We start from the raw sequence: 57,671 nt of genomic DNA on the forward strand, positions 1-57,671 counted from the left end.
AGGCAACTAAAAAGGATTATCCCAAGCATATTTATTGGAAAATAGGGTAAAAAATAATTAAATTCTTACCTAATTCCAAATTATAAATTGCTGTGCCTTGAAAGCTGAAAATTGGGATAATTACTATTTTCTAAAATTGCGTTTGTTGGTTGACATATATTTCAACATTTGTGCCTGCTGGCAAAAACCAAACGTTCGTTTGTTGTGACATTTGAGCGATCGCCTGTTGATTGCGTTGGGCAATTTGGGGTACTACGGAGTTCAAACCACCTTCTACAATACCTGCTGGGATATTTTCTCCGGTGTTAGTGTTGCTAACAACTGTGCTTCCACCATTGATGGTGACAACTTGACCGTCGGTGCGATTTAATAACTCTGCGGCTTTCCCGATACCTCCCAAAACAAATAGTCCTAAATCCATTGATGCTACGGACGAACTTTGTCCGGGAAATCTATTACCTATTAAAGGTCTGCCTTTGCTGCCGCGAATAATAATTGTATTGTTAGGTAAGCTTCGTTCTGTGAGGTTGCCATCATTTTGTGAGATAACTTTGGTTATGTTCATCTGCACAAGACCTTGTTCGGAAATAGAACGAATTTCAGTCAAAAATTCGGTGTTTGCAGGTAAAGCCACCTGGCCATTGGCGGCTTTTAGCGGTTCTTTCAATCGAACTACAAATACGTTTTTATCTGTTGGTTCTTCGTTATTACCGCCTCTGGTTGTTTCGCCAAATATCGCTGTTGCCAATACGGCTTTGGCACTAGTCCCGATCGCTACGGTATTCTGTCCTTGTGGTTGTGCTTGGCTAACTTCAGTAGGCCCCTGTTCTGGGGGTTGTTCGCCAGGATTGGGGTTTGGTGTCTCTTGAGGCGGCTGCTGAGGCGGCTGCATTTCGTTTGTGGGTTGGGGAGCAGTTGCAATGTTATTAGGTTGTTCGGTGACATTTACTTGGCCGTAGCTACCCATCTTTGCAAGCCTTGTCCACTCATCGAATGGACTTGGTGGGGGTGGTGGGGTAACGGTGACTACGGGTTGAGTGGTGGTCGGTCTGAGAACTGGTAGTTGGGGTCTTAGTAAAGGTTGAGGAGCAGGTACTCTGACGATGCGCTCAATTGTCACGGGCTGAGGGACGTAAGCTGCTGGTGGGGGTGTTGTTATCACTTGTTGTCTCCTTGTGGAAGGAACTGATGGTTCTGCCAAGGCTACTGTAGAAATCGGTTTTGGCGCTCTCAGCCTTTCTTGAGCGGCTTTTACTGACTGTGCTTGTTCGGTTAGGGCTAATTTTGTTTTGAGAGTTTCGATTTCGCCTTGTAGCTGTTGAGAAGTTGTTTCGTTTGTTGGTTGCGATCGCACTTGTGGAGTGACGAGATTATTTTTAGGCTTTTGACTGCTACCACTCATCAATTGCGACAAAAACACACCAGCCACCAAAACTACTGCTAAGGTAGCAGCACCTACTAAACCTAATTTGGCAAAGGGATTAGATGAGAGGGGTTGCTCTGTCTTAACTTCTTCTGGTTCGGATGCAGGTTCGGATATTGCAGGGTCTTCTGATGTTTGGTTGTCGCTAGAAGATTCTTCAAAGCCAACCAACCTTGCCATCCGTGATTCCCAATCGTCATATTCTATTTGTAGTTGGCGATCGTCGGTATCTAAAGTTAATAAACTTGGTGCAGGAGTTTCTGTCGGAATTGAATATTGAGTCATGGTAAAGCTTACTTTGAATTTCCAGAACAATTTTTATCTTGAATTTCACAGACATTATAAATTTCTAGTCTGGCTTCACCAAGACGGTAAACCGCAAAGTGCGACGGAAGCGGCGCATTTGGTAGTGAAGTTGCAGGCTCATTTATTGCTCTTACTAAAATTTGTTTATTAAACGAAGTTGATTTTCCTAATTTATCATAACTGCTAAAAGTCAATTGATTAGCAAATATCTCGACTTTCCATCTCCCATTGTCTATTTTTGTAGGTTGAGATATTTTTTGGATTACTAATACATTTTCAGCGCCTCTATTAACATTTTCAAATTGGCTATCTGGATTTAAGTTAGTTATTTGTGACTTCATTTTTTGCTTAAAATCATCAGCCACGAGTTGGGAGCTAATTTCCCAGACTGTTGTTGGTGGCTGTTGCTGCGACCAGGTAAGCATTAAGCTCATAGTTTCAGCTACAAAGCGCCGAATAGTTTCTGGTTGTCGCTCTAAATTCTCTTGGGGGTCTACTGTAATCACACGGCCATCAACGAGTTGTACTAAACTTTGAGGCGTGAGTTGCCGACCTAACTGTTGTAACATAGACCCATGAAATATCAATAGCAGTAAGGTAAATACATGTAAACCAAATGTTCCTACTGCTAACAGTGGTAAGGCGTTACTTTTTTTATTTTCTGATTTAAATATCTGCATTAATAATTTGTTGTTGTGTGTCAGGAGTCAGGAGTCAGGAGTCAGGAGTCAGAATTCAGAAGTAAAGAGAAGGTTTTAGCAATGGATATACAGTATATTTGAACTTAGTGAAGTACACCATTTCGTTTTTAAAGTTTAACTGAGATACTATAATAATAATTTTTAATTTTACTATACTAAGCATACTAGACCTTTTATAAATTTAGAATTCTGGATTCTGAATTCTGAATTCTGAATTCTGAATTCTTATCTGATAAAATTATCGGTTCGTTGTTGAATTTTGCATTCTTTTAATTGAGCTTCATTCAGGTTGCTATAACTATCTAACAAACATAAATCTCGAATTTCATAAATCTCTAGTCTATCAGCGCGGACACTATAAATTGCTTTTTGCAGATCTGTGCCACTTTCCATTTGGGGATTAGGGAAATAATCTGTTGCACGCACAAGAAAGTCTTTGTTAAAAGGAGTTATAACTCTTCTACCATCACCCCGATTTTTTTGAACTAAATCGGCTACCATACCGACTCGCCATTTACCTGGTTCAATTTCCTTTGGCGGATAAACCCGTTTAATTACTAATTCTGATGTCATTCCTTGTTTGGGATTTTCAGAAAACACTTCTGGCGGTGTGATTTCGGCAATTGTGCTTAAGAAACCTTTACGAAAGTCTTCTGATAAAGCAAAACTAGCTATCCAGCTAGTAGTACTAATTTTTTGGCTACCGCCTTGGGGTGTTCTAATTAATATTCCCAAATCTGGTTTGGGGTTTGCAACTTCTTCAATTCTTTGTGCGGGTAAAGTTCCCGACCATTTAAACATTGCAATCATGGTTTTGCTGATGAATTGACGAATTGCTTCGGGATCTCTTTTTAAATCGTCAATTTCATCTACCTTTTTTCCATCTATTAATTGTACAAAATTTGGAGGTTTTCTCAAAGCCAGTTGGCGAATAGTTATGCCTTGAAATAAGAATAAAAGTAATACTAATAGATGCAAACTAAAGGTGGCGATCGCAAAAATTGTCAAAACACTTACTGTTCTTTTTCCTTTCTCTAATAAACGTACCATTCAATCACCTCCTGCGGCAAAAAAAATTTGTTGTTATATATGATGATAGGCGATATATTTTTTTTAACGAATGATTTAAGATTGCTATAGATTTTAATGTTTATTATCATGATTTTTAAATGATTCTGACTCCTGAATTCTGACTTCTGACTTTTGACTCCTGAATTCTGACTTCTGAATTTTTAACTATATTCTCTCCTTAACCAAAGAAGCCGCATTGTTGATAGCACTGAAGACTGCAAACCCCCCAGCAGCAGCCACAACTAAAGATAAAATAGGCGCTAGAACTCCCAGAAAAATCATGAACCACATTAAGTCTGGGTCAACATTAGCATCTTGACCGGGACCATTAACAATTACTGCCGAAGTCAACACAGCAATAATATTAAATGAAATCTTGGCAATCCCAATAGATAAAAATCCAGTAAGCCATGCAAAGATTGGTTTACCAGCTACAGGTAGTAAAGAACCACCAACAGCAACCGGCCCTAGAGCTGCTATTAGCAAGGATGTTGCTTCGATTAAATTTTGGAAGGCGTATTGCAAGGAAACTAAGAAGTTTTTGAGGCTAGTTTGCACTGTAGAACCTAATAAGGAATTAAATGAAGTTTCCGATACAATACCTGTACCATATCTGATATTATCTACCTTGGTTTGTAGTCTCGATATCCAGTTTTTATTACCGTATGAATCTCGATATTTTTGCCAGAGAGTATTCACTTTTTCCGCAGCTTTGGCAAAACATTCAGTTTGCTGTTCGCCAGTAAGTGATTGACAAGGACGCAGGAAAGAACCCGCTACTTCTTCAGCAACACTCATACTCAGCGCTTGTTGGTACATTTTATCTGCATCTGCTGTGACCAATACTTGTTGATTTGCACTGTCTATAAAATTTCGCACTCCCAGTGTCAAATTAGAAAGTATACTTCCACTGCCGGAATTATTTAAGAGTATCACTACTACAAATGGCCAAATTAATGCTGATATAGGACGAGTATATTCGTAGGTTAATAAATCCCTGAGGAATTGTACCATAAAAAATAATAGGGTTCCGACTGCAAAAAAAATACCTACATTTGTCAGCGTTCCATACAAGTTTTCATTGGTGTTCTTTTGTAATAAATCCAGCCATTGTTTGTCCCAACCTTCAGCGATACTTTGGGAAGTTGCGACACCATTATCGAGAATTTCATCAATGCCTACTTGGGCAAAAAATCGTAAAATAGCAAGTTGCATTATTTTGACTTTATCGGCGATTTTTTATGATTTTTATATTAAAACATTACACTCAATTGTAAATTTGATGTTGCTTCATCAAAGGTTAAATTTGAGATTTATTGATAGCAGAAGCGTACTGATTCTGAATTCTTCTTAATTATCTTTTCTGCCAAACAAATCCATTTGAGAAGTTGCTCGTAAAAGCCGTGATGCTTCGGTGGATGTTTCGACTCTGCGAGCGCGATTTGCTTCTTCTGTCTGTTGGGCAATATTTGCTAGATTTAGATTTGAGTATTGCAAATACTGATTAGTTTGTATAGGAATCATATTTGATTTCTGAAAAAACTAAGAGATAATACTGAGGTGTGTATCTGTCTAAGAACGAACAATGATAAACCAGGATCTACAAGCCGCGATCGCAGAACTACAAGAATTTATAGATGATCGCCCAGATGCGCGTGAGGTAAGGAAAGCTTTGGCAGTTAAACTGGTTTATCAAGGTTACAAGTATGAAGAAATTCAAACAATTTTAGATGTGTCACTTGGTTCGATAACAAGCTGGAAACAAGCCTACGAGGAATATGGAATTTCGGGGCTGCACTTGAACCACAAGGGAAGAAAAGGCTACTTAACTGCTCAACAACGAGAAGAAATCTTAAGTTGGTTGCAAACAAAGGAGTGTTGGGAACTTGGCGAACTCGAATATAAATTGGCTTTTGAATACGATCTAACTTATGAATCAAAACGGAGCTATTACGATTTATTTGATGCGGCAGGAATTAGTTGGAAGAAAACTACTTCTTTGAATCCAAAAGCTGACGAGGACGCTGTTGCTGCAAAAAAAAAAGAGATTGAAACACTGTTGGCAAGGCATCGGGAGGAAATCGAGACAGGAAAGTTAAAAGTATTACTGCTTGATGAATGTCATTTAATGTGGGGAGATTTAAGCGGATATGTTTGGGGAAGAACTGACCAAGAGATAGCAGTGAGAGTTGTTAATGTACGAGATAAACAGACATACTACGGGGCAGTTGACTATTTGAAGGGAGGCTTACTGCTCAAAGCATATAACGCAGGTAACTCAGAAAATACGATTGATTATCTACGTTATTTATTAGATCAGTCGCCCAACCAAAGATTACTTCTTTTTTGGGATGGTGCTTCTTACCATCGTTCACATCTGGTTCAAAACTTTTTAGGCGAGATAAACCTTGGTTTGTCTCAAGAACACTGGAAAATTCATTGTGTTCGCTTTGCCCCTAATTGCCCATCACAAAATCCAATTGAGGATATTTGGTTACAAGCTAAAACTTGGGTACGGCGTTTCTGTGCTTTGATTCCTTCGTTCTCTCATCTCAAATGGATGTTTGAGTGGTTTCTCCGAGACACTACCTTTGATTTTGCCACTCTTCAAATGTACGGAGCTTTTTCAGAAATCAAATACTAGTCCTATATTGTTTGAGCAAATGTTTCAGCTAATATTTTTGCTTGCTCTTGTTGAATTTTAATAGTTTGCTCTTGACCAAGACCTAGTATGTCAGCTAATGCTGGAATGCCGGTAGCTGCTTGGATAGCTGTATTACCCGCGAGGGAACTGATTTTTGACCGAATAGGATTGTTATTGATTTCTGTAGCAATTTCTTTCAAAGATTGTTCCGTACTTATTAACTTTCCCTGTGACCGAGCTTGTCCATTTTCACCGAGAACACCTTCAGCTGCTCCACGGGTAATTAAACGATTGAGTTCATTACTCACTAAATTTCCGCGCACAGCTGCATTATTTTCAAAGCGATCCGATCTAGAGTAGAGAATTAAGTCATCGCGAACTTTTTTACCTGCACCAACAGGGTTAGGTATGTTCAATTCTCCTTTAGCACCACTCAGAGCATTTCGGCTTTGGTAGTCTACAGTCTTTAAGTTGTCGTTGAGATTATATTGGAAGTAGTCTTGCAAATCTTTGGAATATAATTGAAAATCAGTCCAAACCTGACCCAATCCTGATTTATTAGTGCTGAATTGGGCTGCTACAGGGAGAATTCCCAGAGATACTAAAGTCAAAGTCAAAATAGTAGTTTTTCGCATACATCTGTACCTCAAAAAGGTAGACGAAGTTATCTAGTGAGTAATTTTCAGAAATAAATTATTACTGTTTGTGGGGTAAATTTGTTTGCTTTTGGTTTTGGACGGGCGAGACGCCCACTCCACAATCAGTTTTTGGAGATTGTTTGATTTATTAGTCCTTGATTTTGAATTCCTGTTAACTACTCACAGATATCCTCCCTAATTACTACGTAGTGTAGCTACTAACTGACGTGCAAATGCGGAAATTGCTTCATATTTATCCTTATGAATTTGCATCATTTGACTGCGTGCAGTTTGTTCGTAGGGGTTGTTAGCCACTGCTGCCAATTGTTCGTAACCTGGATAGTAACGACAGAATGTATAAACGCCGTTATCATCTAGCAGCCATTGACTATAAATACCTTCTTTGCGTGGGAAAAAGCTTTCTGAGGCATTACGAGCAATAATTTTGCGGGGATATTTTAAGATGTCTGCAAAACTATCCACTGCAACTGGTTGAATGCGTCCAATTAATCGGGTTGTTAAGTTTTGCAAAATTTTCGATGCGGCTTTAGATTTGGCGATGGTATCAGGATCTTGTGCTGATAGGATAACTCTGATACCGGCTTTAGCGCCGTTGGCACAAATCCGACCAACTAAATCAGAAATTTGCTCGAATTCAAATAAAATTGGTGCTTCGTCGATAAAGAATATGGAAGCTGGACTACTTAATGCGCGTCTGAGTGCTGCTGAATAAGCACTTAAGGATAGTACGGCTGCATCTTCACTATCTGAAAGGTTTCTGAGAGCAAAAACCAAAAGTTGGGCGTCGGTAGGAAAGCTGGATGGTGCAGAAATGGCTTGTCCAACGCGGCTAGAAAGCCAGAAACGCAACCGCAGCTGAATTTGACTGAGGGCGTCTTCTACTCTGCCACTTAAGGAGCTAAGCTGTAAATGTTCTGAGGAACAGAAAAACAGAAAATCTTTTAAAGTCGGGGTTTTTTGCCAAGCTGGAGAACCGAAGCCTCCCGCCATTGCTTTGCGATATCGTTCTTTGATACCTTCATCAGCAAAGAAGACTTCTAAGGCTAGGTTGAGAATCGATCGCACCGTTTGAGATAAAATTTGACTTTCGGTAGACGATCCTAAAACCATTGTCATTAAAGCTGATTCTAAGAACGAGGTATAATCTACCATGCGATCGCGTTGTTGTTCTGGATCTAACGCTCTTAAATCTGGCTGCTCAAATAAGTTATTCGATTGTTTGGAAATATCAAAATAAGCTCCATTCCCCTCCATAAACTGTGTATAGTCAGTAAAAGTAGACGTACCATCAGGTTTGGGGAAATCTAGAGCCACTACGGGAATGCCATAGGCCAAAGCCTGAGTTAAAATTCCCGATACCAACACCGATTTACCAGCACGAGTGGTGGCAAATAAAGCTAAATTTTTGTGTTGGTTAAACAAATCCAAATGTACTGGCGTTCCGCCTTCTTCCGCAATTAATTCAAAGCCTTGTCTATCGCCTCTTTTAGTTAAAACTAAAGGCATTAATCCCGGAACTTCACTTGTTAAATATAGCTGACGGCGGTTGAAGGGTGTTGCTAACAAACCTTCCCAAACTATCGGGAGAGTTTGCAACCAAATTTTCCAGGCGTATTCGGTTTCTCGAATTACCCTAGCTGGACGTTGAAAACAGTTTTCAATGTATCTTGTGGCCTCGTCTAATTTCTCCACAGTTGGACGATGCACCAAAATGGCGATACTCGTATAAATCGGGACTGCACCTTCATATAATTGTTCTTGTGCTGCTACCGATTTTTTTAACTTTAATTGGGCGTTGACATCAATGGTTTTACTTTTTTCTTGAGCCAAAATTGTCGTCATATTTGACTGCTTCAGCACTCGTTGGAGAGTCGTTTTTACTAATGCTGGATTTGCCGCAGTCAATTCACAAAAAATCTCTGTGTCTACTACTGTTTCTCTGGCTAACAGTTCCCATAAATACCGCAGTTGAGACGATTTATTCGGCCAACCACCGGGTTTTTCCAGAAATGACATTGTGCCAATATAACGATTGTTTACATGTACCCAACGGCGATCGGCACGCGGTACAGTAGACTCCATCAGCAAAGTTGTGCCGTGGATATTTTCTATCAACAATTTGCTACTAGCTAAATCTGAATTAACTTGTTCGTGGAGTCCTTCTTCATCCAAGGTGATTAATTGGGGAATATCTATTGGCTGGGTATCATTAAATCTTTTCCAAATGTCTTGCCAGAGTTCTACTGCACTCAAAGCTTTGACATCCAATCCCATTTTGTTAGATAAAATTTGCTCCCAACGCGAAAAACCCTGCTTGTAAGCATTGGTAATTACCGTTTCCAGGCGTTGGTTTTCGGCTTCTGAGAGTTCGCCTTTAAATTTCAACCACCACGACTCAGCTTTGATTAAAAGTCTTTCTATCCAATCATCAGCATTTCTAGAGCTTGTTTCCACTGTGTAGGTAACATAAATCCGTAAAAATTTCGGCTTACGCACGCCAGCTTTAGTCAGTTCTTTGATTCTCGCTCTCTCTGCCATCAGCAAATATTTAATATCTTTTGATGGCGCATTTCTGATGAGTGATGCTAATTCTTTTTGCCGTTCTATATCTGAACTAAAAGATCCCAAATGCAGCGTCATTCTTTCACCGCTGGGAATGTCTTTCAATCCGGCTTCAATGTTATTAAAAAGTGTATCGATTTGTTCTGGTCTTAAAGTGGTATGAATTCCTTTACAATCAAAACCAAAAACAAAGCAGAAGCGATCCTTTTGAATGCCTTTTGTCAACAAATAAGCACCAATATCGCGTCCATTCATCGAGACGCGCAACATTGTTGCCAAGTGTAAGGCATCTTCAAATGGCGTTAATCTAGTTTCATTTCCGGCGCCGCCGACGCTTTGTTTTCCGATTTTTTGCTTCATGGTTAACTTCCAGTAAGCTTTGATAACGAGCAAAGCCTCTTGTCCAAGCGGGAACGCCAATAAATTTACTTAAAAAACTCCAACTTCTACCACCAGTTAATATCCACCAAGTTCCAATTCCCCAACCAGTCATTAATAGCGTCCACAGCCATTTTTGAAATTCTTCTTGAAAAAGACCGCCAAAAATCCCATTGATAATTAAGTAGGATGATAAGGCGATGACTGTCCAAGGAATAATTTGATCGGCCGGAATTGGCCCTAATGAAGGTTGGCTTCCTAGAACTTGGTTAACTGGACGAAATTCTTGTTCCCGCTCTTCAGACATTTCTCAAATCTTAAATTAATTACTGCTATTGCCAATTACAAATCGTGTGAGTACATCAGCAATGGTAACAGCTACAACGACTAATAGGGGAGTTCTGGCGATGCTTTGCCAATCTTCATCTTTACGAACTGCGTTGATGACACCAACCAAAGAAATTGCAATATACAGCAAGAAAAGTGCCCGCAATATATTAAATATCAAACTTACTGCGGTGTCTGCACCACCAGCATTATTTCCTGTGGAGCCATTATTCAAAGTTTTTTTGAAAAACTTTTCCGCTTCGCCAAAAAACTGCGCTTGTGCGGGAGTAGCAAAGTTATCTAACCAAAATAAACTCAGAACGATCGCCCCTGCTAAGATTTGTAATATTATTAGCGATCGCCTTGGTAAATTTACCTGCTGTCCAATTTTGTGTGTGATGACTGCAATTAAACTACCAACTAATAAACAAAATAGCAGGATAGGACTTTTTAAGCTGATAACGCTTAAAAATACAGCACAAGCAATCAAAAAAGGTACAGATTCAACCAAAATAGCCAGACTGGATTTCAATGCCAGTCCTAACTTATGACCTACTGTAGCTGCACTACCAGTTAAAGCTTTGAAAAAGTTTCTCTGGTGAGAACTTTGTCTAAACATTTGCTAATTTTCCTATGGTTTACTATGGGCGTTGGTGTTTCAAATTTTACAGGCAAGACAATGTTACATGATTCAACATTTATTTTTCCCCAAATTATAAAGTTCAGCAAAGTTATACATCATAATACGATTTTTTATTAATTTAAGTTAACAAAGTATTAATGTTTCTTTAATGAGTGTGTGTTCCCTGAGATAGGCTTTTACCTCTTGACCATAACTGCTACAGTGTTCCTAAAGTTTTTCTATGCCAGCGAGTTTGCTTTAATTATTACTTTTCAAGAATCTAGCGGTAATGCCAGACAATCCTTGGTAGCATAGCGCTCTTTAATCGCTATCGCCATAGTTAAATCTGAATTCCTTGCTCAGAGCTAGTTTTACTCGCTAAAGTTGAGTACTTAACTGCTACACCTCCTCACTTGCTACAGTTTTGGCAAACAAATCAAGCAAGTGGCTGCTGTATCCCATTTGCCAAGGCTTTTAGGAATACTTTTAGAGATTATACTAGCACTACCATTCACATCCGTGTTAATCAGTCTACCGTCACTAGCACTAAGTACGCCGTGTTGGAAATATGAGATTCCTATTTGATTGCATAAAAAAACTCCCCCTCAACTCGAAAAGCCTACAGCCTTATTGTCTAGTTCCATACAGACGCCATTGATAGCATCTGTACCTACTTCCCTCCTAAATAAATAAGTTCTAAGTAAATAAGTTCAAAAATTAAAGCCGATTAATATATTCAGAATCTTTAAAAATCGGTTAAGTTTTGAGAAAAGATAGTAAAAATTATGCATTGAGGAAAAATACAAAATATGGATATAACGATTATTTTGTCAAGAGAATAATTTATATCCTAAATCTATTGCAAGCTTGAAAGTAAAGCTTAATTGGTAAAACCATATATAAATAGGACTGTGGGCGAAAATGCAGATTTTACTCTGATGGAATTAATAAAAAGCACTAACAACCCACTTTGAAAAACAAATTTTAAGTAATAACAATGTTAATTGTTTTAATCTTTTCATAATGCAACCATGATTGTAATTTTACCTTAACACTCTAATGTTAAGTTCGTTAGAACATTTTGGCAGCTATCAGTGATAGCAGTCCTAGAAAAGCCGTGAAATTTTTATTTTCTTTGCTTGACGCCTCCGGTATAGCTGATGGCAGGCTGCTGTGCGTCTAAGTCAAAGAAAGTGATGTTCATAATTATTTGCTCTAATTTTTCACCAGTTTCTGCAAACTTATGCTCGATAGATAAATTTTTCGAGCCAAATTTTTGGCTGAGGAAAAATTTATTTTCGAGTGCAAGTTTGATGATTTGTTTTGTTTCAGGGTGTTAATCCTTAAATTAACTGCAAGGAGCTTGACATGGTTTTTTATCGCGATCGCCAATCGAATCATTTGATAAGTTCGATTTCTGTACTTGCCATAACAATTAGTTTAGTAGCAGGTCAATCTGTTAGCGAAAAATCTCTAGCTCAGACCTCCACTACTCCTCCTCCAACTGGGGTACTCTCCATAAATGGAGCAGGTGCAAGTACTGTAAATACTTTATTTGTAGGTACCGGAACTACCGCCCCTTTTAGCCCACAAAACTCATGGTTTAACTTTTACGGTGTTGGAAATCCTCCATCCCTCAACAATCCTGCTGGTGCAACAAATGGCCCAGTCAATTCTGCTGTCACATTCAGATATGCTTCAGTTGGTAGTGGCGCAGGCATAACAGCCTTTTTCAGCCAAACCGTACCGCCTGCATCACCTGGCCCTACCATATTAGCCCCAGTCTCTTTTGCAGCTAGTGACGACCCCTTAGCAGGAACACAAGTAGAACAAGTAGTTACCACCGGTAGTGGAAAACCTAATAGCGGCAAGGCTATTCAAGTGCCCGTAGTAGGTGTGGGAATCACCTTATCCTACAACCGTACCGGTCTTACCATACCAACAGCTGGACTGAGGCTTTCGCGAAATACTTACTGTGGTATTTTGAACGGCAGCATCACAAATTGGAACGATAGCAGAATCAGAACCGATAACGGTGGTGCAGCCATCGCAGCCAATTTACCCATCAGAGTTGTACGTCGTAGTGACAGCAGTGGTAGCACTTTTGTTTTAAGCACTCATCTCAACACTGCGTGTAAAACTGCTGCGACTCCAGGTCTGCAAACAACCTCTGTATGGAATAGAGGAGTAGGTAGCGTAAGTGCTTCAGGCACCGTACCTCCAACACCACCAGCCAATACAGTTGTTTGGCCAGCAAGTTTCCTATCTGCCTCAGGAGGTGGAGGAGTAGCGACTACGATTTCGAGTACTAGTGGTGCAATTGGTTATGTAGATAGTGCTACCCGGTTAGCTAGAAGTCTACCTGCTGCACTGTTACGCAACAGAGCAGGTACATATGTTGGCCCTACAACAGCTGGAATTCAAGGTGCTTTGAGTGGTGGAACCATTGTTAGTTATGGTGCTGCTCCCGCTAACAGGCTGGTTAGAATTGATAATTTGGCCGACCCAACTCCTTCAAGTGCGTATCCCATTTCTACAGCAAGTTATTTGCTGTTTTATGACAGATACGCAAACACTACCATAGCAGCGAATATTAGGGCCTTTATCAACTGGGCTTTAGGTGGTACGCCAACCTCAAGTCCCACCGCAGACAGTATAGCTATAGCTCGTGGCTATGCTCCTCTTCCGGCTGCCATTAAAACTCAATCTAGAAATGTTGTGAATACTTTTGTGAATACTACCAGCCCTTAGGTGAACTCAACTATTAATTTAGTTGGCACCTCTTAACTGTCGTTAGTAGTGTTGCTGAATTAAAGTATGAAATTTCAAACTTCAACCATTGAAAACTTTGTTCTTGCCCTTTGGTGTAAAGCAAAATTCATACTCTGAATCAGCAACACTTTTTTCAGGTTTACTAAAAAATTCTGTTAAGTATATCAAAATTCTGCTTCAGGATTATATTTATAATTCTGAAGTTTTGTCTGGGCGATGATTTATATTTTATAAGTATATAAATATAAATAAATATAAAATAATTGCGATCGCTCTTTCAGTTCACTTAGTAAAAATAACAACTAATTGTTTGAGGTATTTAGTTAATTCAAAGTAGCAATTAGATACAATCGTACTGTTCTCGATCGCTAAATGGCGATCGGTCACAATTGTTAAAAAAGTTCAACCGCCAACTATGTTATGATTAAGTAAGTTGAGAAATATTTTCGGTCATGTTAGTGACTACATAGAGACCTCTCCGAATCTAAATCTCTACACCTTTGATTCTGGAGGTATTTTCTTTCAGTAATTGACCTGAAAAATTTACTTTCGACAATTCCGAAAATTAAAATTTTTAGCGAAGGAAACTGTACTGGAATACCTCTAAGAAACTGACATATATTGCTGCCATAAGTTTCTATGACGGACAGTCAACTGTGTCAAAAATCAAAATAGTATAGGGTTAGTACTTGAACTTATATCGATAGTGAGCTTTTTTTATGCCTTCAAGTCCTTTGCGTGAAGAACCTCGTAATCAACGAGCGCCTGTAATTCGCACAAGTAATGAATTTATTCTTTTAGAATGGCTAAAGTCAACTGGTCGTCTCATAGAACGCGAACATCAAGATTCTGACTATTTAGGTGAAATAGAAGAAATATCAGAAATGATAGATCTTGATGATATTCCTTTCGATCATGATGATGATGATGTCGATCTGGATTTAGAAGCTTAATAATTTTTTGGCAATTTGTAATTCTTAATTACCACACCAAAATATTTCATTGATTTGAAATCAATGGTTTATCTGTATGAAGTACAGATAATTTATAGGGTAGCACAGATGTGCTACCCTAATTTATAAACTAGGGTGTTTGATATCGCTTCTCTTCATCTTCTTTCAGAAATAGCTTAAATTGTTGCTTTTCCTGTTGCATCAGAACTATTTGTTGAAAAGTTATCATTCGTACCCAACAAATTATGTCTATCGCTTAAGGAATTTGGGGTAGTAGATTCTTGTGGGGAGTCGCTGACAAATTCAATCAACTCTTCTACTTGGCAATTCAAAGCTTTGCAAAACCGAATAATTCTTTCAATATGATCTGTCCCAGTTCTACCACTTTCCCAGTTTTGAATAGTGCTTTCAGTCACACCAACAAGACGCGATAACTCAAGCTGGGTTAGCCCTGCCTTTTCACGAAGCAAAGCAATCCTTGGTTTTGGCTTTTCTTTCACAGGTACAGCACTTTTATTCCGATCTATAGTCTTATATCCTAGCATCAAAAAAATAGTATCTAGCAAATTACTAAAAGAATTCATAATCCAGAATTGAGAATTCAGAATTGGTGAAATCTTGTGTATTTGGTAAAAATAATTGATGTATAATGTTTATTACTAATAGTAATATTAACTAGATAAAAGATAAAGTATAAACATGAGTTTTAAATTCTGAATTCTACTTCAGTAATAGATAAAACAATTGCCCATTACTAACTGTGACGCCAGCACGATCGCCTGCGATTTTACCAGTACCTAAAAAATAATCGACTCTACCTGCACCTTTAATTGCGCCTCCGGTATCTTGGTCGAGAACATAGCGGCTAATAATCCGTTCTTCCATGTTTCCGGTAGAATTAACTAAGGGAAAAGAAGCACGAATCAAAGCTAAAGCACCAGGAGGCATGAGAGATTTATCTGTAGCAATAGAACGCTCTGCTGTTAGTGGTACATTGATGGAACCTTGGGCTGGTTCGCCGTGGTTTTCTTGAAAAAAAACAAAACTGCGATCGCGGGGAATATAAATATTTAATTCTTGGGGATGTTTTTGGAAATATTCGAGAATCATAGGCATAGTTACACCTTCTTGCGGTAATTTGCCATCATTCACTAATTCTCGCCCAATGCTTTTGTAATTATAAGCAGTATTACCTGCATAACCTATACTTGTTTGAGTTCCATCGGTAAGTTGAAGTTTAGCTGAACCTTGAATTTGAACCATATATGGTTCGAGGCGATCGCGAAACCAAAACAATTCTAAACCTTGCAATTTACCCTTTGCACCTTGTAAGCCATCTGCTCCTTCTAATTGTAGGCGTGTAGGATGAGGTTTAGACCAGGAGTTGAAATCAGGAGGTAATCGATAAACAGGATAGCGATATTCTGCTGTGGGGACGCGACTCGCTGCGTAAAGTGGTTCGTAATAGGCGGTGAATAAAACAGCACCTTTGTTATCTTTACCAACTGATTGATAATAAACAAATTCTTTTTCTATGGCTTGATATAACTCAGTTGGGGAATTAGTTGTTAATAAAATTTCGCGGAATCTTTGCAAACTTTTGAAGACGCGATCGCGATTAATTCCACTCACCTGATAGTTTTGGTAAGCACTTATAGCTGCTTTCGTTTGTAGGTATTGTAAACTGCGATCGATAGCTGTCAATAATGTCTTTTTGTCTGGTATTTCTCCATAAATAGCCTCATCCAAACACGAAGCATCACTCTGACAACAAGTAACTGGTTTCCTCTGAATTAATACTGCTTTTTGTTTTTCCCCCGTCAAAGACACTGATATATCCCACTTTTTTACTCGACATTCTGGCGGACTGAGTTCTGGATTTGCCACAGATTGCATCCTCAACAAAGAAATTGATAAAACTACAAGTCCGCTGATAGCAATAAAGTTGTGAAACTTTCCTAATTCAGAAAATATTTTTTTCATGAAAATTTAAATGGATAGGTAATTTTGGCACTCAACAGGCTGTGATTAGGTTCTTACAGCATATTTCAGATAAATGAGGTACGCGGTTAGAGGCACAACCAAGCCACTATATGAAGTTTAGTGAAATATTTGCTTAAGTGTCTTAAATGTCTTAACTGTCTTAACTGTCTTATTTTTAACTGTCTTAATTTTTTTTTTAACTGTCTTAACTGTCCTTGCATTCTCATAAAAATTCTGAAATATTAAAAGCATGAAGTGTATCGAGAGCCACCTCAAGCGGCTTCGATCGAAGAATTTGTCAAGCTAGACGCTTTAAGCCAGCGACTAAGCTATTCAACTTTTAAATTGCATATTCACTTCCTAAATGTGTTGACCTTTGACCCTTAACTGTCAACAATTAACAGCCAACACGAAAAAATGTGCAATTTAAATGTGCGACAGCTTATTTATGCTGCTGCAATAGTATTCCGCACTGGACTAATGTCTTGTGGCGATCGCTGTTGTGCTGAGTTGTCTTTCGCGTTGACGAAAACTTAGACTTATTCATTTTCAAAATCCACTAATTTTAAGAGTTTCAATCATGGCAACCACATCTCTACCAACTCAGACCTCAACCAATGGCACACAATTAACATCTGTCTATACAGTTGCGAAGTTTGCATCGGGAAGAACCGAACCAGGTGTAACCAATTGGAAGAAAGATGGCGACAGCATAGGTATATATATTGATACTAGTGCTGCTGGTTTCACTAAAACACCAATATACGTCACTTCACTTGGTGGCTTCAATGGTGGTAGCCATTGGGCAACTACTGGAGCTACTTCTATATACAATGCTACAGAAAAAGGCTTCACTGTATATGTCAGGTTCGATCAAGGCTACAACGTCACACCCATCACCCCAGAAGATGCAAATCAAAGGAAATGGCATATCAATTGGTTTGGTATCGAGCCTTTCTTAGAGCAAGGTTCAGGGAGTGGTACTCAATCATCATCAACAACTACTAAGGCAACACCACTTCCTGCGGCAGGAAAATACTACAAACTTGCCAACAAAAATAGCGGTAAATATTTAGATGTGTCAGGTGCTAGCACTGAAAATGGAGCTAACGTCCAACAGTGGACTAGCAATACAACTCAAGCCCAACAATGGCTGTTAGAAGACGCTGGAAATGGCTATTACTACCTTGTCAACAAGAGTGGCAAAGCTTTAAATGTAGCAGGTGGTGGTAGTGCTGATGGAGCCAACGTCATTCAGTGGTCAAAAGGAAATGACGATAACTCTAAATGGAAGTTGGAAGATGCTGGAGATGGTTATTTCTACCTCATTGCCAAACATAGCGGTAAGGCTTTAGATGTAGCAAGTGCTGGCACTGCTGATGGAGCTAATGTCCAACAATACAGTAAAAATTTCACCAATGCTCAAAAGTGGAAATTTGAGCCTGTATAATTCAGTCCTCAACAAAGGGTTGCATCATAGTGGGATGATGCGGTGCAATGCTCGCGAAATGGTGAATCCTTCACTTTTGAAAACTCTAAACATTTGCAACAGACAAACTTATCCCACAAACAAGACTGTAAGTCTTTTCAGATAGGGTTTTATTTACTTCAGGCACAATAGCGCAGCTTCCTAGCATAACTTCCTATGCAACAGAAGTATGGAACTGTCTGCGTTTACAAAAAGCCTGAAAGCCTCGCCCATGTTCAAAATTTAGTAACTTCAGGAATTCAAATCATGGTAACCACACCTCTACCAACTCAAACAACAACCAGCAGTAGCACACAAGTAAAAACTGTGTTGACAGTTGCCAAGTTTGCATCGGGAAAAACTCAACCAGGTGCAACCAATTGGCAACAACTTGGCAGTGGCACTGATAGTCTTTATGTAACAGTTGACACTAGTGCTGCGGGGTTCACCAGCACACCGATATATGTAACATCAATTGGTGGTGATGGCAAGCATTTCGGAACCACTGGAGCTAGTGCTATCTACAAACCTACCCCCACAAGCTTTCAAATAGAGGTCAGGTGGGATAAAGATTACACAACCGATGCCTTGACCCCAGAAGTAGCCAATGCTAATAAATGGCATATCAACTGGATTGCCTTTGAGCCTTTCTCCCAAGAAGGACAAGGAACCAATGGTCAAACATCTCCTACAACTACTCAGCCCACACCACTTCCTGCGGCAGGAAAATACTACTACCTTGCCAACAAAAACAGCAGTAAATATTTAGATGTGACAAACTTTAGCACTGCTGATGGAGCTAACGTCCAACAGTGGACTCTTAATAAATCTGGAGCGCAACAATGGCTGTTAGAAGATGCTGGAAATGGCTATTACTACCTTGTTAATAAAACTAGTAGCAAAGTTTTAAATGTATCAGGTGGTGGTAGTGCTGATGGCACCAATGTCATTCAGTGGTCAAAAGGAAATGACGATAACTCTAAATGGAAGTTGGAAGATGCAGGTGATGGCTATTTCTACCTCATCGCCAAACATAGCGGTAAGGCTCTAGATGTAGCAAACGCTGGCACTGCTGATGGAGCTAATGTTCAACAATACAGTAAAAATTCCACTAATGCTCAAAAATGGAAATTTGAGGCTGTTTAGTTAAGCCCTTCATCTCCTTCTTGTAAATCACAACTGACCTTCTCTTCGACCGACTCCTTCAAAATTAGGGGTCGGTTTTGCAATGATTGTCCAGATTGATTGAATTTCATTTTAATAATGATAGAAACACGTTGGTAGGGGTACGGCACTGCCCATACGTGTCAACTTAACGTGAAACCCTTGCCCAGATGCTATCGCTCACTTCCCATCACGATCCGCGTTACCCCACCCCGGCTTTGCTGACGCAAAACCTCCCCTCCCCTTAGCAAGGGGAGGGGTTGGGGGTGGGGTAACGCGGATTGCCCATTACCTATTCATTCATATTCCGGTAAGTAGCCACAGCGGAAGGTGATATCCGATTCAAATATCGGAATATCCAGTATTTGAAAATCGTATCTAAAATCACTGGGAATGTGGCAATAAATAGAAAGATAAAATCCCGATTTGCCGGTAATCCCCAATGGCGAGATACACCTTCTAATAATACTTCCCAGCCGTGAGGAGAGTGGAAACCGACAAATATATCGGTAAACAAAATAATAATAAAAGCCTTGGCACTGTCACTAAGCCCATAGACAATATGATCGAAGAAATCTTTCAGTACAGCAATAGAAGACTTGCTCGTTACCATCAGCCAGATAAAAGCAACCACAGAAAACATATCAGCAAAAACATTTTTAATCGAATTAGAGCTTTCCTTGCGAAATTCTTCAGCAATCTCTGTCGCCTTCTCTTTTAGCTCGATTTCTAGATGCTCGGCTGATAATAGTGGTGCATTACTAATCAGATTTTCAAACTTGATTCTTTCTTCAAATCTTTGTAGTTCTTCCAAGGCTTCTTCTTCCATTTCGGAATTCAGAAATACCTCTGCTTGTTCGGTAGTTCTGAATCTGTCAAGAACTGGGCCTACCACAAAAGCCTTTGCTATTTGATGCGTTAAAAGTGGTACTATAATTAAGAGCAAAATAAATCTAATAGATATTATTGTTCTTCTTTGAGCTTGACGAAAACTATGAATTACTTCTTCTTCAGAATTAGGGTCTAATTCAACTTGCAAACGACTGATAGTACTTAAAATCGAACGTGGTAAAACACCCATTGTATCGGTTTTACCCTTTGGTTTTTTATCCGATTTTCTCTCCACATCTTTAGTTGATATTTTAGGCGGTAACGCTGGAGTAATTGCTGAGTCAACTGGTGGAGTTGGAGGTTTAACCACTACAACTTTAGCAGTCATTTCTTCAGGAATTGTTATGTATTTTGATATCACTCCATCGATAAAATTCAGCCTTTCTAAAACGAAAGAAGGACTGAGGAATTCTATGCCTGCTTTATCAGCAGCTTTTTGATTTTCTTCATTGAGAAACCAACGGCTTAGTCTAAACTCTGTCAGCCGCATTTTGGCAGTTTTTAATAGCTTGTTTAAGTCTGACTCAAAATAATCCATGACGCTGTTGCTGTACATGGCTGAGCTAGTGTCTATTTTATTACCATTAAAATGCTTGTTTTCTATTTCCTCGATCTTTAATGCTGCATCATAAGCCTCATTTAAAGAACGTTCCGGAGTCTGTAAGTACCATCGATAAGCAGCAAGTAAGAAAGAATAGATTTTTTGGCTAAAAGCAAAGTTTTTCATTGCAGACAATCATCCAGCATTATTTGGTGATTCTTAACCTTAAGTTAACGCACGAGGTATACTAGCAAATCTACAAGGAGAAAATTTGTGGTTTCTCATTCGATTTGGATTGTTGGCACCAGCCGCAGCGGTAAGACAACTCGCTTAGTAGAGCAATTTTGTAGTTGGGTGAAACCTAAAAATACGTATATTGAATCATTTTATACTAAAAACCAACGACATGAAAAAGGTGATAATGTCTCCAAATTTTTATATCTTAAGCCAACAGAACCAGGAGTTTTACTCTTAGCTGCTAATGATGATAATCGTCGAGAATTAGGAGATAAAATTGTTACATCTACATCAGGAAAATATCCGGTTCGTGGGAAGACACCACTGGGTTTTTTTCAGGATGAGGTTATTTTATTTTGGCCATTGCTAATCAATTCATTGAACCTCAAGGCGCAGTTTCCAGTGAGATTGCGGCCGGAAACCGAACAAGAGTTAGCAACTAAACTGTGGCGTTCCCAATTAGACGAAGAAATTTTACGTCTTGCGGGTGTGAATGAGTCTCGTTTAGTGCGTCGCATCTTAGACTTATTTCAATTAGCAGCTTATAGTGGTACACCTTGTGAAGATATTGCCGAGATTTTGGCTAGGGGTTTGGGGGAAAATAGTACAAATTTAGAGCCGGAATTTTTGGCATCTTTGCTGTTAGATTGGCGTAACTGGTGTTTAGAGAGGGGATTGCTAACTTATGGGATTATTACTGAACTTTATAGCCAGCATTTATTAAGCGATCGCAATTACCAAAAGCACTTAACAAAACGCTATCAAGCAATACTAGCCGATGATGTCGATGATTATCCTGGGGTAGCGCGTCTGTTGTTTGAGTTGCTTTTAGACGAAGGCGCAGTTGGGGCGTTTAGCTATAATCCCGATGGTGCAGTGCGATTGGGATTGGGAGGAGATCCGAACTACCTCGAAGGTTTAGCAGACCGTTGTCGGGTAGAAACCTTGACCGGGCCGCCTCCAGAGTCGCTAGGACAACAACTGGCTACACAAATGGTGGAATTAGTCACAGAGTCAATTATGCCATTGAGTTTACCTGAAATCGTACACTCAATTCAAACCACCTCCCGCGCCCAATTATTGCGGCTAACAGCACAAGTCATTGCCAATGCCATCCAATCAGGGCAAGTGGAACCAGAAGAAGTAGCGATTATAGCACCAGGTTTGGATGCGATCGCTCGCTATACCCTAGTAGAAATCCTCGTCAAGCAAAACATCCCAGTAGAATCCCTGAACGACCAACGTCCCTTAATTAGTTCGCCAGTAATTCGAGCATTGCTCACCATGCTGGCACTAGTTTATCCCGGCTTAGGACGCCTCGTAGACCGGGATGCCGTAGCAGAAATGCTCGTTGTCTTGAGCAGAAAACAACAACCACCAGAAAATACAGACGCGATGAATCGAGACGCGATTCATCGCGTCTCTACGGACATCGACCCGGTACGCGCCGGTTTAATAGCAGATTACTGCTTCGTACCCCATCTCGATCGCCCCAACTTGCTACCAGTGTCAACCTTCGAGCGCTGGGATAGAATCGGCTATGCAGCTACCACAGCTTACAACGAGATATTACAGTGGTTAGAACAACAGCGATCGCAACAAGAACAACGTTTAATTCCCAGTCCCATTTCCCTTTTGGATAGAGCAATTCAACGTTTTTTGTGGAATGGTAGCAACCTCCCCTACGAACAACTCGCAGCATTACGCGAATTACTAGAAACAGCCCAACACTACTGGGAAATTGATACAAGGTTACGACAAGTATCTTCTGGGCGAGTAGGGGAAGAGGACGCGGGGAAAGAATTCTCTGTGTTCTCTTCATCTGCCTCAGTAAGTACTATTACCGAATTCATTCAACTACTGCGACGCGGTACTATCACCGCCAACCCTTACCCAGTGCGTCCCATTGGTGGAGCTAGAAAAGCTGTCACCCTAGCAACTATATTTCAATATCGATCCAGTAGGCGATCGCACCGCTGGCATTTTTGGCTGGATGCTGGTTCGCCTCTATGGGCTAAAGGTGGTGCAGCAACATTGTTTGGTGCGCCGTTTTTCCTGCAAGATAGATTAGGCGAACCTTGGACAGCAGAAGATGAAAAAGTAGCAGAACAACAAAGGCTACGCCGAATTTTGGCAGATTTGCTCTCTCGTGTCTCCAAGAGAGTTTATTTGTGTCACAGCGATTTAGCCGTCAATGGACAAGAGCAAGTAGGCCCACTGTTACCCTTAGTAAATGCCTGTGTCACAGTTATTTCTGAAACTAGTGTTCATTCGAGTGACACGAATTTGAAATAAAGAATGCCAAAAATATACCATTTGTAGAGACGCGATTCATCGCGTCTTCTATCGATACGGTTCGTTGTAGCAACAAACGCGATACGGTTCGTTGTAGGTAACAGACGCGATAAATCGCCGTCTCTACAAAATATTATTTCATCACCGATTTAAACAAAAAAATACATTCTTATAGCGATTAGTAATTACCAAATTTTTCATATTGATTTTTGGATTTTGTATGTGCAAACTTCGTGACTGCGGTTGATTTGGAATAGGATAACGAACAGGCACTTTATTACGCCATAGAATTAAAGGAATACAGAAAAGCCCTAAAATAATTACTACTCCAGTCATGAACCAAACAAGTAATCTGTTTGGTTTATAATTTCCTTGCTCAATTTGCCAAAAAACTTGATTGTATCGCCATGCAGCTAACACAATCGTGATAATTCCAGAAAATACCAGAGCCAGACCCAAATTTTCGGAATTCGTTAATGTATTTACCTGAGTTTCTTGTTGAGTAATAGCAACATTAAGCTGGCGCAAAAATATCCCAAATCGCGCAATGGCAATTCCAAAACTAATTAATGCAATAGAAGTGCGTAACCAAGCTAAAAAAGTTCGCTCGTTGGCTTGATGTTCCCTTTGGCGGTCAATTTTCGGTATTTTATCCATAAGTAATACAATTTTGGATTTTAGATTTTGGATTGAAGATTGCTTTGTGTTAAAAAGACTGGGTATTGGGTACTAGGAAAACTCTTCTCTAACGCCCACTAGCTAGTTCATTACTACACCTTTGGTGAGGATTCTACGAAAACGCCAAGCGATCGCCAAAATCTTTACAGCGTTAAAATACTAAATAAGGTAAAGATGTATATTCATCAAAATCAATGGCACTATTCGGATTTGGCAAAAAACAAAACATGCCCACCCCTGAGGAAGCTTTGCCAGGAAGGGCACAGTCTATGTCAGTACCCGCTCATCATTATGTCAACAAAAATCCCCTAAAACCTCCTTTTTCTGATGGATTAGAGAAAGCTTTGTTTGGTTTTGGTTGTTTTTGGGGCGCAGAACGTAAATTCTGGCAACTTAAAGGAGTTTACACCACCGCAGTGGGTTATGCTGCCGGTTTCACACCCAACCCTACTTACGAAGAAGTGTGTAGTGGAAGAACCGGTCACAACGAAGTGGTTTTGGTTGTGTTCGATCCGAAAGTGATTAGTTATTCCGAACTGCTGAAAGTCTTTTGGGAAAGTCACAATCCCACCCAAGGGATGCGCCAAGGCAACGATGTTGGCACTCAATATCGTTCGGGAATTTATGTATATTCCGAAAATCAAAAGCAACTAGCACAAGCATCGCTGGAAGCTTATCAACAAGCCCTGAACAAGGCAGGCTATGGCAAGATTACCACAGAAATCTTGGATGCCCCTGAGTTCTACTACGCCGAAGCCTACCATCAACAATACCTAGCAAAAAATCCCAACGGCTATTGCGGTTTGGGAGGAACAAGCGTTTCTTGCCCCATCGGTGTAGTTGAATCGCAAGTGACTGGGTAACGGGGACTGGGGAGATGGGGAGATGGGGAGATGGGGAAAAATTACACCCCATGCCCCATGCCCAATGCCCAATCCCCTACTAAAATGCAGATTTAACCAAAGCGATCGCCCTCAGCCACAACATAATACTAATGGGCGCACCAATTAAAATACCAGCGATCGCCCAGCCCCTTTGATGGGCTTTGAAGTGTTCAATATTGCGCCACTGTCTACTTTTCCAAGCCCATTCGTTGCCTTTGGCACCAAGGGCGATCGCCATTACCCACCAACCGTGGGGTATAAAACAAAACAACCCATACCACACTTGGTTAGTCCACATCCATAACCAAGGCATGAGAAATGCACCCCAATTCCAACCGAGAATTTCCTCTGGTACTGTTTCATTGTGATTGTTGATACCGCATCCAGAGTTATTAATAATTTCTTTTGGCGGTAAAAGCTGATATTTGTTTGCAGATTTGACAACCACACCAGATTTAAGGGCTTGTAGTGCTTGGCGAGCAGTAGTAAAACGTTGCTCTGGTGCGGGTTCTACCAATTTTTCTAGCCAACTGATAAAACTGGGGCTGAGGTTCACGCGGTCTGCAAATTGCAATCGTAAATCCTGCTGGGGTAAATCAGATGGCGGGATACCAGTTAACAGATGAATTAAAGTCGCCCCCAATGCATAAAGATCCGAAGCCGCTACCGCACGTCCACCAAATTGTTCCATTGGGGCATAACCATAAGTACCGACAACTGTAAAAGTAACGCCTTCTTTTGCCGCTTTATCTTGAACTGCGCCAAAATCAACTAAATAAATTCGATTATCTTCGCCCCAGATTAAATTACTTGGTTTAATATCTCTATGCAATACTCCTGGATTTAATTCATGTAAATACGTAAGAATATTTAATACTTCAACAGCAATTTTTTTAGCTCGTTTTTCACTAAACCTTTTGCCACTGGCAAGTTTATCCTTGAGCGATTCACCAGGGATATATTCTTGTATTAAGCCAAACCAGAGAGTGCGATCGTCAATACAAAAATAATCTATATACTGAGGAATTCGGGGATGATTTAGCTGTTTGAGAATTTGTGCTTCCCTCTCAAAAAGTTTCAAATCGTCCCACTGTACAGTACCGCCAAAAGCCAAAAGTTTGATTACAACACTAGAGTTCTCGCCATCATCAGCTTGTAAATCCAATGCTAGCCAAGTTTGACGAATTCCATTGTTGCCGAGTTGGCGTTGAATTTGATAACGGTCTTGTAATATCTGTTCTACTTGCAGCATCTGACACCTGCTGGCAATTTACGCTAATCTCATTCCCTTACTATTCAAGGATAGTCATTATTTGGAGAAACTGCGGGAGCTAGCTAATTTATAGTGCTTCGCACATGATTAAGGTACAGAAACAAATAACTAACCACACGTCAATAGAGATATTGTAGGGGTGCACAGCTGTAAAGCCCCTACCGATGTATCTGATTCAAAGGATTGAGATTTGAGAAGTTATTTTACAGAATAATTTTTCCGATAATAAGCTTGATATTCCGCAGATAACAAAGGTTCCCACCAATCACGATGAGTGAGATACCACTCAACAGTTAAACGCAAACCTTCGGCAATCGTTACCGAAGGCGTCCAACCAAGTTGAGTTTTAATCTTATTGGCGTTAATGGCATATCTTCTATCGTGTCCTGGTCTATCCTTGACAAAAGTAATTAACTGCTTTGCTGGATGCACTGGTAGGTCGGGTGCTAATTCATCCATCATTTGACATAAAAGTTCGACAAGTTTAATATTTTCTACCTCATTATTACCACCAATATTGTATGTTTCCCCTGGCTTTCCGCGATTAATTACTACATCTAATGCTCGACAATGATCGCCTACATAAAGCCAATCTCGGACATTTTTACCATCACCATAAACAGGTAATGGTTTACCAATTAAAGTATTGATACACATTAGGGGAATCAGCTTTTCTGGAAACTGATAAGAACCATAATTATTGGAACAATTTGTAATAATTGTCGGCAGATTATATGTATGATAATAAGCACGCACTAAGTGGTCGCTACCAGCTTTGGAAGCTGAATAGGGACTATTGGGAGCGTAGGGCGTAGTTTCAGAAAAAGCTGCATCATCTGGGCCTAAACTACCGTAGACTTCATCAGTAGAAACGTGCAAGAAACGATAATCAGATGGCTGTGGTTTTGCTTGCCAATGTTGGCGAAAAGCTTCGAGGAGAGTGAAAGTTCCTACTACATTAGTTTGCACAAAAGCACCAGGGCCGAGAATCGAGCGATCGACATGAGATTCAGCAGCAAAATGGGCGATGGTGTCAATATTTTCCGTTGATAATAAATTATCTATGAGGGGGCGATCGCAAATATCCCCCTGCACAAACCGAAAATTCTCCCTTCCCTCAACCGGGGTCAAATTCAAACGATTTCCCGCATAAGTTAGAGCATCCAACACCACCACCCGGTCATCGGGATAAGCTTGACACCAATGATGTACAAAATTTGCCCCAATAAACCCCGCACCCCCCGTCACCAATAATCGCCGACTCATCCAATTTCCTCTCTCTATCTGCGGTTTGTTTATTTAAACTTCAAATATTTTTTTCTCAGCTTACCATATATTTTCTGTGCCAATAATTTAGCCCTACGAATTTTTGTTAAACTATTAATATTAGATGGCTGCTGTATTTTGTGGTCAAAAAATGTATTTAATTCATCCAAAATTACTTGTAGACGCTTAACAATATTTTCAGTTCGATACTCAGCAAAAAAATCTTCATCTAACGGAAAGCGTCCTGAATAATCAAGCGCCTTTAAAATACGTTGCACATCATATTCTTGTGAATATCCAGCGATTTTATAGCAATTAAATCCAGGATCTAAGTAATCTGACAATCCACCATTCACACTAGAAAATACTTGACATCCACAGGCAAGGGCTTCCATTGGTTGTAGACCAAATCCTTCACTAACACCTTGTTGTGCCCAGTACTCAGCAGAATCATAGAGGTAAACCTTAGCACGGTTAAATAGTCCAGGTAAATCCTCGACATAGGAATCAACAACGAAAACGTTACAATGTTTTTGTAACCCTGGAATCAATTCTTTGATTAAATACTCAGAAGATTTCCGAGCCTGAACTAAAACATCAATATCTCGTTCTAAACCTAAATTTTTAAAATCATCAGAAATTTGATTAGGCAAATAATAAATCAAAGAATTAGGTGATTTTTCTCCCCAATATCCCATTGTGTAGCGACTAACAGTAACAATCGGAATACTTGCGGGTAGCTTAAATGGGTAACCTGGACTATGTGCGTGGTAAACAACATTGTATTGCTTTAGTTTAGGGACAAGTTGAGCTACATCAAATCCCCAATTAATTACAAAAATCACATCATTGAGATTTTTTTCTTGGAGTAAATCATCAATGAATTGCTTACCTTTTTCCCGTTGGCGATAAGTTACAACTTCAGCACTACAAATCTGCTGAACCAGATTAACTGTTTTCAATTCTGCCCAAAGACCACCGCAGGCAAATTTTCCATCTGTACCAGGAAGTAAGAAGTAAAGTTTTCTCATAATTAATTTTTTTAGGGGAGCAGGGAGTGGGGAGGTGGGGAGGTAGGGAGATGAGGGAATAGAGAGATGGGGAGATGGGGAGGCAGGGGGAAAGGTTAAAGGTTAAAGGGAAAAGGAATAAATTTAATCTTTCCCCTTTTCCCCGGTTGGTGAGCTTGTCGAACCATACCCCTTTCCCTTTCCCCATACCCCATGCCCAATGCCCTATGCCCCACTCCCCTTACTGTCTTCATTCTTGCCACTTCACCCGGACAAAATGCGCTTCACGTCCCCAGAGGTCGCGTGTACGGATAATGTTTTCAATTGTTAGGTTAAAAGGAATGGCGGTTGTTAAGTAACGCTGTACTATAGAACCTAAATCAGGTGCGAGTTCAGCAGCTGTTGTTGCTGCTAACCCCAAACCTATAATTTGCTCTATTGGTCGGAATGGTAGCAATAAATGTACGCCCACAGCTAATCCGGCAGTTAAAAGCATTGCTACTGATAAATTTGTGCCGCAACGGGGATGTACCGCTAAATCCCATTCTCCAGTAGTGATGCGATGTCGGGCAAGTGCGACTGCACGCCGCAAATCACTGATATTCACTTCGCCATAGAGGTAGAATCCTTGTTCCGTGGACAGACCGCCTAATAGTTCGTTATCTAGTTGAACTTTATTAGGTTCTCTTGTGGTGTGGTATGCACTATTTGATTCGCTCAGAACCCAGACAGTAGCATGTTCTAGTGCGTGAACCTGCCGCAGCATCAAAATTTCTTTCAACCCTGGAATGAACGACAGTTGCCTGAGTAAGTCAGCATCTTGTGTGGGATATGGAAAGTCTGAGGGTTGAGATTCTGAGGTTGGAACTTTTCCTGACAGGGGTGTTGTCAAATCAAAATTTAAAAATTCAAAGGGAAAAGAACTACTTTGAAAAGAAGCAGAAGTATTCATCGGAACACTGCTCTCCAAGCCGATGGAGCAACGTAGATTTCTTTCAAATGTAGCGCTTGCATCACTGAATTGTTGCTAATTTTTGTTATTGAGCTGGGCATGGGGGAGCCAGTGCGATCCTGTCGCCTCGCGTCGGAAAGCAACTGGCGTCATGGGGCATGGGGCATGGGGAATCGGCCAAACAGGGAGTGTTGACTGTTGACTATTTAGTGAGGTTAAGAGTTATTCTCCCCTGCCTCCCCTGCTCCCCCTGCCTCCCCCAGTCCCCAGTCCCCAGTCCCCGATCGCAAAGACTCGGAGCTTTTGGTAGAGTGTTCGCACCGTAACAAATGTGCGAGGAGAGGAACAATCAGTAAAACTCAATATTGGCTTTTCAGCATACTACACTAGATAAATCGTGTTACGACGAGTCAATTGTTTATTCGATCTGGTTAGGCAGAGGACAGCAATTGACATCATTCAAACAGACTTTGCCCCACTGTAAAGCCCAGCGGACAAGGGCTACTCGATTTTCTGTCTCGGTCTTGGTGAGAATGTTACTGATATGGTTATCAACTGTACGCTTGCTAATTTCCAGTTTCACTGCAATCTCTTGGTTAGTTAAGCCAGCGGCCACTAAGTCGATAATTTGCAGCTCTCTGTCTGACAGACTAACAGGGGTCTCAGACTTGCCACCAGCCATGACTATTTCTATCCTCCCTTGGTATATGTACTTAATCACTCTTTCTAATTCTAGAAGATTCTTTTGTTGGTAGGGGTTTCAAGTGTTAGCAGTAATACGATTGTCAATATTTTTTTCGATTTCAAGTTGCCAGCAATTTAACTAACTAATTTTTTTGTGTAAAAAATATAGCATATTTTGGTTATAAGTATAGTTTAAATACTGAGACAAATAAAGCATGTATTAGGGGCATATATATGTTATTAGAGTAGTAAAAATTGCCATTTAATTCTATGAAGGACTGGCGACAGATAGCAACAATTATTGTAGATTTTATACTGGAAATTCGTAATCCAAAATCGAAACCTAAAATCTAAAATGAAATGAGCAATCCCCGCGTTTTGTGTCTTGGTGAGATTTTGTTTGATTGTTTAGCCGATGAATTGGGGCTAAAGCTGGAACAAGTGAAATCCTGGACTCCCTACCCAGGAGGGGCACCAGCTAATGTGGCCTGTGCTTTAGTCAAGTTGGGGACGCCAACGGCCTTTATTGGGGCTGTTGGCGAAGATGAACCAGGAAATGCACTGGTGAAGCTATTACAAGATGTGGGTGTAGAGACCACAGGGGTGCAACGCCATCCGACAGCACCAACACGGCAAGTTTATGTCACAAGGGATCTGTCTGGCGATCGCACTTTTGCTGGATTTGGTCAGTATGATACCTCTGAATTTGCTGATACTCGCCTCTGTGCCAAACAATTGCCAGATTCACTGTTTCAAGAGGCAGATTTTCTAGTTTTGGGCACCTTGGAGTTAGCTTATCCTGACAGCGAACAGGCAGTTTACCGCGCCCTAGAACTAGCAGAACAATACGACCTGAAGATTGTGCTGGATGTCAACTGGCGTCCTGTATTTTGGCACGATCCAAACATCGCTCATCAAAAAATTCCAGAATTATTTAATAAAGTCGATTTCCTCAAACTTTCCAAAGAAGAAGCCGAATGGCTCTTTGAAACGGCAGATCCGGGAGCCATAACTTACCGTCTGGCTTCCATTGAGGGAGTATTAGTCACAGATGGAGAAAATGGTTGCACTTACTGTCTTGGTGAAAACGAAGGTAAATTACCCTCATTTTCCATTCCTGTAGTTGACACAACTGGTGCAGGAGATAGCTTTTTAGCAGGATTTATTCACCAACTCAGCCAGTATGGTATTCACAGCTTGCGGGATGCAGAAACGGCAAAACGCATTGTTACCTATGCCAGTGCTGTTGGGGCACTGACTACCATTAAACCAGGTGCGATCGCTTCTCAACCCACAGCGGTCGAAGTCGAAGCTTTTTTAGCCACAAATCAACTGTAGGGATTAACAAAACTAGCGGGAATATTAGCTCATCAAAGTTGATATTCCCAGCTAGAAAATAGGTTGAAATTTGAATTTGGAATTGATTATGATAACCCAATTCAATGAAAGCAAAGCATCAAATCAACTGATAATAACTTGGGAAGCCTTACCTAAAGATTTTCAACTAGAGGATGAACCAGTGGAGAATACAGGTCAGCCAATATTAGCTGGTGCTTTGCGTGAAAGTTTAGAAATTAGTGGTTTCATCCAACCCCAAATGTTAATCGCTTCCAACTTTGGATTATGTGCAACCGTTAACGGGCAATTGGCGATTAAAGCACCAGACTGGGTGTATGTGCCAACAGCGAAAGAAGTTATCAGCAATCGCAAAAGTTACACACCTATTTTAGAAGGTGAAATCCCGCTAATTGTGGTGGAATTTCTCTCTGATACAGACGGTGGAGAATATTCGGTTAAGCGCACTTACCCGCCAGGAAGATGGTTTTTTTACGAACAGATATTGCAAGTTCCTATTTACATAATTTTTGAGCCAAATTGCGGGTTATTAGAATATTATCAATTGGAAAATGGACGTTATGAGTTAAAATTGGCAGACGAAAATGATCGTCATTTCGTAGATGCAATGGGCTTATTTTTGGGAACATGGCAAGGAACAAAAGAAGCTCATACTGGTTATTGGTTACGTTGGTGGGATAAAGATGGGAATTTATTACCTTGGGCGGTGGAAAAAATTGAACAGGAACGCCAACGTGCCGAACAAGAACGTCAGCAAAAAGAAAGACTAATTGCTTATTTGCAGTCGCAAGGTATTGACCCTAATAATTTACCTACTTTTGAATAGAAATGTTGTTAGGTTGTTAACTGTTGACCGTTGACGATTAACCTTGGTGTTAAGGTTATCCCTAGAAGATCCCCCCAACCCACGCCAGTCGCTCTACTTGGGGAGACCCCTACGTACCCGTCGCTGGCTCCCCTTAAAAAGGGGGGCTTTTTACCTCCTTAAAAAGGAGGGTTAGGGAGGATCGAATCTTAAGTGAAGTGTATTGAGATATAAGCTATAAAACTAACGTTTAATTAGCACCAAAATTGTATTTATTCAGAGATTTATCACCGCTGCCATAAAGCATCAACAGTTACAAATTCATAGCCTTGTTGTAGCAATTGAGGAATGAGAATTTTGATTGTGGCAGCAACATCTTGTCCGCCACAAACACCATCGTGTAAGACAATTAACGAACCATTTTTGACTTGCTGCATAACTCGCTTTACCACAGTGTTGACGCCTGGTCGTACCCAATCTTCTGGTACAACACTCCACATTACTGGGCGATAATTCCACTGTGAAAATAATTTCAAAGTAGTAGGTGTAAATAAACCATTGGGGGGACGGACATCCCGCACTTGTTCGGGTTGCAGATTGCAAGCATTGTAGATGGCAACTTGGGTTTTTTCTAAACTCTGCTTGAGTTCATTTGGTGAAAGCATGGGAAAAGAGCGATGATCGTAACCATGCAATCCGATCCAGTGTCCGCGATCGCTAACAGCTTTAGCAATGGCTGGCGAACGGTTGACGCAAATACCCAACCAAAAAAAACTCGCTGTAATTTTGTATTGGTCTAAAACTGCTAACACTTCCGGTGTATATTGCGGATGAGGGCCATCATCAAATGTCAAGGCGATCGCTTTCCTATGGGGATTTCCCATCCAAAGACAATTGGGAAAACTTGGCTGAAGAATGCGGTAAAAAATCGGGAACAGAGGAGCTAGTTGCATTTTGCGTTTTTTTGCTGCTGAAAACTTTTTGTAGGTGTTGCTGGCTAAATTGGGATTTCTGCGATCGGCTACGCCTACACTTCTGGCGATAAACCATATTTGGTTAAATGGTAATCTATAAAAACTCGAAGCGTAGGAGCTTTAAGGCTGTTGACTGTTAACTGATGACTGTTAACCGTCAATATAAAATCCATAAGCTTACATTTGTAACAAAATCTGTAACAGCAATATTATTTGAGCTAAGACTCGTCTAAATTGATGAAAAATCTACGGGTAATCCCTGAATTAGTCGGTAATGTTGCTCAAAGATATACGAGACTACCAAATTTTATTTCTCGGCTTGTTCCTAGTTTTGGGAATAGGTACGCGAGACTGGACACTGCGACCAGAATTGATTGCAGTAGCGATCGCCACAAGTCTTTCAACTCAATTGGTATTGTCATTAGTCCTCGGTCGTTGGTCATTTGGAAATAACAAAGCGCAAAGCTTAAATCTTCGCAGTGCCTTAATTACTTCTTTAGGATTGAGCTTGCTGTTGCGGGCTGACCATTGGACAACAATGGCAATAGCTGTAGCAAGTGCCATCGCCAGCAAATTTATCTTGCGAGTCGGCGACAAGCATTTCTTTAATCCTGGCAATTTTGGCATTATTTGTGCCTTGATTTTCACCAGTGACGCTTGGGTTTCACCGGGACAGTGGGGTGAAGAGTGGTGGTATGGGCTAGTATTCGCCGGTACTGGGGGTATGGTTTTGCAACGAATTGGACGTTGGGACACCACAGCAGCTTTTTTGGGTGCGTATTCCCTACTAGAGGCGATTCGTAATTTCTGGCTGGGTTGGACTTGGGATGTTTACTGGCACCGATTAATGAGCGGATCTTTACTGTTATTTGCTCTATTTATGATTACCGATCCGCGATCGATTCCCAATTCTCGAATCGGGCGCGTAATTTGGGCAATCTGCATCGCCGGATTAACTTTTATCCTGCGAAATTATTTCTTTGTTTCCACCGCAGTTTTCTGGGCACTGTTTATCCTTGCACCATCGACCATCCTAATAGATTTTCTCTGGTCAGCACCAAGGTTTTCTTGGCAAACGGGAGAAAAGGAAAATCTAGCTTTAGCTTCCCAGAGTTTAGAAGATGACGAGAATTCTTATAACTCCTCACTCCTCACTCCTAACTCTCAACTTTTAACTTAAAAATACAGAGGTATAAAATGAAATTTTTGCGATTTTTGACGCCATTATTATTGGCAATTGTAGTTGTTTTGTCCTTTGCGCCGACAGCTTGGGCATTTTGTGGATTTTATGTAGCGAAGGCTGATACAAAACTCTATAACAAAGCATCTCAGGTGGTAATAGCGCGGTATGGCGATCGCACCGTCTTGACAATGGCAAACGATTTTCAAGGCGAAGTCAAAGATTTTGCAATGGTAGTGCCCGTACCAACTGTAATAAAAAAAGAGCAAGTCCGCGTCACTGAACCCAAAATTATTGAACGTTTGGATGCTTTTAGTGCGCCGCGATTAGTGGAATATTTTGACTCAGATCCTTGTGCCCCGCTTTACGAGTACGATCGACCACAAGCAGCACCAGCACCAGCAGCAAGTAATGGGGCAGGTAGGGCCAGAGAAGATGCTAGTTTGGGTGTGACTGTAGAAGCACGTTTTAACGTCGGTGAATATGACATTGTAATTCTCAGTGCTAAAGAATCTGGCGGACTGGAAACTTGGCTGCAACGCAATGGCTACAAAATTCCTAGAGGAGCAAAACAGTTACTTAAACCTTACATCCGCTCCTCGATGAAATTCTTTGTTGCAAAAGTCAACTTAGATAAATTCGAGAAATCTGGCTACCAGTTCCTTCGCCCGCTACAAATTTCTTACCAGTCACCCAGATTCATGCTGCCAATTCGTTTGGGCATGATCAATGCCACCACAGAGCAGGATTTAATTGTTTACATCCTCTCACCCGAAGGACAGGCAGAAATCACTAATTATCGGACAGTGAAAATTCCCTCCGATGCCAACATTCCTGTATTTGTGAAAAATGAATTTGGTGAATTTTACAAATCCATGTTTCAAACTGTCTACACCAAAGAAGACAAGAAAGTTGGTTTTTTGGAATATGCTTGGGACATGAGTAATTGCGATCCCTGTTCTGCCGATCCCCTAACCCCAGAGGAACTTAAGCAAGCAGGCGTATTTTGGCTAGATAATAATTCTGAAACTAGCGTGCCAGCGCCGCCGAACTTCCGTCGTCCGTTTCCTACAAGTAATGTGTTCATCTCCCGGTTGCATGTACGCTACACCCGCGACAAATTCCCCGAAGACTTGATATTCCAACAAACAGGTAATCGTGATTCTTTCCAAGGGCGTTATGTTTTGCAACATCCCTTCCAAGGAGAACTCAAGTGTCAGGCGGGTAGAGAATATAAACGTTCTTTACCCAAGCGCTTTGAACAAGAAGCGCAAACTCTAGCCAAACTCACCAACTGGAATATTCAAGACATTCGCAACAAAATGAAACTGAATGTAAGCAATTTGAGATTGTCTTGGTGGGAAAATTTCCTGTCTTGGTTTGGATTATATTAACAAGATTGGGCATGGGGCATTGGGCATGGGGCATGAGGTATGGAGAAAGGGAAAGGGGTAAGGGGAAAAGGGGAAAGATTAAATTTATTCCTTTTCCCTTTAACCTTTAACCTTTCCCCTTGCCCCCCTCTCTCCCCACACCTCCCCATACCCCCATCACCCCATGCCCTAATTTCTTGATGAAAGGTAATTTTCTAAGGTGTTGTTATAGGCAATACTAAGATATTCTTGCTTTGTTCCTGAAGATTGTCATGGTTCAATTCGATGAACAGCTACGCCGCTTAGTTACCGAAGCCTGTGGATACCCACCTGGAAGCCCTCAGCGTCAGAAGCTGCTCACACAGATTATTCGTTTGACGGCAAGTAGACTCTGGAGGGAAAGTACTCCCTATTATCAAGACGCACTACAACAAACTTGGTTGTATTTCTGCCGTAATGTTTGTGAGGGTTTAACAGGTCAAAAATATGACCCTGCTTATGGTACTCCGATCACCTGGCTGAATGCTTACCTAAAACGGAGGCTACAAGACTTTTACCTGAATCAAAACCGAGAACAAGCCACAACAGTCCCTCTTAGAATTCGTCAGTCTACATCTGGCGGAACAAGTGAAACCCTCGATCCTATAGATAATCTGGCGGCTACGCCGGAAGCACCTCCAATTTTAGAAGACTTGGAGAACTGGGCGAAGGCAGACTCTGATGGAGAACTCCGTCGTACTTACATCAAAGGGCGTCCAGATGTAAATTGTCAGATATTAATTCTCAAACGCCTACCCCCAGAAGTTAGCTGGAGAGAGTTGTCTGAGGAATTCGGGTTGTCAATTCCGACATTGAGCAGTTTTTATCAGCGTCAGTGTCTACCGCGCTTGCGTAAATTCGCAGAATCGGAGGGATTGTTATGAATAAAGAAGAAGAGTCAATCTGTTAGCAACTTTTCCAAAGTTAAAGAAACTGGTATGAAAACCATCCAAGTTTCTTTAACAAGGAAGAATAAAACAAAAATCAGAATTCAGAATTAATAAATAATCTAGCTATGAAGGGATAGAGTTTTAATAAAGAAGAATATTTAGATAAATTTGCAATTCAATAAATACGGTAGGGTAGAAAAGGTGTGCTACCCTACAATAATTTAATCAAAAATTCAAGATCCAAGAATAAGATTTTCCAAAAAACCTATTTCCAATACTGATGCGCTTTTACCACCACCACCTTGGATTAACTTCAAATATTTAGCCAACAGTTGTTGCATGTTTGGAGTCCGATATTGAGGGCTAATTTGATTTAAAGCATTTTCCCAATGAGTTTTTGTTGGTAAGTGACCGTATTCAGCGAGATAGATTGCTTCTCTAACTAATTTATCTAATTCTGCTCCTGAATATCCTGCTGTCCGATCTACTAAATATTCTAATGTGGTGGAAGGGGTTGGTGGTAATTTATAAGCACTAATACGCTTTTGCAAAATTTGAAATCTTTCTTCTGTATTGGGTGGCATAACTATAAAAATTTCATCAAAGCGACCAGCCCGAAATAATTCCGGAGGTAATTTTTCGCGATCGTTACAAGTAGCTATAAAAAAAATCGGGTATTCGTGATCGTTTAACCAAGATAAAAATGTCCCAAACTGTCTAGTACTAACTCCTGAACTATCACCACCAACACCAGCAAATGCTTTCTCAATTTCATCCATAAATAGGATGTTAGGAGCAGATGCTTCAATTGCTCTGAGTGCTTGAAAAGTATTACTTTCTGATTCGCCTACCCAACGAGACTGTAATCGAGCAATTTCAAAATTAATTTGGGGTACACGCCATTCTTGAGCGATCGCTCTGGCAATAAAAGTTTTACCACAACCAGGAAAACCTTCTAGTAAAATAGCACGAGGACGTAATTCTGGCTGCGAATCTTGGGTAAACCAAGCCTCACGACTATATATCCATTCTTTTACTTTGCTTAACCCGCCGACATCTCTCAAACCCTGACCTTGAGGAGCATAATATTCTAAAACTCCTGTTTTTCTAATTTCTTGCTTTTTGGCTTGTAATAATAATTGTCCGGCTTCTTCTGGTTCAGACCAAAGATTACGAATAGTTGATAACTTTGCACATTGAATAGCTGCTTGTAATGGCATACCTTGAGCTTGTTCTGCTAATCTCCAAGCGTCGGCTTCTGCTAAACTATATTTCTCTACAGCGACACTAAAAACGTTATCATAAAGTTCTTGTTCTACAGGTAAAGGTAAATCTATAATATGAACTATGTTGCGAAGAATTGTGGGAATTGTCCAATCTGAGCCAATAATAATTAAAGACATTCTTGGTAAAGGTCTTTTTTGGTCGATCGCTATAATTAATTCTTTGAGTCTTCGCGTTATTAAATGGTCATCAGCACCCAGCAATACAGACCAATCAGGCAATAAATAAGTATGTTGTCGGTTAAGATTTTTAGCTACTTGTTCCTGTAAACGATGTTCTAAGCCTTCCAATGCTTGTAATATTATATTATGACTGCGATCGGGTGGATTACCCAATCGTTGCCATTGTGCTTGATTAGCAGTTGCTGGTGTTTCTATTCTTTGTTCAAAGCCTTGGGTAGTACTCCACTGCACTAACTCTCCATCTTGAATATCTTGAGTATTCAGAATTGCCAGATGAGCCTCAATTGCACAACGAATAGCGCGACTTTCTTCCGATGAACGCAGAAAAATCAACGGATAACGCGATCGCAACAAATCTTGTAATTCTTGCTTGCACTTATTATACGGAAGTTCAGTTTGCATATTCGCTAACCTTGATTAAAAATCAGCTTTGTTAGTATCTGCGCGGACATCTGGAGGTAGTTCTTTTGGTTTTTCAGAATTATTTGCACTACTTGGATTTGGAATACTAGTAGTAGTATTAACAGATTCAACTGTAGGATTTTTAGCAGTTTGAACTACAGTTGTTGGTGTTAAGGGTTGTCGAGTCGGTTGCTTGGCATGTAAGGTGATATTATTACTAATTGGAGTTGTAATAGTTTGTATAGGTGAAGACACATCTGGGGGTAAATCTAAAGTAACTACAGTTCGATGTAAACCAGATTTAATATCTAAAATCCACGTAGCAACAATAGAATTTAAGTTAGTTGGACTGACTTTTCTTGCTGATTGTTGTTCGATAGCTTGACTAATGGCTAAACGATTTTTTTCGTGGCGAAAATAGTCATCTGGATAATTTTCATCTAGCCCACTTAACTGAATAGAATACTTAATCTCTCTATTTCCTGCTTGGGGAATTCTCACAACTAGGGTATATTCTGACATAATTCTTTTCCTTTGCAGCTTTGCATAGGAGTAGCTTTTCTAAATTCTGAATTCTAAATTCTGACTCCTGAATTCTGAATTCTGAATTCTGAATTCTGACTCCTGTTTTATAACCACCTTTCAGCATCTTTTTTAAGTTGTTCGCTCCAACCTTTAAACCACCATAAAGTGCCTCCTAATGCTGCTAAAGTTAAAATGAGGATAATTAAGCGATCGGGAATCAAAGGTAGTTGAATAGAAAAGTTGGGAATTCTGAAAGTTTCTGGTTCCGAACTGACATCAATTTTTCTACTACGAGAATTTACACTAACTTGCACTTGATATTGTTCTCCTGGTTCTGCACCTGGTTGTTTATATTGCAATTCATATTCTCTTAAAGCTTTAAAGAAAGTTTCCAAACTTTTAACAGCGTCAGTGGCATTATCAGGAAATTGACTAATCCCCCCACCTAAATCAGCTATTTGCTTTAAACGGGGTCGATCGACAATAAAACTAGTAATACTCTTGCCACCTAATTGACATCTGCTAATTAAATCAACTGCATTGTTTTGAGTTAATTTATAATCAGAAATATCACAATTGGAAGCGCGATCGCGTAAATGTTTCAAAGATTCACCATAGCCTAAAGTGTAAACTCTCACTGCCGAATTTTCCTTTAGCACTTTTTCTACTTCAGCAAACTGTGTTTCTTCAGTATCTCGATTCACATTATGATAGCCATCAGATAATAAAATTACGCCCAATTTGGGAGGAATTTCGGGTGTATCTGTATTTCGATCGTCCAACTCATTATTATTTGCGGTATTAGTGAATTGATTTGGTTTTCCTAAATACTGCACAGCAGCTTTCAGAGGTTCGTATAAATTTGTTGCAGCACAAGTTGGAGAATTAGATAAAGCTGTAACTTTCCTATCTAATTCTTTATCGTTGGCTAAGAAAAAACTTTTAGCAATAATTTGCTGATTTACCTCATAACTACACTTGCTACCACCTCCTTCGCCAAACGGTACTAAAGCAATACTTACAGGTAAATTATTATCTCTAACTAGCTTGATATACTCTCTAATTGCACTAATAGCACCATCTATTTTTTTAACTTTTTTCTCATCTTCTTCTTGCATACTCCCACTCATATCAAGGAGAATCACCACATAAGTCGGTTCAGATTTTAACTGTTCGCCTGGTGGGATTAATCGCATTCTATTAATAACTGACAAACTTTGATTAAGTTTAGCTGCCTCAATTTTAAAATCTGACTTTTTTAAATCCTCAATGGGAATATTATTCTCATCGAGAACTTGAACTTTTAAAGTAACAATTTCTCCACCAGGACGAGGGGATACTAGAACTTTGTAATTAGCTAGTGCAGGTAAAGGTAGTAACCCGAATAATAACGTCAGAATACCTAATTTAAGCTTGGGGGTCAAGGAGGCGATCGTAGAAAACAAAGCGATAGAATTTGTCTTGATTATCTTCATGGTAAAGAGTGATAATTTGATTATGTCTTAAAGTTACTTTTCTGCTGGCTGACAATAAACTATTTTGAATTTGTACAAAACCTTCAGCCAAACAAATAATTTCTACAATCCCAAACTTGACTTCTAAAGCTACACATTCTTGTGATAAATGTGGAATATAAATATCAACATTCTTAGCAGAACCAATAATTAATGGTACTTTAGTGTATGCTGGCAATTGAATTGATAAACCCTCCTCAATATTTCTGTAATTTCCATCAGGAATAAACTTTAAAGATGAATTGTTTAAAGTAGGGTTAAGTATTTGTGTAGGTGTTGTAGTCAAATTTGTCTGAGTTCCTATCACAGTAGTCGGGCGGCGTGTTTGCGGTTTTACTGCTTCAAACCCATGACCAGCCCTTAAAGCTACCCGATAACTAGGAATAGCAGCAAAACACAAAGCCCATCCCAACAAAGCCCCAAACAATAAAAATCCAAAAACATCTCGATATTGGCCTAAAGCTTGATTTACACCTTCACTGAGGATAGCCGCTAACAGTCCCGCACCTCCTCCAGATAGAGTGCTGCGAACAATACGTTGAGTCACTTGACTACCCTTACCATCAATACTCCGCCAACTCCAACTAACACTTTCAGCCAAACCAGCAAAAGCCCCAATTTCCATCCAAGAAATTATTCGCACCAGCACACCAGGCCAGTTACTTGCTAATAGCAACCAATTAAGACCAGTTAGTTGTAAACCTAAGAATGCACCAATGATGAACACTCTTTTTAAAGATGTCCGCGAAATCACTCGCCAATTAGCTTGATAACGAGTAGGGTTACTTAAAAAAACCTCTGCAATTATCATTCCGCTAGTTATAAAAGGAGTGATAACCATGAACAAAATCAGATATGGAGGTATATTAATATTTTTGGGCAAAAAATGGACAAAATTTCCACCTATATCTAGCCATAAAATCTGACTAATACTCCAGCCCAAAAGAGCGGAAATCACACCACAGATGGAATATAAAATTGCTCTAATTGTTAAATTCATATTTTTTGTTATCCAAGCAATTATCAAATTCAATAGCTTTCCTTTTTTGGCACTCTTGTAATTTTGTCACTCTCACTTTAAATTCACTTTCATCTCGTTTAGGAATCTCATCAATAAATTGTATAGCTTTTCCTTTTTGCTTTAGTTTATTTTCAACTGTTATGTCAGTTTGATCTGGCATAAATATGCTAATTATTATATTTTTCTGATATTCGTTTGCATTTCTATAACACGATTCAAATGTTGGATATTGGCGAATTTCTTGAGGAACTTCTTTGTTCCAGTGAGTAATTTGATCGTGGGCAAAGCCACCTGACACATATCGCTTGTGTCTTTCTGAATAATGGATATTATTAAAAGCTCGGCAAAATTGGTAAATGGCAATGTGATTATATGACATAAATAATTTACTTATAAATTACTCAGTAAATATGACTAATATTCCAGCCCATAAAAATTGAGGTAACACCATAGATGAAATATAAAATTGATCTAATTGTTCAATTCACATTTCATACTTACTTAGATTTTTTTTGATGATTTCGATTTGGTTTAGCTGGTGATAAATATTTAATAATTTCGTCAGGAATTTGTGATGATATAAATTTATTGAATTTGTCTGCTGATTCTTTTTTTAATGGATTCAAGCAGTCATTAAATTCTACAACTTTTTGTACAGGGAATGTTTGAAAACATTCGATTGATTTTTCTTTTTTTGCGTTGAAATTTTGATACTTATCTTGTTTTTGTAAATATTGCCTTAATAACTCAATATATTCTTTTTCAATGTTATTAAATTTTGTTACTTGTTCTATTGCTTTGTTAAATTCCTCGCTATTACAGTTTTTAACTTGCTCATAACTTTGAAGCGAACATTTAATTTTATTTGGTGGTTCAATAGTATTAGGAGTTTCATTAGATTGATTCGTATCTTGTCCAGTGTTATTAACAGCAGTTTGTTCTTTATTCTCTAAGCACTTACCAAATTGAGTAGCGTTAACTTTTTGACACTCTTGTAATTTTTCTATTCTCCTTTGAAATTCAGTTTCATCTCCTTTAGGAGTCTCATCAATAAATTGTATAGCTTTGCCTTTTTGCTTTAGTTTATTTTCATCTGTTATGTCAGTTTGATCTGGCATAAATTTGCCAATTATTATATTTTTCTGATACTCGTTTGCATTTCTGTAACACGATTCAAATGTTGAATAATCTACGAGCCAGTTTTCTTGTTCACATGAAACTTGAGGAGAGCCAATTGAGTTAGTTATTTGCTCATAGAAAATAAAATAAATTATAGGAATACCGAACAATAATGTCACAATAGTTATAATAATATTTTTATTAAGTTGAGGGTTTCCAGGAGAAACTGGAGCAAGAACATAATTTCTAGTAAATATTGTTGTTCTGAATTCTTCGGGTATGTTACCAATAACTTCCTGAGGTACTTGACTACCACTGATAAGATAAAACAATTCTGCTAAATCTCTTCTATTTATTTTGGCGAAAATTGGAGCCAAAGATTTATATTCACCGTATAGCCTCTTGCGACTAGCAGAATCACAGTTGTTATTTTTAATTTCTTCGAGTTTTTCTAAAATTGTTTGGCAGAATTTTCTAACTGATTTGTAAGCATTGACATCAATTTCAGGCTGATAAAAAAATCTGTCTGCTACTATTTCTGCATATTTTTGAAAGTATTGACTCCAAATGCTTTGAGATTCAATTAGCAAGTAATTAATTTGTTGAGCTAATCTTTGGTGCTTGGGGTCGTTGGGATCAAAAGTTATTAAAATTGTCAAGAAAAAAGTAATACCATAGTATATGGATTCAGTAAGTCGCTGTTGAACTTGTGAATCATACTTACAACTTTCTTTTAATAACCGATCTTGGAATTCCAGCAAAGGAAAAATGTGGTCGTTATTTATTGGTGGATTTAGCAAAATTTTGAATGGAAATGTCAAAAAATCCCAAATGGATGATGGTTTATTTTCAACATGGATTGATTTCAACAAATCTATTAGCCACTTTTGCTTTTGATCGTAAGCGATTACGATTAAATATATTTCTGCTTTATAAATTTCGCTTATTGGGTTAGCAGTTGTGTTGAGAGTCGTTTGGTCTATAAAATCAGACCAGTTTGCATTTGAGTAGTTGGTTAAATATCCAAATAATTCTTCGGCTTTTTTGACATCAAGTTGATTTCTACTATGAAAGGTTCTTGCTAGTTCTGTTAAACAAGTTTTAATTTTTTGAACTGGTGGTTGAACACGATTTTGATTTTCTGTGCCATGTGGAGGAGTATTTTCATTTTGGTTTGTCGATTCAGAATTATCTGACTCAGAATCATTAGATGTATCAGAATTTTCCGTTTGAGCAGAATTTTTATTTTCTGCGTCATCTGGAGGAGTATCTTGATTTTGGCTTGTCGATTCAGAATTTTTTTCGGAATTATCTGACTGAAGATCGTTAATAGTAATAATTATCTTGTCGGGTACTAGTTGTTTATAAAGGTTAGGCGGAATGTCTGCTGAAGTCGAATACAAAATGTAGACAAAATTCTCAGCAAAGGATAATTTCTGGACATTCCAAGCCCAGGCATTTAAAGAATCAGAGCGAAAACTAAGACCTAAACTAAGGTAATGTAGTCTTATATATGGAGGATAATCACCCCAATATTCTTTTGTAACTACACCTGTACATGGAATATGTTTAAAATTGTTTACTGTTTCCTTAATTTTTTTCTCTAACCAAGGTTCAGCAAAATTTATTTTATTCCAAATTTGAGCATAATAAATTTCTGGCTTTGATGTTGAATTCAATTCTTGCATATCAAATTGATAGTTTACATTCTGCCACCAATAAATTAAAGTTCCGATACCATCGATATATGAATCTGTTTTTTCTAACCAAAAATATTTATAGCCTATGGTGGGGCGATCGCGGTCATCTATTTGCCCATTAGCTACTGCTAAAACTGCATATTTATCATCTATTTCTCTCGCAATTAAAGCAAAATCATTTTCTGCTGGTGGATAACTATCATTGATTGCAAAATAACCGTCAAGTACTGCCTTGCGAATTTCTTGAGGAACTTCTTGATTCCAAAGAGCGATTTTCTTTTCTGGATCGATGATATTACCACCCGACACCCAGCGATTATTATGCTGTGCTGAAGGATGGGGATTATCAAAATTTCTCGAAAATTGATAAACAGGAATAGTGTCTGACATATTAATGATATGCTCCTTCTACAGTTCTAGATTTTTAATCGCGGGTCTTCTTGACCAGTTTGTATCCAATACAAGGGGGCAACTAAGCCTAAAGGTCGCCATACTCTTGGGCTATCAATTACTCCAGTAATGCCGTTTTTATCTCTACTCTTAATTTTGAAGTTGGGTTGAGGATTTATGCCTTTAGTGCCAAAAGCAGAACAGAAAAAGTAATTGCTTGAACACCCCCAAAGGGTACGCCATTTGTTGACAGTAGTTTGGACGTTTGGAAATTTCAAGCTGACAAAATTGTTGATATCTTTCCAATAAACTCGCACTTGGGCTTGTTCGCATTTAGAAAATACTACAGCTATGCGGTAGTTTCTTAATCTGGTAGTATCAAGGCTTAATCGATCGCTTAACTGTTTTTGCAGATTTTCTAAGGCTTGAGCATAATCTCTGTCAGATTGGTTTGCTGTACCATCAATTAGCAGCAGTAAGCTCGAAGCAGTAGCGCAGTCATCCAAGTAACTGTTTAGCAAAGAATTGGAACTGGAAATATTGCGTAAATCTTTGATAATCTCTCCAGGGTATTCTCGACAAGAAACTTGGATTCTGATGGATTTGTTTTTTAGAGCGGGAATTGGGTGATTTAACAATCTGGGTCTTAAAGTAATTAGTAAGGTATAAATTGGCAGGGAATCAGCGCTTTCACCCGCATCTGTTGATGCCAATTCTCTACCATCTGCTAGGATGTCCCTAGCCATGCCAATTAACTCGCCAGAAGCATTGTCGTAAGGATCGACTGATTGAATGGGACTGTTGGGATCGGCGTTAGGCCAATAAGCTAGGGCGGCCATAAAAGCAGTTTTCCCGGAACTACGAGGGCCGATAATGCGGATATCCTGGTTTCCTGGTAAATCAACAGGAGGATTAAAGGCGCTCGTCATGAAATACCCTCCCTGTACTGAGCCAATAAAGTGGAGAAATTAAGCCATAAGGTTTCCATGCATTGATATCTCGCAGGTAGGTGTTAAACTCAGCAGAACTGCCATCATGAGGAATGTAACGGTTGGGACGAGGATCGAGATCGCGGGGGCGATCGCTTAATACGCCAAAAGAAGAACAGGCAAAAAATCGTAATCTAGAAGATGGTAAATTCTCTTTTAATACTTGATAAGTATTCTTTAACCGCACTTTAAATAAGTCTTCTTCTGGATCGAGACGACACGGCCATAATTCTCCTCGTTCGCATTTGCTCATGACTACTGCTACTCTGAGATTATTTAAAGCTGGTTGCACAGCCGCACGTTCTGAAATTTCCGTGAGTAGCCTTTCAATGGCTGGTGCATAGACACGTCGATCTTTTTGAGTTTCCCAATCAGTCAGCATAATCATCCAATTTGGTGCAGAACACCAATCATCTAAGTATGATTTTAATTCTGACCATCTGTGAGGCTCTGCTGCGATTTCAAATATTTCTCCTGCATAATCTTTAACAGTTAAATCTAAGGTAATTTCTGGTGAGCTTTTATTCGGCGGAATTTTAATTTGAAATGAATAAAATGGTTCATTCCCTGCATCTGTAGAAGCAATTTTTGTCCCTTTTTCTAAAATATTTTTAGCCAAATCAATTAATTTTTTTGATTCATCTGTAATTGGTATAATTTTCAAGCCAGGAAACTGCATTTGAAATTCTTTCGGTAAGCGCAGCATGGAGGCGAGATAAGTTGTTTTACCAGAACTCCGAGAACCAATAATTGTAATTTCAGTTCCAGTAGTTTGGGGTTTGAGAACTACGTTTTTGATCATATTAGGCTAGCTATAAATTAGGTAGGGAGCAAGATAAAGCCAGGGAAGTTCTAATAATTCTTGGTTTTCAGTGGTGCTAATAAAAAATTCTGTACGAGCGCCAATTTCTGTAGCTTTATATTGACGAATCACTTGGTTAGCTACTCCAAAATATGCTCCTAATACATAATCGCTGTATTCATACCAAGGTGCTGCGCCTCCCCAATCTGGTCGATATTGCCAACGATTTCCTTCGGCTTGAACATCACAAAATAAATCTGCTTTGTGTAAAGCAATAATGATATGTTTGACGCGTTGACAGTTCTGTTCAAAAAACTTTAGCCAATATTGCAAACGATTAACCCATTGATCCGAAGTCGGTAAAGCTTCAATGGGTTTGAGATGAGTAGCTGCTAGTTGAATGCGATTTGTACTGACAAGACTTTGGTATGGAGGTAGCAGTAAAATAATAGCTTTGCTTTGCTTTATTTTGTTTTCCATTGCTTGCCAAGCAGCTGGATAATCTTTGCGTTGTTGGGGGTTAGTCCAAAATTCACCAGGGGTATCAATCCATAAAACGTTCATTTGCCTAATGCCACTAGCAGGCAGATCGACATCTATTATTAGTCCTTTTTGTTCTAATTGAGTTGTACTGGCTATTGCTTTGGTATCTGGGTTATATAATTCACCCGCTAAGTTTTTACCGTCTGCTACTTTGACATATTTACCATTTTCTGATAGAGCTCTCACCATACTAGTTTTACCAGTGGCGCGATCGCCAATTACCACAATACTCATTCGCCACACCCCACCTTTAATCAAAACGCTCGTTTTCTAGAGGAAAACCCGTGTATGTTAATCTCTTTGGACTTACTATCCACTCTTGGCGGGGAATATCTACCAAGTCTGCGGCTGTAATTTGCCCAGATAAAAAATGTAATTTTTGATTCTCAGAACCTCTCATCACTCGATCGCTAGCTTGTTGTTGTATAAATAATCCATCAATCAATAAATCAATCTGATTTAAAAATTCCTGACTTCCAGGAATCTTATTTAATTTAATTTGTTCTATTTGATACCCAGTCCAACAAATTACTGTTTTTCCTACGGATTTTACTCGACTAGCTAAATCAGCTAAAGCTACCGACTGGGCAAAGGGTTCGCCACCAGAAAAAGAAATTCCTGCTAAATCTGGCAGTTGTTGGAATTGTTGCCAAATTTCGTCTACAGTTACTATCTGATTGACTCGAAATTCTAAAAAATCTGGATTTTGACAACCCAGACAGCGAAACGGACAACCCTGTACCCAAATCACCATCCGAGTTCCCGGCCCGTTGGCACGAGAACGGGGAAGCAAACCCGCCAAATTCAATAATCTCGGCTGAGTCACGATTTAATATCCCTGACTTTCCAGACGACGTTGGGGTGTATCCGACAAATAAGAGTCTGTGGCTGTTTCGGTTGGCGTAGCCCCAGTATCCAAATTCCGCCATTCTTGATTTACCGGTTCGCCATTCCAGTGAGTCCATTCCAACTGATAACCTTGCTCTTGAAATAGCTGTATGACATTAACAGTACGACTCGCACAAGACAAATCACCTTGTCGATCTTGTGGCCCTGCTAAATCAATTTTTTGCCCTTCAAACTCCACTCGCATTAGGGTATTTGCTCCCTCATGAGTTTCTATTTCAATTACGATATCACCATCGCTAATTTCGGAAATACGGGCATCGTAGTGGGATTGCTGCCAAGATACGACTAAATTTTCTGCCGCAGCTTGAATTTCCTCGGCTTGAGACTCTAAGGCGTTAATTTCCTGATGTAATGTTTCTATATCTGTATTGGAGATATGCTGCCAGTTATTAGCCGTATGGTTAATTTTCCCTTGTAGTTGTTGAGTGATGCGATGGGGAAGACGTGGCTGTAAGTTATTCAGCCTTGTTTGTACGAAATCAATTTGTGCTTTCCACTCTGCTTGAAGTTGCTGAATTACTTGAATGCGGGCATTATCTAACACCTGCAAGTATTTCTCTGCATCTGCCAGGTTTTGAGCCTGTAATGCTTTTTCCGTCTGCTGGAGAGCTTGTTGGACGCTGGAAGCATCGAGTAATTCTTCATCGATCAGAACTTGATACTCTGCCTGAATGCTGGGTAACTTAGTTTGTAAATTTTGCACTCGTCTTTGTGCATCCTGTAACAAAGCTTGATTGATGACATCAGATGTTGATGTTTGAGAAGCATTGATAGTTGCGTTGTGAAACGATGTTGATTTAGTACTCTGCGGTTGTTGAACAACTATTTTGCTATTGGCAGAACTAGAACGAATGCTAGTTCTAATCTGAGCAATTTTTTGCTGAATTTGTTGTTCTCGTTGGAGGGCAGCTTCTCGTTCTTGACGCTTGCGTTCTTGGTAAGCTTGTAATGCTCTCCCAGTCATAGATACAACTGCGGCAATTCCATCCAATAAGCTAGGTTCTGATGTACTAGAAATACCCTCAGTCACGTTGAATGTTTTTCGCCCACTCATGTTTGTAACTCCTACTCACTAATTTTGCTGAGTGACTTCCGTGCAGGCAAATCTTGTAAGTAAACAAATGATTAAGTAAAATTTAATGGTTTTTGCTGAAAAAAACTACTAAAAAAAGATACCGACGTTAGAAATTTACATAATTGTTGTCAATATTCATACAATAGGATCTTGACAAAAAAGACGTTTTCAACAGTAGCTAAATAGGCGATCGCTACCTCAAAACTCCAGCAAGACCAGCACTTCACAAAAATCGAATTAAAGCCGCTCCCACTCCTGATAAATAAGATTGTAGAAGCTCACAGATTGTCGATAAATGTAAGTGGTAACATTACCCTGGTAGCCCAAGCACCTACAGTTAGTCTTATACGTTCCTAGTTATCACCTACCTCTTGCCATGCCAATAACTCAAATAAGCAGACTTGCTGGTGCAAATTCTCTAAAAGTGAAAAGGCAAAAAGCAATACGTTTGTTTTTATGCTTCCTAATGGGTTTGTTATGTATTCTCGGTTCGCCGGTGCTGGCAAAAGTTCCTGCTTCAATCAATTCTTCAACCCAACTGCCAGTTAACAGTGCTACCTCAGTGGCTGTAGTTACCGATACCACTTCATTAGTAGAACAAGGCAAAGTTTTATACGATGCTAGCAACTTTGCCCAGGCGGCAGAAGTTTTGGAAAAAGCTGTCCAAGCATATCAGCAGCAAGGGGAGAATCTCAGATTAGCAGTGACATTGAGTAATCTTTCCCTAGCTTATCAGCAGCTAGGTAAATGGGATCGGGCACAGCAGGTAATTACAGAAAGCTTAAATTTGCTCAAAGCAGAGGATAAAAACCCAAATCTGCAAATATTAGGCCAATCGCTAGACATCCAAGGTCGTCTGCAATTGGCAACGGGACGACCGGAGGCAGCTTTAGCAACTTGGCAACAGACGGAAGAAATTTATCAAAAAGCAGATAATAAAAATGGTGTAGTGCGATCGCTGATCAATCAAGCACAAGCTTGGCAAGCTCAAGGATTTTACCCTCGTGCAATCAAAACACTCGATAAAGTCAGTCAGACGCTAAAATCTCAACCCGATTCTATAGAAAAAACAGTGAGTTTGCGATCGCTTGGCGATGCCCTTTTGGTAATAGGCGATTTGAAAAAGTCACACGAAGTCTTAGAAGAAAGTCTCACAATTGCTCGCAACCTGCAATCAAAGGCAAATATTAGCGCAAGTCTCTTCAGCTTGGGAAATAATGCCCTCAAACAACAGGATAAGCTCAAGGCGATCGGCTATTATCAACAAACAGTTGCAATCTCTCCCTCACCCCTGATAAAAGTCCAAGCTCAACTCAATCACTTAGGCTTACTCATTGAAGACCAACAATGGCCAGAAGTTCAAACTCTTTTACCAGCGATTCAATCTCAACTCGACCAACTCCCACCCAGCCGTGCTAGTATCTACGCCCGCGTTAACTACGCACAAAGTTTATCAAAAGTCAAGAATAATATTGATTTCCAACCATTAACTAAAAATTTTTCCCCCCAACTCGTAACTCAGCAGGAGTTAGACGCCCCGCTACGGCTAACAGCATTCCTACTAGCCAGCGCTATCGAGCAATCCCGTAGTTTAGGAGACAAGCGGGCAGAGGCCTATGCCTTCAAAAATTTAGGTGGTTTGTACGAACAAACCAAACAGTTGTCAGAGGCGCAAAACTTAACTCTGCAAGGATTAGGTTTAGCACAGAGCAGCAATGCACCAGAAATTACCTATGCATTAGAGTGGCAGTTAGGTAGATTACTCTGGGCACAAAAAGATATTAATGGTGCGATCGCCGCTTATGATGCTGCTGTGGAAACTCTCCAGTCTCTCCGCAAAGATTTAGTAGTAAATAATGACGTAGTTAATCAGGATGTGCAATTCAAGTTTCGCGACAGCGTGGAACCCGTTTATCGGCAGTCAGTAGAATTATTGCTGCAATTTCAACAAGGAAAACCAGACGAAACAATATTAGAAAAAGCACGCCAGCGAATTGAAGCACTCCAGTTAGCAGAATTGGATGACTTCTTCCGCGAAGCTTGTCTGCAAGATCGGAAAATACCCCTCGATAGAGTAGTAGACCGAGGAGAGAATCCCAGCGCTGCCATTCTCTATCCAATCATTCTTCCCGAAGAACTCTAAGTAATTGTCAAAATTCCCAAACAACCCCTGCGAAACTACACTACCAAGATTTCCCAAACGAAAGTAGAGGAACTTTTAGTAGAACTGCGAAAAAATCTTGTTAATCCCACTGCTACCAAAACTGTTGAAACCCAGTCACAACAAGTTTATAACTGGCTGCTCAAACCCATTGAATCAGAATTGCAAAAAAGTCGGGTAAATACCCTAGTGTTTGTTCTAGACGGTGTATTACGTAACATACCTATGTCTGCGCTCTATGATGGCAAGGAATACCTAATAGAGAAATATGCAGTTGCTCTGAGTGTAGGTCTGCAACTCCTAGACCCCAAACCACTGGTAGAACAGAAGCTAGTAGCTCTCACCGCAGGATTGACTCAGCCTCCGCCAGGATTTTCCAAGTTTGCCCCATTACTTGGGATTAAATCTGAATTCGACGGCATCGCCAAAGCTGGAGTTTCGACAACTAGTCTACTGGATGGGGATTTTAAAAAAAAGAATTTAGAAACTGAAATTTCAGAGACATCATTTAACATAGTGCATTTGGCAACTCACGGTCAGTTTAGTTCTCGCCTTGAAGACACTTTTATTTTGGATTTTGATGGTCAGATTAACGTCAAAGATTTTGATACACTCTTCCGGAATCAAAGTAAAAGCATAGTCGAACTATTAGTTTTGAGTGCTTGCCAAACAGCAACAGGAGATAGTCGTGCAGCACTTGGTCTAGCAGGAGCAGCGGTAAGAGCTGGCGCACGCAGCACCATCGCCTCCCTCTGGCAAATTGATGATAAATCAACAGCGATGTTTGTTAGTGCCTTTTATAAACAACTCAAAAGTGGCAAAATTACTAAAGCCGAAGCAGTCCACCGTGCCCAGCTAAAGCTCCTGAAACATCCTAACTATAAAGCACCAAGCTTTTGGTCTTCCTATGTGTTAATTGGCAATTGGTTATAATTTCGGCGCAGAGAACAGACTTTCAACCCTGTTCTCTGCTACACAACAAAAACTCAACGTAATTCATTTATACCAACAAGACGCGTTATGTCGCCTTGGGTAATTAAGTGGTAGTTAGCATTAGGGCTTACTGGTTGCAGAACTGGAATATAAGTATTCCTCGATGAATTAAACAAAACGTTGTCTCCTGGATAATTGTTGCTAGCTCCAGGCTGTAGGACGTACCTTTGAGATGGCACTGTTGCACCAAAAGTAGAGAAAGTTTGTGTTCGATCTGTATCATTTGTTAGAGCGAAACCACCGACGAATCTGGATGTTTCATCAGGAGTTAATTCACGCAATAAATTGTCATCAAAACTATTAAAAAAACTGGTTGTATTCTTCAAGTCAGTCATCAACATAAAGTTTGTCCAAAAGTAGACGAATAGTTTTTTTTATAAAGAATATAAATTTTAGTTAAATTCACCCATAGTTAGATTGGATAAATCAATCTTTAGCTAGAGTTTATAATTTTATGACTTAGGCACTGAAGCCTCAAACCCCCCCGATAAATTGGGTGGAAGTTTAAAACCCCGCCACTTGCTCCAAGTCGGGAAACCGCCGACCGCAGTGGCTCCCCAATTTATCGGGGGTTCGGGAATCTGAATGCGTAAGTTCTATATTTAGAGATTACTAGAGCGATCGCTCATACCAATTTCAGAGCAACAGTTTGAATCACTCTAACTACCCATCTTTAACCATCCAAAAACTTGATTGACGGTTAGCGCAAGTTCAATCTCTGATAATACAGGCAAAAAATCATCACCTTGGAGTAACACTGGCTGTTGCTCTGGTAAAAATACCAAGATACCGAGGTCATCAGGGTCAAGAAACCATCCAAGGCGACTGCCATATTTAAGACAGTACAAAATGTTACCGATTACTTTGTTAGGTTTTTGTTCTGGTGAGAGAATCTCAATTGTCCAGTCTGGTGGAAGGTCAAAATTATCGGGTATTTGATTATCAACAGTAAACGGTATACGCCCCCACACAAACACAGCTACATCGGGTACAATTGAGCGCTCCCCAAAGCTACAACGTAGTTCAGGAAATGCATAGGCAATCTTTTGATTCTCTGTGAGTTCGTTGACAACAGCACAGAGTTTGCCTTGCAAGCGGCTGTGTCTTCCTTTTGGCTTTGGCTTAGGAACAATCTCACCGTTAATATATTCGCTGGCAGGCTTTGTTTCGGGGAGCTTCAGAAACTCTTCCAAAGTCACAGAAGTAGTTGTAGCGCTCATAGCTCCTAAATCCCTGGAAAATGTTTTTTTAGTCTAGCAAGATGTATGAATAGATGCGTAAACTTGTTCAACGCACCCATCCATATATCAAGGTGGACTTACGCAAAATCATGAAAAAACGTAGACGCGGAGCGGCTTGCCGCAGGCTACTGCAAAGGACGCAGCGAAAAGTCGGAGCGCCGGCTTCCGGCGTTCTGAACTTTTCAAGACAAAGGACACAAAGAAATAAGAGCAAGAGAGAGTTTTTGCGTAAGTCCTATCAAGATAAAAATTGCCGCTTTGTAGTTGCAACTCTTAATTACGAATTATCTATGCACCACTACTAAAGTTCCCGTTGAAGCCCAGTTGTAAAGATTGCGAGCTTGCTTAACAGGTAAATTCACGCAACCGTGGCTGACTGGAGTTCCAAAACGGTTATGCCAGTATGCACCGTGGATAGCGTAGCCTCTATAGAAATACATTGTGTAAGGAACGTCAGGAATGTTGTAGCCTCTACCTCGCATCCGGTGAGTGCGATACTTAGAATTAATCCGAAATTTGCCTAAGGGTGTGGGGGTCGATCGCTTACCTCCGGAAATTCGATATGAATGAACGAGTTTTTTTCCTTCCCATCCACGTAAGCGTTGCTCTGACAAGTCGATTTCAATCCAGCGAGGTTGGGACGTTTGGCTGGTACTAGATACAGTGATGCTGTTTTCATCGCCTGACGTGGCTTTGGCTGTAGCAAAATTGGGGTTACCTGCTAACGGCGGCGACCAAGAAAATAAAGTCGCCACCATCAGTACCACGCCTGTACAAAAAGTTTTTGAGGAACGAATTCCACCACTGCGAATCCAGGATTGCATTATGCCTCACTTTCTAAACTAATTAGCATTAGCCAGTAGTCATTAGTCAGTAGGCATTAGTCATTAGTTAAATGATGAGTTTTAACTAATTATTAATGACCGATCGCTAATGACGACAAATATGTAATCTAAACACAAATGCAAATTCCCCCGGATTCTTATTTGCATTTGGAATTACACACAAATCGTCAGGATTTACGCTTATTGGTTTTAGGCAAATAGTTGCATCCAAAATTGGTAGAGATAGGATTTTGGAAATTTATGAAACATGCTTTCGAGCCAAAATCTCAACTCTAAAATCCAATATTTGTATTAATGCCCTGCTCTACATTTTACTCGAAGTTGAATAATTCCGATTCCGAAGATTCCCAGCATAAAATGTTGCTGGAAATCTTGCAATTGTCTTGATTTTCAGTTATTTATAATTTTTTTGCCTAAATTGGCTTTGGGCTGCTTCACTTACTACTTATGGATAACTACTGGTGTCCCTACTGATGCCCAGCCAAATAGCCATTTAGCATGGTTAGGTGCAAGATTTACACAACCGTGGCTCACTGGAGTACCAAATTTTTTATGCCAGTAAGCTCCGTGAATGCCGTAATTACCTTCGTAAAACATGGCGTAAGGAACGTTAGGAACATCGTAGTTTTGTCCCCGCATTCGTGTAGTTTTGAACTTGGATTGAATTTTAAAAGTACCAACTAGGGTAGGAGTGGATTTTTTACCAGAAGAAATGGCACTTCCATAAACAACTTTGTCACCTTCCCAAGCGATTAATCGTTGTTTTGAAAGATTAATTTGAATCCAGCGCTTATCCGATTTTTGTAATGTCTGGATTGTTTGGGCGATGACTTGATTCTTAGAAGTTGCCCAAACTTCACTCGTTTCACTAGTAGTAAAAACACTTAAAGACAGTGCTGTACCAGCAATAAGTATTTTTAAATGACGCACCCAGTCAGGAGAATTTAGTTTTTTCATACTAGATACACTCACACTCAAATTATCTGGTTTGAGGAAAGTTTTCAGTTTTCACTTTTCTTTCCATATCTATTAGTTTAATAGACATAAATTTTTGATGATTTGATTCTAAGTTAACTCAACTGTTGCATTAGCTTTATTGCCCTAGTTGCGATCGCCTCCCAATTTCCCTCGCTGACAAGCTTTTTGGGAAATAATTCACCGCTCAAACCCACGGCGATCGCTCCTGCTTGTAAAAATTCTTTGGCGTTTTCTACGGTGACGCCGCCAGTAGGAATTAAGGGAATCTCGCCCAAGGGCCCTTGTAAACTTTTAATATAATCAGCCCCCCCCACCGCTTGCACGGGAAACACTTTTACACAACTAGCACCGTGACTCCAAGCGGTAATAATTTCTGTAGGCGTCAGCGCTCCTGGGATAATAGGCACATGTTTTTCTCGCGCTGCTTGAATCATTGCCGAGTCAACATGGGGTGTAAACAAAAATTGCGCCCCACAAGCGATCGCTTCTTCTAGCTGCTGCACATTGAACAGCGTACCAGTACCAATAGTACAGCCTGGTAATTCCGAACGTAGTTGATTGATTAATTCCTCGGCGCGATCGCTATTCCAGGTAATCTCAATTAGCTGCATTCCCCCAGACGCTACAGCCATAGCCATTTTTCGTCCCCATTCTATTTTAGGAGCGCGGATAACTGCGATCGCTCGATGTTTTTGCAACTGTGATAACCAAATTTGATTAGGCATGGGCATGGGGCATAGGGCACTTGTACTGAGCGCAGCCTCTCACAGAGAAGTACGGGGCATTGGGCATCGGGCGTTGGAAGCTAGGATTCGGCACTGCAAACTAGTTTCCTAATATCTAGTTTTCAATACTAATACCCAAAATACCCTATGCCCTACGCCCTATGCGTGAATCCCACACTTGCTTGTTGGATCGAGCTATGAGATATTGCATATAAATAACTTTAAACCTATCGGGTTACCGTAGTTTAAGTTAAATGCCTCAGTGCTTGGGATTAAAGGAGTAATTTAAATGACAATTGCGCGACAAAACACAGTAGCATCTTTTCACGGTTCCAATAGCGTTAATCTAGAGAATTTGCTGAAGTTTGTACAGCTGGGTACAACACCAGTCAAGGTATTTTGGTGGCATATTCACGCATATGGGACGATTTTGGCTGTGATGCTATTGACTTTGAGCAGTTTGATTTACCTGATAATCCATCGGTCTTGGAGCAAGTTGCTACGAGTTCGGATGCATCGAGATGAATGGAAGATTAGTAGTAAATGAAGGTAGCTGTCATTAGTCGTTAGTCATTAGCGATATAGAAAGGATAAACAAACAAGTCACCAGCCTTGGCTTACCGTGATGTGTATTAAGCCGAGTCCGCTAGTATCCCCTACCCGATGAGGAAACAAGCTACCAAGGGGATTTCTGGCAGGAAAACTTCAAAAACAAATGACTAATAACCAATGACTAATAATAAATGACACTTCTAGTAGAGGAGATAGCTAATTCAGAATGAATATACTGCTATTACCAAGCAATAGTTTGATAGCTTCTAGTTCAAGACCAACTAGGAGCTTTTTTTGCTTAATTATCTACTTCAATAGGAGGATATATCAAATGAATTAGCACTTATTTAACTACTACTTGTGGATATTCATAATTAATTCGTATGATGGATGGAGTCATAATGGTCAAATTGCTAATATTAATTTGTAAGTAAAAAACCTTTACCAAATTAATAATCATGAATATTCTTGCTTGGATTGTTTTAGGTCTAATTGCTGGTGCGATCGCCAAAGCTATCTACCCCGGTCATCAAGGCGGCGGAATTCTCGGAACAATTTTGTTAGGAATTATCGGTGCTTTTGTGGGCGGTAGTTTGGGTATCTTTATAAGTACGGGGACGTTAACTTTAGCAGCTCCCACTCTCAGCGTTCCTGGTATTGTAGTAGCAGTTTTAGGCGCACTTGTAGCAGTTTTCTTGTGGAACTTGTTAACCCGCCGCAGTGCTGTATAGAATAAGATTGCAGCCAATCTACCAAGAATAGTTAGCAAACCCTTTTAAATATTTTATTTTTGAATTAATTGAATCAAAATGATAGCGTTATCTTCGTATGAAGGTAGCGCTAATTTTTAATTATTTTTAGATTAAATAATAATTATCCTAACCGTAATGCTGGGAAATGATAACAGCGATCGCAATACAGTTCGGTTAAGATCCCCCCGCCTACGGCCACCCCCTTTTTAAGGGAGGCTAGGGGGGATCTCTAAGTGCCTAAAATCACAGCCAAATACTTTTCAAACAAGCTCTTAGAAACTTGCAAATAAAAAAATATCCCATTGTTAACAGTCAACAGGCAATAGTCATCAGTAAGCAACTTCAAGTGGTTATTTTTATTTTTTGGAGTTACCTTGTTATGTGTATTAAATTGTTATATCGGATATGAAAAAAATTGTTACATTTATTCTGGGGATAGATGTAATAGGGTTTAATGTATGCTACAAACTCAACACTGTCAACCGTAAGATTGAAAATTAGTATTTTTCTACATAAAATTAAAAATCTCAAATTAAAAATTGGTCACACTGATGGTTAAGAGTGCTAAAGTTTCAAGAAATTCATCGGAACTTTTCAGCGGGTATTCA

General features: G+C 39.8%; 50 protein-coding genes and 1 pseudogene (1 of these 51 running past the window's edge). 16 read left to right on the forward strand and 35 right to left on the reverse strand.

Features of this window, described 5'->3' with window-relative positions:
* Positions 1 to 130: 130 nt before the first annotated feature.
* From NSTC745_RS07145 to NSTC745_RS07165, 5 genes are all read right to left on the reverse strand, one after another.
* The gene (locus NSTC745_RS07145) at positions 131 to 1,708 is read right to left on the reverse strand and encodes a TrbI/VirB10 family protein (RefSeq protein ID WP_445636528.1); all 1,578 of its coding nucleotides are present in this window, start codon (positions 1,706 to 1,708) and stop codon (positions 131 to 133) included.
* Positions 1,709 to 1,716: 8 nt separating this feature from the next.
* Positions 1,717 to 2,409, reverse strand: coding sequence for a hypothetical protein (locus NSTC745_RS07150; RefSeq protein ID WP_445636529.1), 693 nt, complete (start codon positions 2,407 to 2,409; stop codon positions 1,717 to 1,719).
* 246 nt (positions 2,410 to 2,655) lie between these two features.
* Positions 2,656 to 3,480, reverse strand: a complete 825-nt coding sequence (locus NSTC745_RS07155; RefSeq protein WP_445636530.1) for a hypothetical protein — start codon at positions 3,478 to 3,480, stop codon at positions 2,656 to 2,658.
* A gap of 186 nt (positions 3,481 to 3,666) precedes the next feature.
* Positions 3,667 to 4,716, reverse strand: coding sequence for a hypothetical protein (locus NSTC745_RS07160; protein WP_445636531.1), 1,050 nt, complete (start codon positions 4,714 to 4,716; stop codon positions 3,667 to 3,669).
* A 135-nt stretch (positions 4,717 to 4,851) separates the two neighbouring features.
* On the reverse strand, positions 4,852 to 5,025 hold the full coding sequence (locus NSTC745_RS07165; RefSeq protein WP_445638785.1) for a hypothetical protein: 174 nt from the start codon (positions 5,023 to 5,025) through the stop codon (positions 4,852 to 4,854).
* A 61-nt stretch (positions 5,026 to 5,086) separates the two neighbouring features.
* Between NSTC745_RS07165 and NSTC745_RS07170 the strand changes: the two genes are divergently transcribed.
* Positions 5,087 to 6,145, forward strand: a complete 1,059-nt coding sequence (locus NSTC745_RS07170; RefSeq protein WP_445636532.1) for an IS630 family transposase — start codon at positions 5,087 to 5,089, stop codon at positions 6,143 to 6,145.
* Between the two features lie 2 nt (positions 6,146 to 6,147).
* On the opposite strand, the gene NSTC745_RS07175 is transcribed toward NSTC745_RS07170, so the two are convergent.
* From NSTC745_RS07175 to NSTC745_RS07190, 4 genes are all read right to left on the reverse strand, one after another.
* The gene (locus NSTC745_RS07175) at positions 6,148 to 6,780 is read right to left on the reverse strand and encodes a hypothetical protein (RefSeq protein ID WP_445636533.1); all 633 of its coding nucleotides are present in this window, start codon (positions 6,778 to 6,780) and stop codon (positions 6,148 to 6,150) included.
* Between the two features lie 198 nt (positions 6,781 to 6,978).
* A complete protein-coding gene (locus NSTC745_RS07180) occupies positions 6,979 to 9,726 on the reverse strand; it encodes a hypothetical protein (protein ID WP_445636534.1) in 2,748 nt (915 codons plus the stop codon).
* Complete coding sequence (locus NSTC745_RS07185) at positions 9,680 to 10,051, reverse strand: hypothetical protein (RefSeq protein WP_096535265.1); 372 nt, start codon at positions 10,049 to 10,051, stop codon at positions 9,680 to 9,682. The genes NSTC745_RS07180 and NSTC745_RS07185 overlap by 47 nt, the downstream gene beginning before the upstream one ends.
* Before the next feature lie 15 nt (positions 10,052 to 10,066).
* Complete coding sequence (locus tag NSTC745_RS07190) at positions 10,067 to 10,690, reverse strand: hypothetical protein (protein ID WP_445636535.1); 624 nt, start codon at positions 10,688 to 10,690, stop codon at positions 10,067 to 10,069.
* A 1,371-nt stretch (positions 10,691 to 12,061) separates the two neighbouring features.
* Between NSTC745_RS07190 and NSTC745_RS07195 the strand changes: the two genes are divergently transcribed.
* A complete protein-coding gene (locus NSTC745_RS07195; protein ID WP_445636536.1) occupies positions 12,062 to 13,444 on the forward strand; it encodes a substrate-binding domain-containing protein in 1,383 nt (460 codons plus the stop codon).
* Positions 13,445 to 14,184: 740 nt separating this feature from the next.
* Entirely contained in the window at positions 14,185 to 14,418 is a 234-nt protein-coding gene (locus tag NSTC745_RS07200; protein ID WP_096535269.1) for a DUF3134 domain-containing protein, read from the forward strand.
* A 176-nt stretch (positions 14,419 to 14,594) separates the two neighbouring features.
* Here NSTC745_RS07200 and NSTC745_RS07205 read toward each other — a convergent pair whose 3' ends face one another.
* Together NSTC745_RS07205 and mltA are read right to left on the reverse strand one after the other, a co-directional pair.
* Entirely contained in the window at positions 14,595 to 14,918 is a 324-nt protein-coding gene (locus tag NSTC745_RS07205; RefSeq protein WP_445638550.1) for a helix-turn-helix transcriptional regulator, read from the reverse strand.
* 220 nt (positions 14,919 to 15,138) lie between these two features.
* A complete protein-coding gene (gene mltA / locus NSTC745_RS07210; protein ID WP_445636537.1) occupies positions 15,139 to 16,401 on the reverse strand; it encodes a murein transglycosylase A in 1,263 nt (420 codons plus the stop codon).
* A 580-nt stretch (positions 16,402 to 16,981) separates the two neighbouring features.
* Here mltA and NSTC745_RS07215 point away from each other — a divergent pair.
* Positions 16,982 to 17,851: an RICIN domain-containing protein gene (locus NSTC745_RS07215; protein WP_445636538.1), complete on the forward strand. Its 870-nt coding sequence runs from the start codon at positions 16,982 to 16,984 to the stop codon at positions 17,849 to 17,851.
* 195 nt (positions 17,852 to 18,046) lie between these two features.
* A complete protein-coding gene (locus NSTC745_RS07220; protein WP_445636539.1) occupies positions 18,047 to 19,015 on the forward strand; it encodes an RICIN domain-containing protein in 969 nt (322 codons plus the stop codon).
* Positions 19,016 to 19,325: 310 nt separating this feature from the next.
* Here the strand turns inward: NSTC745_RS07220 and NSTC745_RS07225 are convergent, their stop codons facing one another.
* Positions 19,326 to 20,651 (reverse strand): proton extrusion protein PcxA, encoded by a 1,326-nt coding sequence (locus tag NSTC745_RS07225; protein ID WP_445636540.1) that lies wholly within the window; start codon positions 20,649 to 20,651, stop codon positions 19,326 to 19,328.
* Between the two features lie 87 nt (positions 20,652 to 20,738).
* On the opposite strand from NSTC745_RS07225, the gene NSTC745_RS07230 reads away from it, so the two are divergent.
* Positions 20,739 to 22,997: a recombinase family protein gene (locus NSTC745_RS07230; RefSeq protein ID WP_445636541.1), complete on the forward strand. Its 2,259-nt coding sequence runs from the start codon at positions 20,739 to 20,741 to the stop codon at positions 22,995 to 22,997.
* A gap of 141 nt (positions 22,998 to 23,138) precedes the next feature.
* On the opposite strand, the gene NSTC745_RS07235 is transcribed toward NSTC745_RS07230, so the two are convergent.
* Positions 23,139 to 23,654, reverse strand: a complete 516-nt coding sequence (locus NSTC745_RS07235) for a YidH family protein (protein ID WP_445636542.1) — start codon at positions 23,652 to 23,654, stop codon at positions 23,139 to 23,141.
* A gap of 215 nt (positions 23,655 to 23,869) precedes the next feature.
* Here NSTC745_RS07235 and msrA point away from each other — a divergent pair, with 215 nt between their 5' ends.
* Positions 23,870 to 24,538: a peptide-methionine (S)-S-oxide reductase MsrA gene (gene msrA, locus NSTC745_RS07240; protein WP_445636543.1), complete on the forward strand. Its 669-nt coding sequence runs from the start codon at positions 23,870 to 23,872 to the stop codon at positions 24,536 to 24,538.
* Between the two features lie 79 nt (positions 24,539 to 24,617).
* Here msrA and NSTC745_RS07245 read toward each other — a convergent pair whose 3' ends face one another.
* The 5 genes from NSTC745_RS07245 to pedR form a co-directional block, all read right to left on the reverse strand.
* Entirely contained in the window at positions 24,618 to 25,811 is a 1,194-nt protein-coding gene (locus NSTC745_RS07245) for a serine/threonine protein kinase (RefSeq protein WP_445636544.1), read from the reverse strand.
* Positions 25,812 to 26,030: 219 nt separating this feature from the next.
* The gene (gene rfbB / locus NSTC745_RS07250) at positions 26,031 to 27,098 is read right to left on the reverse strand and encodes a dTDP-glucose 4,6-dehydratase (protein ID WP_445636545.1); all 1,068 of its coding nucleotides are present in this window, start codon (positions 27,096 to 27,098) and stop codon (positions 26,031 to 26,033) included.
* Between the two features lie 29 nt (positions 27,099 to 27,127).
* The gene (locus tag NSTC745_RS07255; RefSeq protein WP_445636546.1) at positions 27,128 to 28,129 is read right to left on the reverse strand and encodes a glycosyltransferase; all 1,002 of its coding nucleotides are present in this window, start codon (positions 28,127 to 28,129) and stop codon (positions 27,128 to 27,130) included.
* Between the two features lie 229 nt (positions 28,130 to 28,358).
* On the reverse strand, positions 28,359 to 29,060 hold the full coding sequence (locus tag NSTC745_RS07260; RefSeq protein ID WP_445636547.1) for a DUF6391 domain-containing protein: 702 nt from the start codon (positions 29,058 to 29,060) through the stop codon (positions 28,359 to 28,361).
* 418 nt (positions 29,061 to 29,478) lie between these two features.
* Positions 29,479 to 29,742, reverse strand: coding sequence for a photosynthetic electron transport-dependent transcriptional regulator PedR (gene pedR, locus NSTC745_RS07265; protein ID WP_096535280.1), 264 nt, complete (start codon positions 29,740 to 29,742; stop codon positions 29,479 to 29,481).
* A 362-nt stretch (positions 29,743 to 30,104) separates the two neighbouring features.
* Between pedR and NSTC745_RS07270 the strand changes: the two genes are divergently transcribed.
* Positions 30,105 to 31,082: a carbohydrate kinase family protein gene (locus NSTC745_RS07270; RefSeq protein ID WP_445636548.1), complete on the forward strand. Its 978-nt coding sequence runs from the start codon at positions 30,105 to 30,107 to the stop codon at positions 31,080 to 31,082.
* A gap of 88 nt (positions 31,083 to 31,170) precedes the next feature.
* Positions 31,171 to 31,926, forward strand: a complete 756-nt coding sequence (locus tag NSTC745_RS07275) for a Uma2 family endonuclease (protein WP_445636549.1) — start codon at positions 31,171 to 31,173, stop codon at positions 31,924 to 31,926.
* A 266-nt stretch (positions 31,927 to 32,192) separates the two neighbouring features.
* On the opposite strand, the gene NSTC745_RS07280 is transcribed toward NSTC745_RS07275, so the two are convergent.
* Complete coding sequence (locus NSTC745_RS07280) at positions 32,193 to 32,858, reverse strand: polysaccharide deacetylase family protein (RefSeq protein ID WP_445636550.1); 666 nt, start codon at positions 32,856 to 32,858, stop codon at positions 32,193 to 32,195.
* 295 nt (positions 32,859 to 33,153) lie between these two features.
* Between NSTC745_RS07280 and NSTC745_RS07285 the strand changes: the two genes are divergently transcribed.
* From NSTC745_RS07285 to NSTC745_RS07295, 3 genes are all read left to right on the forward strand, one after another.
* Positions 33,154 to 34,059 (forward strand): RnfABCDGE type electron transport complex subunit D, encoded by a 906-nt coding sequence (locus NSTC745_RS07285; protein WP_445636551.1) that lies wholly within the window; start codon positions 33,154 to 33,156, stop codon positions 34,057 to 34,059.
* 17 nt (positions 34,060 to 34,076) lie between these two features.
* On the forward strand, positions 34,077 to 35,453 hold the full coding sequence (locus NSTC745_RS07290) for a DUF2330 domain-containing protein (protein ID WP_445636552.1): 1,377 nt from the start codon (positions 34,077 to 34,079) through the stop codon (positions 35,451 to 35,453).
* Positions 35,454 to 35,704: 251 nt separating this feature from the next.
* A complete protein-coding gene (locus NSTC745_RS07295) occupies positions 35,705 to 36,355 on the forward strand; it encodes a sigma-70 family RNA polymerase sigma factor (RefSeq protein ID WP_445636553.1) in 651 nt (216 codons plus the stop codon).
* Positions 36,356 to 36,594: 239 nt separating this feature from the next.
* Here NSTC745_RS07295 and NSTC745_RS07300 read toward each other — a convergent pair whose 3' ends face one another.
* From NSTC745_RS07300 to NSTC745_RS07350, 11 genes are all read right to left on the reverse strand, one after another.
* Positions 36,595 to 38,229: an AAA family ATPase gene (locus NSTC745_RS07300; RefSeq protein WP_445636554.1), complete on the reverse strand. Its 1,635-nt coding sequence runs from the start codon at positions 38,227 to 38,229 to the stop codon at positions 36,595 to 36,597.
* 15 nt (positions 38,230 to 38,244) lie between these two features.
* On the reverse strand, positions 38,245 to 38,751 hold the full coding sequence (locus tag NSTC745_RS07305; protein ID WP_445636555.1) for a hypothetical protein: 507 nt from the start codon (positions 38,749 to 38,751) through the stop codon (positions 38,245 to 38,247).
* Between the two features lie 107 nt (positions 38,752 to 38,858).
* A complete protein-coding gene (locus NSTC745_RS07310) occupies positions 38,859 to 40,229 on the reverse strand; it encodes a hypothetical protein (protein WP_445636556.1) in 1,371 nt (456 codons plus the stop codon).
* Positions 40,162 to 41,268 (reverse strand): hypothetical protein, encoded by a 1,107-nt coding sequence (locus NSTC745_RS07315; RefSeq protein ID WP_445636557.1) that lies wholly within the window; start codon positions 41,266 to 41,268, stop codon positions 40,162 to 40,164. The genes NSTC745_RS07310 and NSTC745_RS07315 overlap by 68 nt, the downstream gene beginning before the upstream one ends.
* On the reverse strand, positions 41,252 to 41,668 hold the full coding sequence (locus NSTC745_RS07320; protein WP_445636558.1) for a hypothetical protein: 417 nt from the start codon (positions 41,666 to 41,668) through the stop codon (positions 41,252 to 41,254). Before NSTC745_RS07320 ends, NSTC745_RS07315 begins: the two co-directional genes overlap by 17 nt.
* A gap of 118 nt (positions 41,669 to 41,786) precedes the next feature.
* Entirely contained in the window at positions 41,787 to 44,498 is a 2,712-nt protein-coding gene (locus NSTC745_RS07325) for a hypothetical protein (protein WP_445636559.1), read from the reverse strand.
* 26 nt (positions 44,499 to 44,524) lie between these two features.
* Positions 44,525 to 45,427 carry a hypothetical protein gene (locus tag NSTC745_RS07330; protein WP_445636560.1) on the reverse strand — a complete coding sequence of 301 codons (903 nt, stop codon included), beginning with the start codon at positions 45,425 to 45,427 and terminating at the stop codon, positions 44,525 to 44,527.
* Positions 45,411 to 46,289 (reverse strand): TRAFAC clade GTPase domain-containing protein, encoded by an 879-nt coding sequence (locus NSTC745_RS07335; RefSeq protein WP_445636561.1) that lies wholly within the window; start codon positions 46,287 to 46,289, stop codon positions 45,411 to 45,413. The genes NSTC745_RS07330 and NSTC745_RS07335 overlap by 17 nt, the downstream gene beginning before the upstream one ends.
* A 6-nt stretch (positions 46,290 to 46,295) precedes the next feature.
* The gene (locus NSTC745_RS07340) at positions 46,296 to 47,066 is read right to left on the reverse strand and encodes a GTPase domain-containing protein (RefSeq protein ID WP_445636562.1); all 771 of its coding nucleotides are present in this window, start codon (positions 47,064 to 47,066) and stop codon (positions 46,296 to 46,298) included.
* A gap of 16 nt (positions 47,067 to 47,082) precedes the next feature.
* Positions 47,083 to 47,658 carry a 4Fe-4S single cluster domain-containing protein gene (locus tag NSTC745_RS07345; RefSeq protein WP_445636563.1) on the reverse strand — a complete coding sequence of 192 codons (576 nt, stop codon included), beginning with the start codon at positions 47,656 to 47,658 and terminating at the stop codon, positions 47,083 to 47,085.
* A 3-nt stretch (positions 47,659 to 47,661) separates the two neighbouring features.
* The gene (locus tag NSTC745_RS07350; protein WP_445636564.1) at positions 47,662 to 48,795 is read right to left on the reverse strand and encodes a hypothetical protein; all 1,134 of its coding nucleotides are present in this window, start codon (positions 48,793 to 48,795) and stop codon (positions 47,662 to 47,664) included.
* Between the two features lie 397 nt (positions 48,796 to 49,192).
* Between NSTC745_RS07350 and NSTC745_RS07355 the strand changes: the two are divergent.
* A pseudogene (locus tag NSTC745_RS07355) lies at positions 49,193 to 51,910 on the forward strand (CHAT domain-containing protein).
* A gap of 53 nt (positions 51,911 to 51,963) precedes the next feature.
* Here the strand turns inward: NSTC745_RS07355 and NSTC745_RS07360 are convergent.
* From NSTC745_RS07360 to NSTC745_RS07380, 5 genes are all read right to left on the reverse strand, one after another.
* Entirely contained in the window at positions 51,964 to 52,305 is a 342-nt protein-coding gene (locus NSTC745_RS07360; RefSeq protein WP_445636565.1) for a hypothetical protein, read from the reverse strand.
* A 324-nt stretch (positions 52,306 to 52,629) separates the two neighbouring features.
* Positions 52,630 to 53,190: a Uma2 family endonuclease gene (locus tag NSTC745_RS07365; RefSeq protein WP_445636566.1), complete on the reverse strand. Its 561-nt coding sequence runs from the start codon at positions 53,188 to 53,190 to the stop codon at positions 52,630 to 52,632.
* Positions 53,191 to 53,495: 305 nt separating this feature from the next.
* Positions 53,496 to 54,035, reverse strand: a complete 540-nt coding sequence (locus tag NSTC745_RS07370) for a L,D-transpeptidase (RefSeq protein ID WP_445636567.1) — start codon at positions 54,033 to 54,035, stop codon at positions 53,496 to 53,498.
* Positions 54,036 to 54,497: 462 nt separating this feature from the next.
* Positions 54,498 to 55,013, reverse strand: a complete 516-nt coding sequence (locus NSTC745_RS07375; RefSeq protein ID WP_445636568.1) for a L,D-transpeptidase — start codon at positions 55,011 to 55,013, stop codon at positions 54,498 to 54,500.
* Between the two features lie 113 nt (positions 55,014 to 55,126).
* Positions 55,127 to 55,759, reverse strand: a complete 633-nt coding sequence (locus NSTC745_RS07380) for a bifunctional 4-hydroxy-2-oxoglutarate aldolase/2-dehydro-3-deoxy-phosphogluconate aldolase (RefSeq protein ID WP_445636569.1) — start codon at positions 55,757 to 55,759, stop codon at positions 55,127 to 55,129.
* A gap of 289 nt (positions 55,760 to 56,048) precedes the next feature.
* Here NSTC745_RS07380 and NSTC745_RS07385 point away from each other — a divergent pair, with 289 nt between their 5' ends.
* From NSTC745_RS07385 to NSTC745_RS07395, 3 genes are all read left to right on the forward strand, one after another.
* Positions 56,049 to 56,306, forward strand: a complete 258-nt coding sequence (locus NSTC745_RS07385) for a hypothetical protein (protein WP_445636570.1) — start codon at positions 56,049 to 56,051, stop codon at positions 56,304 to 56,306.
* Positions 56,307 to 56,769: 463 nt separating this feature from the next.
* Complete coding sequence (locus tag NSTC745_RS07390; protein WP_445636571.1) at positions 56,770 to 57,042, forward strand: GlsB/YeaQ/YmgE family stress response membrane protein; 273 nt, start codon at positions 56,770 to 56,772, stop codon at positions 57,040 to 57,042.
* A gap of 628 nt (positions 57,043 to 57,670) precedes the next feature.
* A protein-coding gene (locus NSTC745_RS07395; RefSeq protein WP_445636572.1) for a lytic transglycosylase domain-containing protein crosses the window boundary here: on the forward strand, position 57,671 shows a 1-nt sliver of it. It continues 2,216 nt past the right edge of the window; a 1-nt sliver of its 2,217-nt coding sequence is all that appears in the window; its start codon straddles the right edge of the window (only 1 of its three bases is visible, at position 57,671); its stop codon lies off the right edge, out of view.

The sequence above is a fragment of the Nostoc sp. DSM 114161 genome (genome assembly GCF_052692665.1).

Excerpts from the sequence above, each read along its gene's own strand:
- NSTC745_RS07145 (WP_445636528.1), bottom strand. The coding sequence starts at position 1,708 with ATGACTCAATATTCAATTCCGACAGAAACTCCTGCACCAAGTTTATTA.
- NSTC745_RS07150 (WP_445636529.1), bottom strand. The coding sequence starts at position 2,409 with ATGCAGATATTTAAATCAGAAAATAAAAAAAGTAACGCCTTACCACTG.
- NSTC745_RS07155 (WP_445636530.1), bottom strand. The coding sequence starts at position 3,480 with ATGGTACGTTTATTAGAGAAAGGAAAAAGAACAGTAAGTGTTTTGACA.
- NSTC745_RS07160 (WP_445636531.1), bottom strand. The coding sequence starts at position 4,716 with ATGCAACTTGCTATTTTACGATTTTTTGCCCAAGTAGGCATTGATGAA.
- NSTC745_RS07165 (WP_445638785.1), bottom strand. The coding sequence starts at position 5,025 with ATGATTCCTATACAAACTAATCAGTATTTGCAATACTCAAATCTAAAT.
- NSTC745_RS07170 (WP_445636532.1), top strand. The coding sequence starts at position 5,087 with ATGATAAACCAGGATCTACAAGCCGCGATCGCAGAACTACAAGAATTT.
- NSTC745_RS07175 (WP_445636533.1), bottom strand. The coding sequence starts at position 6,780 with ATGCGAAAAACTACTATTTTGACTTTGACTTTAGTATCTCTGGGAATT.
- NSTC745_RS07180 (WP_445636534.1), bottom strand. The coding sequence starts at position 9,726 with ATGAAGCAAAAAATCGGAAAACAAAGCGTCGGCGGCGCCGGAAATGAA.
- NSTC745_RS07185 (WP_096535265.1), bottom strand. The coding sequence starts at position 10,051 with ATGTCTGAAGAGCGGGAACAAGAATTTCGTCCAGTTAACCAAGTTCTA.
- NSTC745_RS07190 (WP_445636535.1), bottom strand. The coding sequence starts at position 10,690 with ATGTTTAGACAAAGTTCTCACCAGAGAAACTTTTTCAAAGCTTTAACT.
- NSTC745_RS07195 (WP_445636536.1), top strand. The coding sequence starts at position 12,062 with ATGGTTTTTTATCGCGATCGCCAATCGAATCATTTGATAAGTTCGATT.
- NSTC745_RS07200 (WP_096535269.1), top strand. The coding sequence starts at position 14,185 with ATGCCTTCAAGTCCTTTGCGTGAAGAACCTCGTAATCAACGAGCGCCT.
- mltA (WP_445636537.1), bottom strand. The coding sequence starts at position 16,401 with ATGAAAAAAATATTTTCTGAATTAGGAAAGTTTCACAACTTTATTGCT.
- NSTC745_RS07215 (WP_445636538.1), top strand. The coding sequence starts at position 16,982 with ATGGCAACCACATCTCTACCAACTCAGACCTCAACCAATGGCACACAA.
- NSTC745_RS07220 (WP_445636539.1), top strand. The coding sequence starts at position 18,047 with ATGCAACAGAAGTATGGAACTGTCTGCGTTTACAAAAAGCCTGAAAGC.
- NSTC745_RS07225 (WP_445636540.1), bottom strand. The coding sequence starts at position 20,651 with ATGAAAAACTTTGCTTTTAGCCAAAAAATCTATTCTTTCTTACTTGCT.
- NSTC745_RS07235 (WP_445636542.1), bottom strand. The coding sequence starts at position 23,654 with ATGGATAAAATACCGAAAATTGACCGCCAAAGGGAACATCAAGCCAAC.
- msrA (WP_445636543.1), top strand. The coding sequence starts at position 23,870 with ATGGCACTATTCGGATTTGGCAAAAAACAAAACATGCCCACCCCTGAG.
- NSTC745_RS07245 (WP_445636544.1), bottom strand. The coding sequence starts at position 25,811 with ATGCTGCAAGTAGAACAGATATTACAAGACCGTTATCAAATTCAACGC.
- rfbB (WP_445636545.1), bottom strand. The coding sequence starts at position 27,098 with ATGAGTCGGCGATTATTGGTGACGGGGGGTGCGGGGTTTATTGGGGCA.
- NSTC745_RS07255 (WP_445636546.1), bottom strand. The coding sequence starts at position 28,129 with ATGAGAAAACTTTACTTCTTACTTCCTGGTACAGATGGAAAATTTGCC.
- NSTC745_RS07260 (WP_445636547.1), bottom strand. The coding sequence starts at position 29,060 with ATGAATACTTCTGCTTCTTTTCAAAGTAGTTCTTTTCCCTTTGAATTT.
- pedR (WP_096535280.1), bottom strand. The coding sequence starts at position 29,742 with ATGGCTGGTGGCAAGTCTGAGACCCCTGTTAGTCTGTCAGACAGAGAG.
- NSTC745_RS07270 (WP_445636548.1), top strand. The coding sequence starts at position 30,105 with ATGAGCAATCCCCGCGTTTTGTGTCTTGGTGAGATTTTGTTTGATTGT.
- NSTC745_RS07275 (WP_445636549.1), top strand. The coding sequence starts at position 31,171 with ATGATAACCCAATTCAATGAAAGCAAAGCATCAAATCAACTGATAATA.
- NSTC745_RS07280 (WP_445636550.1), bottom strand. The coding sequence starts at position 32,858 with ATGCAACTAGCTCCTCTGTTCCCGATTTTTTACCGCATTCTTCAGCCA.
- NSTC745_RS07285 (WP_445636551.1), top strand. The coding sequence starts at position 33,154 with ATGTTGCTCAAAGATATACGAGACTACCAAATTTTATTTCTCGGCTTG.
- NSTC745_RS07290 (WP_445636552.1), top strand. The coding sequence starts at position 34,077 with ATGAAATTTTTGCGATTTTTGACGCCATTATTATTGGCAATTGTAGTT.
- NSTC745_RS07295 (WP_445636553.1), top strand. The coding sequence starts at position 35,705 with ATGGTTCAATTCGATGAACAGCTACGCCGCTTAGTTACCGAAGCCTGT.
- NSTC745_RS07300 (WP_445636554.1), bottom strand. The coding sequence starts at position 38,229 with ATGCAAACTGAACTTCCGTATAATAAGTGCAAGCAAGAATTACAAGAT.
- NSTC745_RS07305 (WP_445636555.1), bottom strand. The coding sequence starts at position 38,751 with ATGTCAGAATATACCCTAGTTGTGAGAATTCCCCAAGCAGGAAATAGA.
- NSTC745_RS07310 (WP_445636556.1), bottom strand. The coding sequence starts at position 40,229 with ATGAAGATAATCAAGACAAATTCTATCGCTTTGTTTTCTACGATCGCC.
- NSTC745_RS07315 (WP_445636557.1), bottom strand. The coding sequence starts at position 41,268 with ATGAATTTAACAATTAGAGCAATTTTATATTCCATCTGTGGTGTGATT.
- NSTC745_RS07320 (WP_445636558.1), bottom strand. The coding sequence starts at position 41,668 with ATGTCATATAATCACATTGCCATTTACCAATTTTGCCGAGCTTTTAAT.
- NSTC745_RS07325 (WP_445636559.1), bottom strand. The coding sequence starts at position 44,498 with ATGTCAGACACTATTCCTGTTTATCAATTTTCGAGAAATTTTGATAAT.
- NSTC745_RS07330 (WP_445636560.1), bottom strand. The coding sequence starts at position 45,427 with ATGACGAGCGCCTTTAATCCTCCTGTTGATTTACCAGGAAACCAGGAT.
- NSTC745_RS07335 (WP_445636561.1), bottom strand. The coding sequence starts at position 46,289 with ATGATCAAAAACGTAGTTCTCAAACCCCAAACTACTGGAACTGAAATT.
- NSTC745_RS07340 (WP_445636562.1), bottom strand. The coding sequence starts at position 47,066 with ATGAGTATTGTGGTAATTGGCGATCGCGCCACTGGTAAAACTAGTATG.
- NSTC745_RS07350 (WP_445636564.1), bottom strand. The coding sequence starts at position 48,795 with ATGAGTGGGCGAAAAACATTCAACGTGACTGAGGGTATTTCTAGTACA.
- NSTC745_RS07360 (WP_445636565.1), bottom strand. The coding sequence starts at position 52,305 with ATGACTGACTTGAAGAATACAACCAGTTTTTTTAATAGTTTTGATGAC.
- NSTC745_RS07365 (WP_445636566.1), bottom strand. The coding sequence starts at position 53,190 with ATGAGCGCTACAACTACTTCTGTGACTTTGGAAGAGTTTCTGAAGCTC.
- NSTC745_RS07370 (WP_445636567.1), bottom strand. The coding sequence starts at position 54,035 with ATGCAATCCTGGATTCGCAGTGGTGGAATTCGTTCCTCAAAAACTTTT.
- NSTC745_RS07375 (WP_445636568.1), bottom strand. The coding sequence starts at position 55,013 with ATGAAAAAACTAAATTCTCCTGACTGGGTGCGTCATTTAAAAATACTT.
- NSTC745_RS07380 (WP_445636569.1), bottom strand. The coding sequence starts at position 55,759 with ATGCCTAATCAAATTTGGTTATCACAGTTGCAAAAACATCGAGCGATC.
- NSTC745_RS07385 (WP_445636570.1), top strand. The coding sequence starts at position 56,049 with ATGACAATTGCGCGACAAAACACAGTAGCATCTTTTCACGGTTCCAAT.
- NSTC745_RS07390 (WP_445636571.1), top strand. The coding sequence starts at position 56,770 with ATGAATATTCTTGCTTGGATTGTTTTAGGTCTAATTGCTGGTGCGATC.